The sequence below is a fragment of the Anaeromyxobacter sp. Red801 genome, from assembly GCF_049201065.2.
GTDB lineage: Bacteria > Myxococcota > Myxococcia > Myxococcales > Anaeromyxobacteraceae > Anaeromyxobacter.
On sequence record NZ_CM181236.1, the window covers coordinates 4936163 to 4991974 of the forward strand.

Below are 55812 nucleotides of genomic sequence, written 5' to 3' on the forward strand. Positions count from 1 at the left end.
CCTGCATCATGTTGGAGAAGTTGGCCAGGTTCGTCTTGAGCCAGTCCTGCGCGGTGTTCTTGTCGGTGGTGTCGCGCAGCGCCTCGATCATCTGGTTGATGTTGTCCTTCAGCGCGGCCACCTCGCCCTGCGCCTGCACCGCCACCTTGCGGGTGAGGTCGCCCTTGGTCACCGCGGTGGACACCTCGGCGATGGCGCGCACCTGCGCGGACAGCGAGCCGGCCAGCTGGTTCACGTTGTCGGTGAGGTTCTTCCAGATGCCGGAGACGCCCGGCACCTTGGCCTGCCCGCCCAGCTTGCCCTCGATGCCCACCTCGCGGGCCACGCTCGACACCTCGTCGGCGAAGATGCCGAGCGTGCCGGTGAGGCCGTTGATGGTCTCGGCCAGCGCCGCCACCTCGCCCTTCGCCTCCAGGATGAACTTCTGGGAGAGGTCGCCGTTGGCGATGGCGGTCACGACCTTCACGATGCCGCGCACCTGCTTGGTCAGGTTCGCGGCCATGAAGTTCACGTTGTCGGTGAGGTCCTTCCAGATGCCCGACGCGCCCGGCACGTGCGCCTGCGCGCCCAGCTTGCCCTCGATGCCCACCTCGCGCGCCACGCTCGACACCTGGTCGCCGAAGGTGCGCAGCGTGTCGGTCATGCCGTTGATGGTCTCGGCCAGCGCGGCCACCTCGCCCTTGGCCTCGAGCACGAACTTCTGCGAGAGGTCGCCGTTCGCGATGGCGGTCACCACCCGGATGATGCCGCGCACCTGCGTGGTCAGGTTGGTCGCCATCAGGTTCACGCTGTCGGTGAGGTCCTTCCACACGCCCGACACGCCGCGCACGTCGGCCTGCCCGCCCAGCTTGCCGTCGGTGCCGACCTCCTTCGCGACGCGGGTCACCTCGGCCGCGAAGGAGTTCAGCTGATCGACCATCACGTTGATGGTGTCCTTCAGCTCGAGGATCTCGCCCTTGGCGTCCACCGTGATCTTCTGGGAGAGGTCGCCGTTCGCGACCGCGGTGGTGACGAGCGCGATGTTGCGCACCTGGTTGGTCAGGTTCGCGGCGAGCGCGTTCACGTTGTCGGTGAGGTCCTTCCAGGTGCCCGAGACGCCCTTCACCTCGGCCTGCCCGCCCAGCTTGCCGTCGGTGCCGACCTCCTTCGCGACGCGGGTCACCTCGGCCGCGAAGGAGTTCAGCTGATCGACCATCACGTTGATGGTGTTCTTCAGCTCGAGGATCTCGCCGCGGGCCTCGACGGTGATCTTCTGCGTCAGGTCGCCGTGCGCCACCGCGGTGGTGACCTTGGCGATGTTGCGCACCTGGTTGGTGAGGTTGGCCGCGAGGCCGTTCACGTTCTCGGTGAGGTCCTTCCAGGTGCCGGAGACGCCCTTCACGTAGGCCTGGCCGCCCAGCTTGCCCTCGGTGCCGACCTCCTTCGCGACGCGGGTCACCTCGGCGGCGAAGGAGCGGAGCTGGTCCACCATCACGTTGATGGTGTTCTTCAGCTCGTAGATCTCGCCGCGCGCCTCGACGGTGATCTTCTGGGAGAGGTCGCCGTTCGCGACCGCGGTGGTGACGAGCGCGATGTTGCGCACCTGGTTGGTCAGGTTCGCGGCGAGGCCGTTCACGTTCTCGGTGAGATCCTTCCAGGTGCCGGAGACGCCCTTCACGTAGGCCTGGCCGCCCAGCTTGCCCTCGGTGCCGACCTCCTTCGCGACGCGGGTCACCTCGGCGGCGAAGGAGCGGAGCTGGTCCACCATCACGTTGATGGTGTTCTTCAGCTCGTAGATCTCGCCGCGCGCCTCGACGGTGATCTTCTGCGAGAGGTCGCCGTTCGCGACCGCGGTGGTGACGAGCGCGATGTTGCGCACCTGGTTGGTGAGGTTGGCCGCGAGGCCGTTCACGTTGTCGGTGAGGTCCTTCCACGTCCCCGACACGCCGCGGACGTTGGCCTGCCCGCCCAGCTTGCCCTCGGTGCCCACCTCGCGCGCGACGCGCGTCACCTCGGCCGCGAAGGAGTTGAGCTGGTCCACCATCTTGTTGGTGGCGTCCTTGATCTGGGCGATCTCGCCCTTCACGTCCACGGTGATCTTCTGCGTCAGGTCGCCGTTCGCGATGGCGGTCGAGACCTTCGACACGTCGCGCAGCTGCACCGTCAGGTTGGAGGCCATGGCGTTGACGTTGTCGGTGAGGTCTTCCAGGTCCCCGACACGCCGCGCACGTTGGCCTGGCCGCCCAGCTTGCCCTCCGTGCCGACCTCCTTCGCGACGCGGGTCACCTCGGCCGCGAAGGAGTTGAGCTGGTCCACCATCCGGTTGATGACGTCCTTGATCTGGAGGATCTCCCCGCGGACGTCGACGGTGATCTTCTGCGTCAGGTCGCCGTGCGCGATGGCGGTCGCGACCTTCGACACGTCGCGGAGCTGCACCGTCAGGTTCGCGGCGAGCCCGTTCACGTTGTCGGTGAGGTCCTTCCACGTGCCGGCCACGCCCTTCACGTCGGCCTGGCCGCCCAGCTTGCCCTCCGTGCCGACCTCCTTCGCGACGCGGGTCACCTCGGCCGCGAACGACCGGAGCGTGTCCACCATCGTGTTGATGGTGTTCTTCAGCTCGTTGATCTCGCCCTTCGCGTCCACCGTGATCTTCTGCGACAGGTCGCCGTTCGCGACGGCGGTCGTGACCTTGGCGATGTTGCGGACCTGCGCGGTGAGGTTCGCGGCGAGCCCGTTCACGTTGTCGGTGAGGTCCTTCCACGTGCCGGACACGCCGCGCACGTCGGCCTGGCCGCCCAGCTTGCCCTCGTTGCCGACCTCCTTCGCGACGCGGGTCACCTCGGCCGCGAACGAGGAGAGCTGGTCCACCATGGTGTTGATGGTGTCGCGCAGCTCGAGGATCTCGCCGCGCGCGTCCACGGTGATCTTCTGCGACAGGTCGCCCTTCGCGACGGCGGTCGTGACCTTGGCGATGTTGCGGAGCTGCGCGGTGAGGTTGGCCGAGAGGCCGTTCACGTCGTCGGTGAGGTCCTTCCACGTGCCGGTGAGCCCCTTCAGCGAGGCCTGGCCGCCCAGCTTGCCCTCGCTGCCGACCTCGCGCACGACGCGCCGGACCTCGGCGGACACCGCGCTCAGCTGGTCCACGAGCGCGTTCACGCTGGTCGCGATCCGCAGGAACTCGCCGCGCACCGGCCGGCCGCCCAGGTCGAGCGCGACCTTCTGCGACAGGTCGCCGGTCGCCACCGCGGTGAGCACGCGGGCCACCTCGTTCGTCGGCGCGACCAGGTCGGAGATGAGCTGGTTCACCGCGCCGACGCTCGCCGCCCAGGCGCCGCGCGCCGGGCCCACCGAGGCGCGCTCGGTCGAGCGCCCCTCCTCCCCGACCACGCGGCCCACGCGCACCAGCTCGTCGGCGGCGTGCTCGTTCAGCGCGATCAGATCGTTCAGCAGCTCGCCGGCCTGGCTCAGCAGGCCGTCGCGGCGGTAGGGCAGCCGGACCGAGAAGTCGCCGGCCTTGGCCGCCTTCAGCACCTCGACCAGCTGGGCGAGCTCCTCGCGGTCCTCGGGGCCGAGGGCCTGCAAGCGCGCGTGCGAGCCCGGCGGAGGTGTCGAGGTGCGCTCCGCGACCACCTCGGCCCCGTTGCCGCGCCTCGGCCCACCGGGCGAGCGGCCGGCGCCGGCGCGGGCGGTACGAGCTGGGGGCGCGGGCGGGGGAGGGGGAGCACCGACGTGGGGCTTCGCGCGGGTGCGGCTCGTCATGGGCGTTCCTCGGGGAGAAGGACGGGAAGAGGGGTACGATTTCTCCATCTGGAGCGCTTTCCTCCACTCCCCTCGCGGGGAGGTCGTTGACGGACAGTGCGAGTGAACCCTGGCGGGAAGGGGCCGCACCGGGGGCGTTACGCATGCGGGGGGTCGAACGGATCATGGACGCATTTCGGCGGTACCCCCGGAGCGTCCATGGACGGTGTCGAAGCCGCGAAGATCCTGCTCGTCGACGACCGGCCGGCGAACCTGCTGGCGCTCGAGTCGGCGCTGGCCGGGTTGGGGTACGAGCTGGTGAAGGCCGGATCCGGCGCGGAGGCGCTCCGGTTCCTCCTGCGCGACGAGTGCGCGCTCATCCTGCTCGACGTCAACATGCCGGAGATGGACGGGTACGAGACCGCGCGGCTGGTGCGGCAGAACCCGCGCACGCGGAACATCCCCATCGTCTTCATCACCGCGTACGGCGCCGACGAGCGCCGCGTGCTGAGCGGCTACGAGGCGGGCGCGGTCGACTACCTGTTCAAGCCGGTGACCCCGGAGCTGCTGCGCTCCAAGGTGGCGGCGTTCGTGGCGCTGCACCGGGCGCAGCGGCAGATCCTGGCGCAGGCGGAGCAGCTCCGCGCGCACGAGCGGCGCGAGCACGCGCTGGCGCTGGCGCAGTTCGAGCTGCAGAGCCTGCGCCGGCAGGAGGCGGCGCAGAAGCGCTACCGCACGCTGGTCGAGGGGATCACCCACGCGCTGGTCTGGGTGATCGACCCCGACACGCTGGTGTGCCGCTTCGTGAGCCCGAGCGCCGAGGCGATCCTGGGCCACCCGATGGAGCGGTGGACCGCGGACGCGGGCATGTTCCCGGCGGCGCTGCACCCGGCCGACCGCGACCGCGTGCTGGCGTCGCTCCGCGCCATCACCGCCGGCGGCCCCGGCGCCACGCTGCAGCACCGCTTCGTGCGCGCCGACGGCACCGAGGCGTGGTTCGAGACCGCGGCGCGGCTCCTGCCGGGCGAGGACGGCGGCGGCCTCGAGCTGCGCGGCTTCTCGGTCGAGGTGACGGAGGTGGTGGAGGGGCGGGCCGCGCTGGAGCTCCTGTCGCGGGCGACCGCCGAGCTGTCCACCTCGCTCGACTGCCAGGACACGGTGGCGCGCGCCGCGGCGGTGGCGGTGCCCGCGCTCGGCGAGGGCTGCGCGGTGGAGGTGGTGGTCGACCCGCGCGGCCCGCCGGTGCGCGCGGTCGCCCACGTGCGACCGGAGGCGCGCGAGGCGCTGGAGCGCGTGGCCCGCCACCCGGCGCTCGGCCGCGGGCCGGAGCGCGGCACCGAGGTGATCCAGGATCCGTCCGGCCTCCTCGAGTCGGACGGCGAGGAGCTGGCGCGCGATCTCGACGCGCTGGAGGCGGCGGAGATCGTGCAGGTGGCGCTCACCGCCCACGACCAGCGGCTCGGCACGATGCGCCTGTTCACCGCGCGCCCGGCGCGCGCCCGGGACCTCGAGCTCGTCGCCGAGCTGGGCCGGCGCGTCGCGCAGGCGGTGGAGAACGCGCTGCTCTACCGGCGCGCGCAGGACGCGGTGGAGCTGCGCGAGCGGTTCCTCTCCATCGCCTCGCACGAGCTGCGCACCCCGCTCGCCGCGCTGCTGCTGCAGGCGCGCGTGCTGAACCAGCTGCTCGACACCGGGCGCATCCCGGTGCCGCCCGGCTCGCGCGAGGAGCTGCAGCGCCGCGTGCGCGGCGCGGTGAAGCAGGTGGAGCGGCTCGGCGGCCTGGTGAACAGCCTGTTCGACCTCGCCCGGATCCGGAGCGGGCGCCTGGCGCTGGAGCGCGCCCCCTGCGACCTCGTCGAGATCGCGCGCGACGTGGCCGGGCGCTTCGAGGACGTGCTCGCGCTGCAGGGGCGCGCGTTCACGGTGGAGGCGCCGGAGTCGCTGCACGGCGTGTGGGACCGCGGGCGCGTGGACCAGGTCATCACCAACCTGCTCTCGAACGCGGTGAAGCACGGCGCGTCCGGGCCGGTGGCGCTGCGGGTCTCCCGGCGCGGCGGCTCGGTCGAGGTGGCGGTGGCGGACGCCGGGCGCGGCATCTCGGAGGCGGACCGCGCGCGCATCTTCGAGCTGTTCGAGCAGGGCGAGCGGAGCGCGGGGACCGGGGGCCTCGGCCTCGGGCTCTACATCACCCGCAGCATCGCCGAGGCGCACGGCGGCCGCGTGTCGGTGGAGGCGCCGGCGGGCGGCGGCGCGGTGTTCCGGCTGGAGCTGCCGGTCGGCGCGGAGGGGGGCGAGCGCGACGCGTCGCCGCCGGAGCCGCGGCACGACGAGGGGCGCGCCCTCGCCGGGGGGTAGTGTCGGGGCTCAGCGACCGCGGACGCAGCGCGCCAGCGTCTCGGCGCGCTCGCGCAGGTCGGACGACCAGGCCAGCGGGCGGAACGGGTCGGTCGCGAGCGCGAACCAGTAGTAGCCGGTGGCGGGGCCGGCCTCGCCCGCCTCCAGCCCGGCCAGCAGGGCGTCGGGGTCCTTCACGTCGATGCCCGAGGTCTTCCACAGCTCGCGCAGGTAGGCGGCGCGCTCGGCGCGGCACGGCGCCGCAGCGCGCGCGCCGGCGGGGAGCACGGCGGGCGCGGGCGGCGCCGAGCCGGGCGCGGCGTCGGAGGCCGTGCCTCGCCCGGCGCCCTCGTCCGCGGCCATCGCCAGCGTCGCGACCGGCTGGAACGACTCCGCCGGGACCACGCTGAACGAGCCCACCCGCCCGTCCTCGGTGCCCTGCTCCTCCACGATCAGGTAGCCCTCGGGGAGCTCGATGCGCTCGCCGACCCGGACCGGCCGGCCGAGGATCTCGACCTGCGCGGCGCCGGCGTCGAGCCGTCCCTCCACCGGCGGCGCGGGGTCTTCGGCGCGGGCCGGCAGCGCGAGGGCGGCCGCGAGCGGGATCGCGAGGGCGTGGCGGAGCATCCGTGGAACCTCCGCACCGGAAGCTTGGCGGCACGGGCGGCGGGGGCAAGCCTCGCCGGCCGCATCCGGTGGGGCGGCGCCGCGGGGGGCCACCGCGGCTCGCCGGGAGGCCTCGACGACGCTCCACCGGCGCCCGGCGCAGGTGAGGATCGCAGCACCTGTGGAGGAACTCGACGCGGGAACGAAGCGCAGTGATCGCGGCCGGTTCGCGCGTGCCGCACCCAGCGTGTGGTGAGCTTCTCGACGCGGCAGCCGGCCGCGGGGAATCGCAGGGGCGCGAAACCGCTGGGGTCCCGAGCTGGCCTGCCCCTTGCGATGAGTCCTCTCGGCGGAGCGGCTCCGCAGGCTCGGGGGGACCCTCCCGCCGGAAAGGCGGCAGCGGAGATGACGACCTTGATGGAGATCCTGGAAGCCGCCGGCTCGCTCCTGGTCGGCATGGGTGGACGCCTCGCGCTCAGCATCGCGGGCGGGCTCGCGCTCGCGATCCCCGCGGTGCTCCTCGGCGTCGCGATCCACACGGTGCGGCAGCGGCGCGCACGCGCGGTGCCCATGGCGGACGGGCTCGCCTGGCGGCCCGGGGCCTACTTCGCGCCCAACCACACCTGGCTCGCGCCGGGGCGCCGCACCGGCGAGTTCACGGTCGGTGTCGATGACCTCGCGCGGCACATCCTGCCGTCGGTGACCTCGGTCGAGCTGCCGCGGCCCGGCATGGACGTCCACCGCGGCGACCCCATCGTCGTGCTCCGCGCCGGCGGCCGGACCGTGCGCATGGGCGCGCCGGTGGACGGCAAGGTCATGCGCGTGAACCCGGCCGTGCGCCGCGACCCGGGCCTGGTGCACCGCGAGCCGTACGGCGGCGGCTGGCTGTTCACGGTCGCGCCCGCGGACGCCGCCTACATGCGCCTGCCGCAGGACCGCGAGGCCGGCGGCTGGCTCGCGGCCGAGCGCACCCGCCTCTCGCGCTTCGTCGAGTCCGAGCTGGGCCTCGCCGCGGCCGACGGCGGCGCGCTCGTCGAGCCGCTCCCCGCCGCGCTCGGCGAGGAGGGCTGGCGCAAGGTCGTGTTCGCCTTCCTGCACGCGGCGTAGGCCGCCGCACCCGCGGGGCTCCTCGACCGCGCGAACCAGGCCCGCGCGCTCCACCGTCCCCGGGGAGCGCGCGGGCGCTCCGCGCTCCGCGCTAGAGGTTGTCCCAGCCGTACCGGCCGGTCTCGAGCGCGTGCGCCGCGACCGCCTGCAGCGCGCCGTCCTCGTTCTGCTCGAGGCCGGCGAGCCCGGCCTCCACGCGCCGCCGCGCCTGGCGCGCGAACACCGTGAGGATGCGCCGCTCCTCGACGGTGGCCGCCTCGCCGTGGTCCTCGAGGCGCGTCGACACGCGCGCCAGCATGCAGGCGAGCGTGAACAGGTCGATCATCGCGTCGGCGAGCCGCTTGGTGAGGAGCTGCGCGCCCACGATCTTCTTGCCGTACCTGCGCAGCAGCTTGTCGGCGGCGATGGCGAGGTCGGTGGCCGCGCCCTCGAACACCGCCGCGTCCTCGGCCAGCGCGGGGTGGAGCATGGTCCACTTGCCCTTCTTGCGGCGCAGCCCGGTGGCGAGCGCGGCGCGGCGCTTCGCGTAGTCGGACATCACGCCGAAGCCCTTGATCGGATCGGCGAGCACGCCCTTCATCGACTCCGCCACGTCGGCCAGCTCCTGGCCCAGGTCGTTCACCGCGGTGAGCGCGATGAACAGCCGGAGGATCTCGTTGGTGCCCTCGAAGATGCGGTTGATGCGGGTGTCGCGGAGCGCCATCTCGTACGGCATCTCGCGCATGTACCCGGAGCCCGCCGCGATCTGCAGCGCCTCGTCGGCGGTGCGCCACACGCTCTCGCTGGCGAGCACCTTCGAGATGGCCGCCTCGACCTGCGTCTCCTCGAAGCCGCGGTCCACCAGCCCCGCCACCATGTTCACCACGCTCTCGGCCGCGTAGCAGTCGATCACCATCTGCCCGATCTTCTGCTGGACGAGCCCGAAGCTGGCGATGGGCTGGCCGAACTGCTTGCGCTCCTTCGCCTGCGCCACCGACAGCTCGATGAGCCGCTTCATCCCGCCCACCGAGCCGCCGCCCAGGCCGGTGCGGCCGGCGTTCAGGATCTTCATCGCGACCTTGAAGCCCTTGCCCTCCTCGCCGAGCACGTTCGCCGCGGGGACGCGCACGTCCTCGAGCACCACCGTGGTGGTGGACGAGGCGCGGATGCCCATCTTGTCCTCGTGCGGGCCGGTCGAGACGCCCTTCAGGTCGCGGGTGACGATGAACGCGGTGATGTGGCCGCGCCCCTCCAGCGAGGTCTTCGCGAAGACGGTGAAGAAGTCCGCGATGCCGCCGTTCGTGATCCAGAGCTTCTCGCCGTTCAGGACCCAGTCGTCGCCGTCGCGCACCGCGGTGGTCTTGATGCTGGCCGCGTCGGAGCCGGCGCCCGGCTCGGTGAGGCAGAAGGCGGCGATGAGCTCGCCGGTGGCGAGGCGCGGCAGGAAGCGCGCCTTCTGCTCCTCGGTGCCGAACAGGAGCAGGCCGCGCATGCCGATGGAGCTGTGCGCGCCGACCGTCACCGCGACCGACGCGTCGTAGCGCCCCAGCTCCTGGATGACGCGCGCGTACGCCGTGGCGCCGAGCCCCATGCCGCCGTGGTGCTCCGGGACCACCAGGCTGAACAGCCCGGCGTCCTTCAGCTCCTGCACGAACCCGGGCGGCATCTCGCCGGCCCGGTCCCAGGCGCGGAAGTCGGCGCCGCGCCCGCCCAGCATCGACTTGAGGGTCTGCTGGATGGCCTCCAGGGTCTCCTTCTCGGCGCGGCGCGGCTCGGGGTAGGGCAGGAGGATCTCCTCCTCGATGTCGCCCAGCGCGAGCGAGCGCATGAAGCTCGCGGTCTTCTTGTCCACCATGGCGGTCTCCGGGCCGGCGCGGGGGGGATGGCGCCGTCGCTGACTTTAGAATCATAACGCGTTGCAGCACGCCCGGAACGGTATCCCCCTGACGGGGACCGAACGGCCCTCGGCAAACGACTCTGGGTCAGGACGAAACGACTCCGGGTCGGGGGCGGCGGGGGCGGTGCGCGCCCCCGCCGGGAGGCCTCACCGCGCGGTGTACAGGTCGATGACGCGGCCGATCGACCGCTGGCAGACGGCGCAGAACGGCACGGGGTCCCGCGTGAACATCACGCAGTCCATCTGCGGCCGGAAGTAGCCGGTGGCCTCGTAGTTCGCGCCCTCGAACGCGCCGACCGCCTTCGAGAACCGGGCGTCGCCGAGCAGCGCGGTCTCCTCCTTCTGCTGCGCCAGGAACAGCGCGTCCATCTCGGCCTCGGGCCGGTTCTGCGCGCGGATGCGCTTGCGGCGGTCCTGGAACTCGTTCGCGCGCTTGGTGAACACGTCCTTCGGCCAGGGCGTGGGGAGCGGCGTGCCGGCGGCGACGAGGTCGCCCCACTTCGGGGCCTTGGGGTCCGCGGTCACGTTCGGCTCCCACGGCTCCGGCCGGCCCTCGGGCGAGAGGTAGGCGGTGTCCGAGGTGAAGTACTCGTCGGCGAGCGCGGCCAGGTGGTGCCCCAGCTCGTGCACGAAGATGTAGCCGGCCCAGCGGTTGTCGGCGGCGACCGTGGCGTAGAGGTTGAAGATGCCGCCGCCGCCGTAGGTCTCGCCGTTCGCGAGGATGGCGAGCGCGTCGTACGGCGCGAACGACGCCACGTCGCGCATGGAGCGGTTCTCGAACGTGAGCAGGTAGCGCTCCGAGCCGAACGCGTCGTAGGTCGAGCCCACGCGCGTGCGGCGGTGCACGCCGGTGAGCGGGCGGGAGACGCCCTTCTCCTCGGCGGGCGGGCAGATGCCCCACACGTTGAAGTCGGCCTTCCGCGAGCGGAACGGCTCGTGCGCGAACAGCTCCGCCACCAGCCGGCGCGCGTCCTTCTCGAACTTGCCGCGCTCCGCCTCGGTGTAGCCGTCGCCGAGCAGCAGCAGGTCGAGCTTGTGGGCGGGGTCGCCGCTCTTCAGGAGCTCGATCACCGGGCCGGGCGAGGGCGGCCGCGACGGATCCACGAAGCGGTCCTTCGGATCGACCACCGTGGACCAGACCTCCTGGAACGCGTTCCCCGCGCCGCGCTTCTTCACCACCACCTGCACCGGCGCGTCCGGCGCCGGGAAGCGGAGCGACTCGGAGAAGGTGCGGCTCACCTTGCGCGCGTCCTCGGTGGTCTCCCACTCGCCGTAGATGGAGGCGTAGCCGCGGGAGTAGACGACGCGGTTGGTGGCGAGGTCGCGGACCTCGAAGAAGTACTTGCCGAGGTTGGTGTCGTCCACCGGGCGCGCCGGGTTGCCCGGGAACGGCAACGGCTCGAGCACCACCCGGTCCACCGCGAAGCGCTCCTCGGTGGCGGTGCCGGTGTGGAAGAGGTCGAGGCGGAGGGTCCGGGGCTGGGAGGGGGCCGCCGACAGGGCGAGCGCGACGAGCAGGGGGATCATGGGCGGAACAGTGTAGCCGCCCGGCCGGAGGTGGCGGGCCGGAGGTTCCCCGCCCAACCGGGGGATCCCCTGAACGCCCGCTCGTCATCCCGAGCTAGGGGTTGCATCTCGCGAGAATCGCGGTCTACTTACGGGGCATGATGTGGCCGTGGGAAGACGAGAGCCGGGGGCGCCGTCCCGTGCAGCCCCGGGATCTGCTCGAGTTCCGGCCGTGGATGCTCGCCCTGGCCGTGTTCCTGGCCTGCGCGATCGGCATCGCCATCATGGAGCAGGCCCGCACGCCGCGCTCCATGTGGGCGCAGGCCGACGCCTCCGCCGACGTCTCGCAGCACCACGGCCGCTGAGCGCACGCGCGTGGTGACCGGGGTGTCGCTCACCGAGAGGCGTTCTCTGATGGGGCGGTCTCGACAGGCGTCAACTGCCGGGCTGGCCCGTGTCAGGGTGGGCCCTTAGCCTTGGCGCGAGGTCCAACCATGGCGCCCATCCGGATCCTGGTGGTGGACGACAACCACCTCATCCGCAAGCTGATCGGCCTCATCCTCGAGGGGGCGGGCTACACGCCCATCGACGCCGACTCGGGCGAGGCGGCGCTGGCGCTCGCGCTCGCGGATCCGCCCGAGCTCGTGATCGTGGACGAGGTCATGCCGGGCATGCTCGGCTCCGAGCTGGTGCGGCTGCTGCGCCGCTCGCGCGAGCGCCGCCTGCGCAACCTGGCGGTGGTGGGGATCTCCGGGCACGACGGCGCGGCCCGCGCGCTCCTGCAGGCCGGCGCCGACGCGTTCGTCGCGAAGCCGGTCGAGGAGCACCCGCTGCTCGACGCGGTGGCGCGGGCCCTGGGCCGCCCGCTCCGGCCCGACGACCCGCCCGCCCTGCCGGCCGCCTGAGGGAGCGGGCGGCGCCGGTCGTCACGAGAACGACACGATCCCGGCACCGTGGCGCCATGCCGCGGGCGCTACCTTTCGCCGCGGCGCCACCGGGCCGTCACCGGACCGCGCGCCCTCCGAACCGAGGACCGCCATGAACGCCCACCGGGAGTCGTTCTACCGCTGCACCATCGCGTCGCCCGAGGGCCGGCGCGTGGCGCACGTCCGCGCCTGGGACGCGCGCGAGGCGGAGGAGCTGTTCCGCGCCGAGCTGCGGGCCGAGGGCCTCGAGGCCGCGGGCCCGATCGAGGTCGCGGCGCTGGGCGACGCGCCAGGCCCGCTCGCGCTCGCGAGCTGACCCCGGCGATCAGTCGATCGGCCGGGAGGGATCGTCGCGCAGCGCGCAGGCGCGCTCGACGCCCTGCTCGCAGGCGCCGGCGAACAGCGCCCCGGCGCGCGCCTCGTCGCGCGGGACGCCGGCGCCGAACCGGTAGAGCACGCCCAGGTCGGAGCAGGCGCTCGCGCGGCCCGCCTCGCAGGCGCGCCGGTACAGCTCGGCGGCGCGCGGGCCGTCGGCCGGCACCCGCCGGCCCTCCTGCACCATCCGCCCCAGCCACGCGCAGGCGTCCGGGACCTTCCGCCGGCAGGCGAGGTCGAGCAGCGCCGGATCCGAGCCCTCGTCGATGACCGCCTGCGGGCCCTTCAGCCAGGCCTCGGCGGAGTCCAGGCACTCCTCCGCGCCGAGCGCCGGGCAGCCCTCGACCAGCAGCCGCGCGCCGCGCGCCGCCTCGCCGCGCCGCCCCTCCGCGAGCAGCACCAGCCCGAGCCGCGCGCACGCCTCCGCGCCGCCCAGCTCGCAGCCGCGCTCGAGGCGCAGCCGCGCCGCGACCGGATCCTCGCGCCCCGCGTCGCCGCGCGCGAGCCCCGCGCCGGCGGCCGCGCAGCCGTCGGCCGAGCCCAGCCAGCAGGCGCGATCCCGCAGCGCCTGCGCGCGGGCGGGCGGCGCGCCGGCCACGATCGCGAGGCAGCCGTCCGCCTCGCCGAGATCGCAGGCGCGCTCGCGGAGCCGCGCCCCGCGCGCCGGGTCCCGCTCCGCCGCCGCGCGCTCCAGGCAGGCCACCCCCGAGCCGAGCGCGCAGCCCTCCTCGAGCGCGTCCGTCACCGCGCGCGCCGGCTGCCCGGCCTCGCGGAGGTGGCGCGCCAGGCGGGCGCACGCGGCGCCCACGCCGGCGTCGCAGGCGCGGCGGTGCAGCGCGGCGGCGCCGGCCGGATCCGCCGGCCCGGCGGTGCCCGCCTCGAGCACGCGCCCCAGCTCGGCGCAGGCGAGCCGCCGCCCCGCGTCGCACGCCTCGCGCAGCGCCGCGGCGCAGCCGGGCTCCCCGCCCTGCGGGCGGGGCGCGTTCGGGAACAGGCTGGCGAGGCGCTCGCAGGCCATGGGCGGGCCGGAGGCGGTGGCGGCGGCGAGCAGGGCGGCGGCGAGCGCGAGCACGGCCGGACGATAGCAGGGGTCCGGCGCCGCGACGACGATCGCGCGGGGCGATCAGGGTCGGCGTGGCACCGCGCGCTCGCACGCCTGGACGGCCCGCGCGAGCGCGCGGCCCGGCTCGCGGGCGGCCTGCGCGCGGACGGCGGCGCAGCCCTGGGCCGGCGCCCGCGCGGCGAGCGCCTCGGCCGCCGCGCGGCGGAGGCGGGGGTCGCGGTCGGAGAGGAGCGGGACGAGCGCCTCGCCCAGGCCCGCGGGCGGCAGGAGCGCGCCGAGCCCGCGGACCGCGCCGGCGCGCACGATGCGCGGCGCGGCCGCGTCGGCGGCGAGCCGGCGGTGGAGCGCCTCGGCCCGCGCCCCGCCGCGCGCCGCCAGCCCCTCCAGCGCCCGGGCGCGGCGGCTCGGGAGCTCGCTGCCGCTCGTTGCCGCGGCCTCGAGCAGCGGCCCGGCCTCCGGGCCGAGCGCGCGCCACGCCTCCGCCGGGATGGTCCGGTCGATGGTGCCGAGCATCGCCCGCACCTCGTCGGCGGTGGAGGGCGCGGCGGCCCCGGGGGCGGCGGCGAGCGCCGAGAGGGCGAGGGCGGCGGCGAGGCCGGGCGCGAGCACGGGGACCTCCCTCAGCGAACCGCGGGGTTGAGCCGCACGACCTCGCCCTGCTGCGGGGTGAGCGTGCCGCGCGCGATCGACGGGTCGATCTGCCAGAACATGAGGTTGTCGCCGCCGCCGCAGCCCGAGGTGCCGGCGCACTGCGGGGCGGAGAGGAGCGCGCTGCCGCAGGGGATCGGCGAGGACGGCGAGCGGCAGGTGCCGCACGGGCAGCCGGGCGTGTCGGCGATCGGGTCGAGCGCGGTGCCGGTGGCCTCGGTCGTGTGGTAGAGGCCGAGCCAGTGGCCCGCCTCGTGGGCGGCGATGTACGAGACCACGTCGGTGCCGCAGGCGGCGACCGAGAACGGGCTCGCCGGCGAGCACGCGCCCGGCGCCGCCTCGGCGCCGAGGTCCGCGAGCACCACCGCGGCGCCGCTGTTCACGCCGCCGGGCACGCCGGAGGGGCCGGGGATCGAGCCGTCGAGCCCCACCACCGTGCCGCCGCCGCCGCTCGCGGAGGTGGTGAGCTCGTCCACCAGGAACAGGTGCACCGCGCTCCGCGGCTCCGCCAGCCGGAACAGGCGCGCGAGCTCGCTGCACGGGCCGGAGTCGTCGATGCTGGGCGTGTTCAGCTCGGTGCGCGCCCAGTCCGCCACGTCGTGGAAGGTGACGGTGCCGAGGCACACGCCGGCGCGGGCGAACAGCGACTGGAGCCCGTCCACGAAGCGGCGGAACTGCGCGGCGGTGGCGTTGTTGGACGGATCGGCGGCGGCGTTCGCGGCGGTGTACTCCGGGTGCGCGGGGTCGGAGGAGACGAGGTAGATCTCGAGGTCGAGCGTGCCGGTGGACACGAGCGGCCCGGCGCGGGTGACCACCTTCACGTCGTAGCGCCCCTCGGTGCTCCCGCCGGTGCAGCCGGTGGTGGTGGTGCAGGCGGCCGCGAGGTCGTTCAGCGTGAACCGCCACGCGCCCGGCGCGAGCTGGCCGTCGGAGCGGATGCGGTCGAGCGCGGTGGTGGTGTTCGGGACGGTGACCGCGCCGGCCGAGGGGATCACGCCGGCATAGAACAGGAGCCACTGGCTGTAGTCGCGCACCCCGTTCACGACGGGCGGGCTGGCGGCGTCGTCGTAGAAGCGCGCGCCGCCCCCGTCCACCACGACCTGCGGGAAGGGCGCGTTCGCGGCGGGCCCGGCGCCGGGCCAGTCCACCGCCTCCGGCGCCGTGCCGTCCACCTCCTGGAAGTAGAGCGTGAACCCGGTGGTGCCGGGCGGCACGTCGAACGAGACCTCGTCGCCGGGCGCGTGCGTGCCGCGCTCCTGCACCGGCCCGATCACCGCCGCGTTGACCGGCAGCGCGCAGGGCGGATCCGGGACGTCGGGCGGCCGCTCCGCCGGGCCGGCCACCGCGCCGAGCGCGATCACCGGCCGGCGACCGGAGGGGCTGCACGCGCCGGCCGGGATCGACGCGGCGCAGACGCGCGAGAGGCACAGGCCGGAGCGGCAGTCGGAGGCCCGCGTGCACGCCTCGCCCACGCCGCGCCCGCCCTGGTCGATGCGCCGATCGAAGGTCGGGTTGCCGCAGCCCCCGGCCGCGAGCCCCGCGGCGGCGAGCGCGACGAGCAGGGCGGCGGGCGTGCGGCTCACGCCGGGATGGTAAGCCCGCAAATCCCCGTGCGCGACACGCCCCCCCGACGCGGGCGTCCGGGGTCACCCCCGCCCGGCGAAGGCCCGATCGAGGAGATCCGCGAGGATCCGGGCGGTGAGGCCCCAGACCACCCGCGCCTCGTCCGCGTGGAACGACCACACCCGCCAGTGCCCCGTCCTCGGGTCCACGTCCTCGAACGGCACCGCCGCGCGGGCCACCACCGTCGCGAGCCGCTCCGGCAGGCGGGCGGGATCCCACAGGGAGGCGCGCCGCAGCGCCGGGTCGAGGAGCTGCGCCAGCGGCAGCTCGAAGTGCTCGTCCACCTCGTCGGCGGCGGCGGTGAACGCGGCGGGCGGCGCGCGCACCGAGGCGGCGACCGGCGTCACCACGTAGCCGGCCACGCTGGGCAGGTCGTCGAGCAGCCCGAGCACCTCCGACGCCGCCGGCGCCAGCCCCACCTCCTCGTGCGCCTCGCGGAGCGCGGCGGCCGGGGCGTCCTCGCCCGGCTCGAGCCGTCCGCCCGGGAAGGAGATCTCGCCGCGGTGGTGCTCGAGCGCCTGTGAACGGCGGGTGAACAGGACGGAGGGGCCGCCGGGCCGGTCGAGCAGCGCGACCAGCACCGCCGCCGGCCGGAACCCCGGGACCTCCAGCGTCCGGCGCGGCCGCGCGCCGAGCGCCCGCCGCACGCGCTCGGTCGCCTCGTCGAAGCCGGGGGCACGCATCGACCTCCATCTAACGCGGCGCGCCCCGGCGCGCCGGGCGGCGAGGGGGACGCACGCCCGCCCGCCGCGGCGCGCGCGCTCGGCCGATTGATTTCCACGCGCCTTTCCGCGAAAAAGGTGGGATGCGCAGCGACCGGATCAAGAAGGGCTTCGAGCGTGCGCCCCACCGCAGCCTCCTCCGCGCGACGGGCCTCAACGACGGCGACTTCGAGAAGCCGTTCATCGGCATCGCCAACAGCCACATCGACATCATCCCGGGCCACTACTACCTGCAGGAGTACGGCCGGATCGCGAAGGACGAGATCCGCAAGGCCGGCGGGGTGCCGTTCGAGTTCAACACCATCGGCGTGGACGACGGCATCGCCATGGGCCACGAGGGCATGCGCTACAGCCTGCCGTCGCGCGAGCTCATCGCCGACTCCATCGAGACGGTGATGAACGCGCACCAGCTCGACGCGCTCGTCTGCATCCCGAACTGCGACAAGATCGTGCCCGGCATGCTCATGGGCGCGCTGCGCGTGAACGTGCCCACCGTGTTCGTGTCCGGCGGGCCCATGAAGGCCGGCCACCTGCACGACGGGACGCCCATCGACCTCAACACCGCGTTCGAGGCGGTGGGCAAGCGCGCGCAGGGGCAGCTGACCGACGCCGAGCTGTACGAGATCGAGTGCCAGGCGTGCCCGTCCGGCGGGTCGTGCTCCGGCATGTTCACCGCGAACTCGATGAACGTGCTGTGCGAGGCCATGGGCGTGGCGCTGCCCGGCAACGGGACCGTGCTCGCGCTCACCCCCGAGCGCGAGGCGCTGGTGCGGCGCGCCGCGCGGCGGGCGGTGGAGATCGCCGCCGACGAGCGGTTCAAGCTGCGCAACCTGGTGAACCGCGACGCCATCCACAACGCCATGGTGGTGGACATGGCCATGGGCGGCTCGTCCAACACCGTGCTGCACATGCTCGCCATCTCGCGCGAGGCCGGCGCGCCGCTGTCGCTGCGCGACATCGAGGAGATCGCCGGCAAGGTCGCGCACATCGCGAAGATCGCCCCGTCGCTCGCGACCGTGCACATGGAGGACATCCACCGCGCCGGCGGCGTGCCCGCGGTGCTGCGCGAGGCCGCCCGCCGCGGCGGCATCGTCCGCGAGGACGCGCTCACCGTCACCGGCGAGACCGTCGGCGAGCGGATCCGCGACGCGCGGACCGCCGACCCGGAGCTCATCCGGCCGCTCGAGAACGCCTACTCGCCGGTGGGCGGCCTGGCGGTGCTGTTCGGGAACCTGGCCGCGGAGGGCGCGGTGGTGAAGACCGCCGGCATCCAGCCCTCGATGCGCAAGTTCACCGGCGACGCGATCTGCTTCGACTCGCAGGACGAGGCCATCGCCGGGATCATGGGCGGCAAGGTGAAGCCCGGGCACTTCGTGGTGATCCGCTACGAGGGGCCGAAGGGCGGGCCGGGCATGCAGGAGATGCTCTCCCCCACCTCGCTCATCATGGGCATGGGCCTGGGCGAGAGCGTGGCGCTCGTCACCGACGGCCGCTTCTCCGGCGCGACCCGCGGCGCCTGCGTCGGCCACGTCTCCCCGGAGGCGGCCGAGGGCGGCGTGATCGGGCTGGTGCAGGACGGCGACCGGATCACCATCGACGTGGCGGCGCGCGCGCTGACCGTGGACGTCTCGGACGCCGAGCTGGCGCGGCGCCGCGAGGGGTTCCGCCCGAAGCGCCGCGACCCCGGCTCGTCCTGGCTCCGCCGCTACGCGCACCTCGTCACGAACGCGTCCAGCGGCGCGGTGCTGCGGAGCACCAACCTGTAGGCGCGGTGTAGCGGTCCATCAGCGCGTCCCCGAAGACCTGCCGCGCCGCGAGGACGTTGTGCGGCCGGCAGACGAGCCGGACGTTGTCGATCGTCGACGCGCCGCCCAGCGCGAGGGGCCGGATGTGGTCGTACTCGAGCCGGCGCCGGCAGCCACAGCGCTCGCCGGACCCGAGCGTCCACTCGCAGCGGCCCCCCGCGCGCCGCCACACCTCCCGCTTCACCTCCGCCGGGATCGCATCGGGGCGGGCGGGACGGCCGCGGCTCCTGCGAGGTTTCTCGACCAGGCCGTGACGCCTCGCCCGCTGGGCGAGGACGAGGTCCAGCCCGCGCTCGAGGATCTCCGCCGCAGTCCCGCCCGGGCACGCGTGCCCGAGCGCGTCGGTGGCGGCCTCGAGCTTGTCGAGGAACGCCCGTGAGACGGTGAGGTGCAGGCGCGCGACCTCCGCGTCGAGCGGCTTCACGGTCTCGCGCGGTGGCGGTGGCGCCGCCGGCAGCGTGGACGACCCACCGGTGGTCACGAAGGAAGGCGGTTCACCCGGGTGAACCACGGGCCGCGGTGGTTCATCCGGATGAACCGAATCGCCGGGCGGCGCCGAGGCCGGCGGGGGTGGCGCGGCCAGGGTGAGCGGCCGCGGCGCGGACCCGGTTGCGCGGACGACGGTGACGACCTCGCGGTCCGGCACCACCGCCGCCGGCCGGAGCGCCGCCGCGACCGCCTCCGCCTCGCGGCGTGAGAGCCCGAAGAACCGCGGCAGCACCGCGGCGCGGTTCTCAGGGGTGAGCACCTTGGCCAGCTCGTTCACCGTGGACAGGCACAGCTCACCGGAGCGAAGGGCCGACTCGACCTCCGGGAACGCCTGGATGAGCTCGGCCGCCGTCTTCCGGTTCTGGGCGGCGCCCTTCGAGAGCTTGAGCTCGCGATGCAGGAAGTAGAACAGCGAGGTGTGGCCCAGCTCGCGCCGCTGGTTCTCGTCGAAGCGGGCGAGGGCGAGAAGGAAGTCGGCCAGGGCGCCGTGCTCGTGGCGGAGCAGGCGGGCGAGGTCGTCGGCGAGTTCGCGTGCGGTGTCCATGCCCGAAGCATCGCACGTGAAATTCGCCCATCGTGAAACGCGCCAGGACGGCCCAGGACGCACGATCGCCGCCGAGGGGTCGCGACCCCTCGCGACACGCGAACGCGGCGCCATGGCGCCGCGGCAGCGTGCGGAGCGCCCGTTCTCGCGCGCCCCAGAGCGCGAAACCGTCGCCGCGCCCCAGGTGCGTCAAATCTTCACGAAGAGAAAAACGGGTGCCGCCCGGGCGCATCCGCTCGGAGCGCGTCCCCAATCCCGCACGCGGCGCCGCGTCCACGGTCCCTCCACGCGCCTCTCGTGAGCCGATCTCGCCCCCGCGGTTCCGGTCACCCCGTGCCCACCCGGACCCCCGCTGCCCCCTTCTTGCCGGGCCGTGCCGACCGCGCTCGAGGTGCATGCACATGCAAGGACTTGACGGCGTCGCCGGTCCTAACTACATGCATGCGCAAGCAACAAACTAGGCGCGCCGCCCGGCGGCGCTTCCTGAACGAACCGACCCAGGGGAACACGACATGAGCTGGCTCCATCTCGGCGTCGCCGTGATCTTCGAGATCGCGGTGGCCATCTCCGCAGGCAATGCACGAGGGTTCACCCGGCCCGGGTGGACGGCCGCCACCCTCGTCAGCGGGGCCATCGGCACCTTCTTCCTCAGCCTCGCGCTGCTGACGTTCGACGTCGGGGTGGGCTACGCGATCTGGACGTCGGTGGCGGGCGTCGGGGTCGTGATCCTGGGCGCCCTGTTCTTCGGGCAGCGCCTCGGCTGGCAGAAGCTCCTCGGCATCGCGCTCGTCATCGGCGGCGTCGTGGGCCTGCGGCTCAGCGGCGCCGCCTGAGCGGCGAGCGCGGCCTCCCTCCATCACGCAGCGGGTACTCCACGAGGAACGGACATGACGACGAACATCGAGACGAACAGGAACACGGGCAACGGGCGCGCCTGGATCATGCTGCTGCTCGCGGGCGCCTTCGAGATCGGCTACGCGCTCAGCGTCGCCGGCAGCAAGGCCTTCACGGTGCCCGGCTGGTCCATCTCCGCCGGGCTGTTCTTCCTGCTCACGCTGTACGCGCTGAGCGTCGCCCTGCGCACCATCGACGTGGGGATCGGGTACGCGGTGTGGGCCGGCATCGGCTCGGTGGGCGCGGCCGTCCTCGGCAGCGTCCTGCTCCACCAGGCGCTGACGCCGGTCCAGGCCGCCTGGCTGGCGGTCATCATCGCCGGCGTCGTCTGGCTGAAGCTGGCCGACCGCGCCGGGGCCCGGACGGACGGGCGCCGGCTGCCGGGCTGATCCCGGCGTCCTCCCGCGCCCCGCGTTGCTTGCATGGACATGCACGTGAGAAGCTGCGCCGCATGTCGCTCGAGAGGAGGGCGCGCCGGTGACGTCGAGGCGAGGCGATGCGTGGCTCGACCTGATCCAGGTCGTCGCCCGGGTCGAGGCCGAGCTGGGCAAGGTGCTCCAGGCGCGGCATGGGCTCGGGCTGACGGAGTTCCGGGCGCTGGAGATGCTGGCGCGATCCCCGGACTCCGAGCTGCGCATGCAGGAGCTGGCCGCGCAGCTGAGCCTGAACCAGAGCTCGGTCTCGCGGATGGTCGAGCGCATGGAGCGCGCCGGCCTCACCGTCCGCGACCTGTGCCCGGACGACAAGCGCGGGGTGTACACCGTGCTGACGGACCGGGGGCGTGCACGCCTGGAGGACGCGCGGCCCGACTACGCACGGGCGCTGGACGCGGCGCTCCAGGCGCACGGCGGCGCGAAGCTGCTGTCCGCGCGAGCGGTGAAGGCCAGGTAGGGCGCGCTCGGGCCGCCGGCGCGCCCTCTCCTACCCCCGCCGCACCCACGCCGCCGCGAAGAACGCGTCCGTCCCGTGCCGGTGCGGCCAGGTCCGCAGGAAGCCGTCCGGGGTGAGGGCGCTCGCCGGCGCCTCCGGCGCGATCCGCTCGAACTCCGGGTGCACCCGCTCGAACGCCCCGGCCACCTCCTCGTCCTCCGCCCGGCGGAACGTGCAGGTCGCGTAGACGAGCCGCCCGCCCGTTCGCACGTGCGCCGCGGCGCGCTCCAGGATCCGCGCCTGCAGCGCGGGCAGCGCCTCGAACGCGGCCGGATCGATGCGCCAGCGCAGGTCCGGCCCGCGGCGGAGCGCGCCCAGCTCGGAGCACGGCGCGTCCACGAGGACGCGGTCCACCCGGAGGTCCGCCGGCGCGGCGGCGCCGTGCACGGCCACGATGCCCGCCGCGCCCGCGGCGAGCGCGCGCGTCCGGAGGCGCACCAGCCGCCCGGCGTCGGGATCGGCGGCGTGCACGCGCCCCGCCGGTCCCACCGCCGACGCGAGCAGGAGCGTCTTCCCGCCCGCGCCGGCGCAGGCGTCGAGCACCGCCTCGCCGGCGCGCGCGCCCACCGCCTCGCCGAGGAGCTGGCTCCCCTCGTCCTGCACCTCGAGCAGCCCATCCTGCCAGGCGCGCAGCCCGTACACGTTCGGCCGCGGGCCCTCCACCACGAGGCACGCGGGCGCGAGCGCGCCGGGCCGGGTGCGCACGCCCTCGGCCCCGAGCCGCGCCGCGAGCGCCTCCGGCGAGGTGCGGAGCCGGTTCGCCCGGAGCGCCACCGGGCCGGGCAGGCACAGCGCCGCGGCGAGCGCGTCCGCCTCCGGGCCGGCCGCCGCGTCGAGCTCGGCGTCGAGCCACCCGGGCAGCGAGAAGCGGTCGGCGCGCGCGGCCGGCGGCGGGCGCGGCGGCGGGAGCGCGCCCGGGGGCAGGCCGGCGAGCGCCTCGGCGCGGCCCGCCTCGCGGCCGCCCAGGTCGCGCACCAGCGCGGCGAGCAGCAGCGCCGGCGGCGCGAGCGGATCGCCGAGCTGCGCGCGCAGCCGGCGCCGCCAGAGCCCCACGCCGAAGATCGCCTCGGCCACCGCGGCGCGCCCGGCGGCGTCGAGCGCCGGCCGGGCCCGCAGCGCGCGCGTCACGGCCCGCTCCGCCGCGCCGCCGGCGAGCACCTCCGCGAGCTCCGGCCCGAGCCCGGGGCCCGTGCCCGCGAGCGCCTCCCACGCGACGCCCGCCACGCGCCGCTCCGCCTCGGTGCCGGCGGGTGATGGGTGGGCGTCGCGAGCGGTCATGGGGTCACGGACGGCAGAACGATACCCCGCCGGGGCCCGATGGAGGGGGCCCGGGGTTCACGGGGGAATGCGTGACGCCGCGGGTTACACGTGACGCGTGCGGCGGCGCCGGCCCCTCGTAAACCGAGGAAATACCGCCTGATCAGGCTGCGGTCCCGGCCTCCGCCGGGTGGCACGGGCGCTGCTTAGGGAGCTCCCCCGTATGAGACGACTCCGTCCCGCCGCGATCCTGCTCCTCGCCGCCGCCGCGCCGGCCCTCGCCGCCGCGGAGGCGCGCGTGCCGCTCGCCGACGACCCGGCGCTCGCGCGGCTCCTCTCCGAGACGCTGGAGGCGCGCCCCGAGCTCCGCTCCGCGCACGCCATGGTCCGCGCCGAGCACGAGCGCGTCCCGCAGGCCGGCGCGCTGCCGGACCCGGTGCTGTCGCTCGGCCTGCAGAACGACGGCTTCGGCGCGATCCAGGTCGGCAAGATGGAGACGAGCTACTACTCGATCGGCCTCTCGCAGACCTTCCCGTTCCCCGGCAAGCGCGCGCTGCGGGCCGAGGCGGCGGCGGCCGGCGCGAACGCCGCGGTGGCGTCGCTCGACCGGGCCCGGCTCGGCGCCGAGGCGGACATGCGCCGCGCCTACGTGGACCTGGTGCTGGTGCGCGACCGCATGGCGCTGCTGCGCCGCCTCGAGGCGCTCTGGGCGCGCTCGGAGGGCACCGCCCGCGCCCGCTACGAGTCCGGCGGCGGCGCGCAGACCGACCTGCTCCGCGCCCAGCTCGAGCGGACGCGCCTGCGCCAGCGGCGGGTGTCGCTCGAGGCCGAGGAGCGCGCGCGCGTGGCGGTGGTGAACCGCCTGCGCGGCCGCCCCGCCGCGGAGCCGGTCGAGACCATCGCCGGCCTGGAGGCGCTCGCGGATCCGGCGCTGCCGGACCGCGACGCGGCGCTCGCCGACGCGGAGGCGCGCAGCCCTGAGCTGGCCTCGGCGCGGGCCGGGGCGCAGCAGGCGGATCGCGAGGCGGCGCTGGCCCGGCGCGAGCGGTTCCCGGACGTCACCGTGAGTGCGGGGGTGATGCCGCGCGGCGCGCTCGAGCCGATGTGGCAGGTGGGCGTCTCGGTCCCGCTGCCGGTCTTCTCGGGGCGCAAGCAGTCGCGCGCGGCGGCCATGAGCGCGGCCCGGGCCGAGAACGGCGCCGCCGCGGCGGACGCGTTCGCGCAGGTGGTGCGGCTCCGCGCGCTGGAGCGCCAGGAGGCGCTCGCGGCGGCGCTCGACACGCTGGCGCTCTACCGCGGCGGGCTGCTGGTGCAGTCGCGCGCCACCGCGGAGAGCGCGCTCGCGCAGTACGTCACCGGCCAGGTGCCGTTCGCGTCGGTGCTCGACGCGCTGGCCGGGACGGTCGCCGACGAGGAGGGGTTCCTCGGCACGGCGGCCGAGGCGCAGCGCCTGTGGATCGCGGAGCGCGAGGTCAGCCTCGACGAGGCGCTCCCCGGCGGCGCCGCGGGCGGCGGCGGGGGCATGCCCGGCGCGGGCGGCGCGGCCTCGGCCGCCGCCCCGGCCCGCGCGGCGGGCGGCGGGGCGCAGGCGGCCGCCTCCGGTGGTTCCTCCTCTTCCTCTTCCTCGATGGGTGGCATGTGAGCGACGCGACGATCCCGACGAACCCGAACGTTCCCCCTCCGCCGCGGCGCGCGCGCGGGGCGCTGATCCTGCTCGCGGCGCTGCTCGCCGGCGCGGCCCTGGGCGGCGGCGCGGTGCTCCTCGCCGGCCGGCTGCGCGGCGGCGAGGCCGCCGGCGGCGACGGCCACGACCACGCGGCGCACGCCGAGAAGCAGCAGCTCTACACCTGCCCGATGCACCCGACCATCGTGCAGGACCACCCCGGCGAGTGCCCGATCTGCGGCATGAAGCTCGTGCCCATGGACCCGCCGCAGGGCGGCGCCGCGGCCCCCGCCGCCGGGGCGCCCGCGGGCGGCGCGGCGAAGCCGGCCGCGGACCAGAAGCCGCAGTGGCAGTGCCCGATGCACCCGACCATCGTGCAGGACCACCCCGGCGACTGCCCGATCTGCGGCATGAAGCTGGTGAAGATGGAGGGCGGCGCCGCGGGCGGCGCGCAGGCGGAAGGCCCGGCGCCGGAGGGGCTCGCCAGCGTGACCATCGAGCCCTCCCGCCAGCAGCTCATCGGGCTGCGCACCGCGCCCGTGATCCGGGGCGAGGTCGGCGGCGCCTGGCGCACCGCCGGCCGCGTCGCCATCGAGACCCGCGTGCACCACCTCAACGTGAAGGTCGGCGGCTTCGTCGAGCACGACCACTCCACGTTCATCGGCAAGACCGTTCGCCGGGGCGAGCCGCTCTTCGCGATGTACAGCCCCGAGCTCCTGGCCGCGCAGGAGGAGTACCTGCTCGCGCTCCGCACCAGCCGCTCGCTCGCGCAGGGCGGCGCGGAGGGCGCCGGGGCCGCGCTGGTGCAGGCGGCCCGGCGCAAGCTGGAGCTGTGGGACGTGCCGGCGTCGGAGATCGCCCGGCTGGAGAAGACCGGCGAGGCCCGCAAGGACCTCACCTTCCACGCGCCGGCGAGCGGCGTCATCACCAAGCGCGACATCGTCCCCGGCATGCGCATCGAGGCCGGCTCGATGCCGTTCGAGATCGTGGACCTCTCCCGCGTGTGGGTGCTGGCGGACGTGTACGAGAGCGAGCTGAGGCACGTGAAGGTGGGCCTGCCCGCCACGCTCTCGCTGAAGGCGTACCCGAACCGCCCGTTCAAGGGGAAGGTCGTGTTCATCGACCCGCTGCTCGATCCCAAGACGCGCACCGCCAAGGTGCGCATCGAGTTCGCGAACCCGGGCGGCGAGCTGAAGCCGGAGATGTTCGGCGAGGTGCTGCTGCACGGCGCGCGGACCGAGGGCCTGGTGATCCCGGCCGACGCGGTCATCGACTCCGGCACGCAGAAGGTGGTGTTCGTGGCCGCAGGCGAGGGCCGGTTCCAGCCGCGCGAGGTGCGGCTCGGCGACGGCGACGGCCGCCACGTCGAGGTGGTGGAGGGCCTGCACGAGGGCGAGCAGGTGGTGACCGGCGCGAACTTCCTGGTGGACTCCGAGTCCCGGCTGCGCGCGTCGCTCGCGGCCATGGCCTCGGGCGCGAAGCCCGCGCCGGCCGGCGCGGCCGGTGCGCCCCCCGCCGCCGCGCCCGCGGCCGGCGCCGGCGACCACGCGCAGCACGGGGGCCACTAGGCCATGATCAAGCGCATCATCAGCTTCTCGGCGCACAACCCGTTCATCGTCCTCGGCGCCACGATCGTCACGCTGGTCGGCGCGTGGTGGACGATGAAGAACATCCCGCTCGACGCGCTGCCGGACATGTCCGACACGCAGGTCATCGTCTACTCGAAGTGGGATCGCAGCCCGGACATCATCGAGGACCAGGTGACCTACCCCATCACCTCGGCGCTGCTGGGCGCGCCGCGGGTGAAGGCGGTCCGCGGCTTCTCGGACTTCGGGTTCAGCTACGTCTACGTGATCTTCGAGGACGGGACCGACATGTACTGGGCGCGCACCCGCGTCCTCGAGTACCTGTCCAAGATCACCCCGCAGCTGCCGCAGGGGGTGACCACCGAGCTCGGACCCGACGCCACCAGCGTGGGCTGGGTGTTCCAGTACGCGCTGGTGGATCGCACCGGGAAGCACACCTCCGACGAGCTGCGCTCCACGCAGGACTGGTTCCTGCGCTACGCGGTCCAGAGCGTGCCGGGCGTGTCGGAGGTCGCGACCGTCGGCGGCCAGGTGCGCCAGTACCAGATCACCGTCAACCCGAACGCGCTCGCGTCCTACGGGCTGCCCATCGACGCGGTGGTGCAGGCCGTCCGCAGCGGCAACAACGACGTGGGCGGCCGCCTGGTGGAGCTGTCCGGGCGCGAGTACATGGTCCGCGGCCGCGGCTACGTGAAGTCGATCCAGGACCTCGAGAACCTGGTGCTGCGCGCGGAGGGCGGCACGCCGGTGCTGGTGAAGGACGTGGCCACCGTGGCGCTCGGCCCGGAGATGCGCCGCGGCATCGCCGACCTCGACGGCGAGGGGGACGTGGTCGGCGGCATCGTGGTGATGCGCGCCGGCGAGAACGCGCTCAACGTCATCGACCGGGTGAAGGCGAAGCTCGAGGAGGTGAAGCCGTCGCTGCCGAAGGGCGTGGAGGTGGTGACCACCTACGACCGCTCCGAGCTCATCGGCAAGGCCATCGAGAACGTGAAGGGGAAGCTCTCGAGGAGATCCTCATCGTCTCGCTGGTGATCCTGGTCTTCCTCTGGCACGTGCCGTCCGCCATCGTGCCCATCGTCACCATCCCGGTGTCGGTCGCGCTCGCCTTCATCCCCATGTACTTCATGGGCCTGAACGCGAACCTCATGTCGCTCGCGGGCATCGCCATCTCCATCGGCGTGCTGGTGGACGGCGCCATCGTCGAGGTGGAGAACGCGTACAACAAGATCCACCACTGGATCGCCGACGGGAAGCAGGGCGACTTCCACAAGGTCCGCCTGGAGGCGCTGCTGGAGGTGGGCCCGGGCGTCTTCTTCTCGCTGCTGGTGGTGGCGGTCGCGTTCATGCCGGTGTTCACGCTGGTGGACCAGGAGGGCCGGCTCTTCCGCCCGCTCGCCTACTCCAAGAACCTGGCCATGGCGATCGCGGCGCTGCTCGCCATCACGCTCGACCCGGCCATGCGCATGCTGTTCGCCCGCGTCGAGCCGTTCCGCTTCCGCCCGCGCCCGGTGGCCTGGGTCGCGAACCAGGTGCTGGTGGGCAAGTACTACTCGGAGGAGCGGCACCCCATCAGCCGCTTCCTGCACCGGATCTACGAGCCGCCCTGCCGGTTCGTGGTGAAGCACGCGAAGACCACGCTGGTCGTGGCGGCGCTGCTCGTCGCCACCTCGATCCCCGCGTACCTCGCGCTCGGCCACGAGTTCATGCCGCCGCTGCGCGAGGGGACCATCCTCTACATGCCGTCGGCGGTGGAGCCGGGCATGTCGGTCGCCGAGGCGCAGCGCGCGCTGCAGGTGCAGGACAAGATCCTGAAGACCTTCCCCGAGGTCGAGCGCGTGTTCGGCAAGGCCGGCCGCGCCAACACCTCCACCGACCCGGCCCCGTTCACCATGATGGAGACCACCATCGTGCTGAAGCCGGAGGCGCAGTGGCGCGAGCAGCCGCGCTGGTACTCCTCGTGGGCGCCGGAGTGGCTGAAGGGCGTGCTGCGCACGGTCTGGCGCGACCGGATCACCGAGGACCACCTCATCTCCGAGATGGACGAGGCGCTCCGGCTCCCCGGCATCTCCAACGCCTGGACCATGCCGATCAAGGGGCGCCTCGACATGCTCTCCACCGGCATCCGCACGCCGGTGGGCATCAAGGTGGCCGGCGCGGACCTCGCCACGGTGGAGAAGGTGGCGAAGGACATCGAGTCGGCGGTGCAGCACGTGCCCGGGACGCGCAGCGTCTACGCGGAGCGCGTGGCCGGCGGCTACTTCCTCGACTTCGTGCTGAAGCGCGAGCAGCTCGCCCGCTACGGCCTGTCGGTGGACGCGGCCAACATGCTGGTGATGACCGCGGTGGGCGGGGACAATCAGACCACCACGGTGATGGGGCGCGAGCGCTACGGCGTGAACGTCCGGTACGCGCGCGACTACCGCGAGGACCTGGACGCGCTGAAGCGGGTGCTCCTGCCGCTGCCGAACGGGCAGGGGCAGATCCCCATGGAGGAGATCGCCGACGTGGTGCTGGCGCAGGGCCCGTCGATGATCCGCGACGAGAACGGGCTGCTGGCCGGCTACGTGTACGTGGACTTCGACACGTCCAAGGTGGACGTGGGCCGGTACGTGGACCAGGCGAAGGCGAAGGTGGCCGAGCTGGTGAGGCCGCCGCCGGGCTACGCCATCTCCTGGAGCGGCCAGTACGAGAACATGATCCGGGTGAAGGAGCGGCTGAAGCTCATCATCCCGGTCACGCTCGTGCTCATCTTCGCGCTGCTCTACATGAACACGAAGAGCGCGTTCAAGGCGTCGCTGGTGATGCTGGCGGTGCCGTTCTCGGCCATCGGCGCGGTGTGGCTGCTGTGGCTGCTCGACTACAACGTCTCCATCGCGGTCTGGGTGGGCCTCATCGCGCTCATGGGCCTCGACGCCGAGACCGGCGTGTTCATGCTGCTCTTCCTCGACCTCTCCTACGACGAGTACCGGAAGAAGGGGCTGGTGAAGGACGAGGACGGGCTGGTCGAGGCCATCATCCACGGCGCGGTGAAGCGCGTCCGCCCGAAGGCCATGACGGTGTTCGCCGCGATGATGGGCCTCCTGCCCATCATGTGGTCCACCGGCACCGGCGCCGACCTCATGAAGCGCATCGCCGCGCCCATGGTCGGCGGCCTGGTGACCTCGTTCCTGCTCGAGCTGCTCGTCTACCCGGCGGTCTACTTCCTGTGGAAGAAGCGCGAGCTCGGCAAGCCGCTGCCGGAGGAGGCGGAGGTCGCGGCGGCGTAGGGGCGGGGCGAGGCGAAGCGGGGTCCCGCCCACTGCGGAACCCCGCTTCCGGTCACAGCTGCGACAGCCCGCCGTCCACCGGGAGCTCCGCCCCGGTGGTGAACGTCGCCTCGAACGCGAGGAACAGCGCCGCGCGCGCCACCTCGCCCGGCGACCCGATCCGCCCCATGGGCGTGAGCTCGTTCCCCTCCTTCTCGAACGCCGCGACCTCCTCCTTCGACGCACCGGTCACGCCCAGCGTCGGGGTCGCGGTGAAGCCCGGGCTCACCGCGTTCACGCGGATCCCGCGCGGCAGCAGCTCCGTGGCGAACGTCCGCACGAACGACCGGACCGCCGCCTTCGCCCCCGAGTAGGCGCTCAGGCTGGGTACGCCGAGCTCGTCGGCGACGGAGGTCGTGAAGACGAACGCGCCGCCGTCGTGCACGAGCGGCGCGAGCCGCTGCGCGGTGAAGTAGGCGCCCTTCGTGTTGACGGCGAAGGTGCGGTCGTACTCCTCCTCGGTGACGCGGTCGAACGGGGTCAGCTTCGAGAACCCGGCGTTGACGAAGGCGGCGTGGATGCCGCCGAGCTCCCGCTCGACGAGCGCGCCGAGCGCGGCGACGTCGGCGAGCTTCGAGGTGTCGGAGCGCACGACCCGCGCGCGCGGTCCGAGCTCGCGCCGCGCGGCCTCCAGGCCCTGCTCGGTGCTTCCGGTGACCAGCACCTCGGCGCCGCCCTCGAGCAGCGCCCTGGCGATCGCCAGCCCGATGCCTGCCGTGCCGCCGGTGACGACGGCCTTCTTTCCAGTGAACCTCTCCATGAGGACGCTCCTGTTCGTGAATGGAGGGCTCGTCTACCGGGCGCTGCGCGGCTGCGCGCCCACGGTCGGATGAATCGAGAGCACGGACGGATTAGGACCACCTGCATGAGCGGACCATCCGAGGCGCCCGGAGCGGCGATCCGCGCCGCGGGCCACCGCGGCGTCGTCGGCGTCGAGCTGCGCGTCACGCCCGCGGGCGACCTCGTGCACCCCCCTGTCGCGGACCATCACGTCAGCGTGCACGTCGGGCCGCCGGTGCGCGTCTCGTGCCCCGCCAGCGGCGCGCCGTCCACCCGGACCCGCGGCGAGGTGAACGTCTTCCCCGCGGGCGTCTCGGACGCCTGGACCGAGGACGACGAGAGCCGGACGGTGCACCTTCGCCTGCCCGACTCGCTCGTGCGGCGGGTCGCGGAGGAGATGGGCCTCGATCCCGGACGGGCGAGCATCGCCCCGCGGTATCACCTCCGCGACCTCCGGATCGAGCACATCGCCTGGGCGCTCGATGCGGAGCGGCGCGCAGGCTTCCCGAGCGGGCTGCTCTTCCGCGAGAGCCTGGGCCTGGCGCTCTCGGCACATTTGCTCTCCGCGCACGCCGCGCCGGCCGTTCCGCGCAGCGGCCTCTCGAAGGACCAGCTTCGTCGGGTGGTCGACTGCGTCGAGGCGCACCTCGACGCGGACCTCTCGATCGCGCGGCTCGCGCGCGAGGCGGGCGTGAGCGCGCCGCACTTCAAGGTGCTGTTCAGGCGCGCCCTGGGAGTGCCGGTGCACGCGTACGTCGTGCAGCGCCGGGTGGAGCGGGCGAAGACGCTGCTGCTGCGGGGCGGCCTGACGTCCGGAGAGGTCGCGCTGCAGGCCGGCTTCGCGCACCAGAGCCACATGGCGAGGTGCATGCGGCGCGTCCTGGGGGTGACCCCAGGGGCCATCGCGCGCGCTCGGGCATGACGCGGGCGCCCCGCCCGTCGTGTCCCGGCGCCGGGCCCGCTAGGGCGCGTCCGCAGCCGCCGCCAGCAGCGCGTCGTTCTCGGCGCGCGTACCGATGGTGATCCGGATGCAGCCCTCCAGCCCGGCGTAGTGGTCCTGGCGGCGGACCAGGATGCCGCGCGAGAGCAGGTGATCCCAGGCGGCCTTCGCGTCCGGCGTGCGGACGAGCAGGTAGTTCGCGGCGCTCGGGTAGGGCCGCCAGGTCCGGTGCGCGGAGAGGGCCTCGAGCACGCGGGCGCGCTCGGCCTGGATCCGCGTCACCAGCTCGCCGACGTAGCCGGGCGACTCGAGCACCGTCTGCAGGATGGCGCCGGTGTGGACCGGGATGCAGAACGGCGGCAGGCAGGCGCGGACCACCGCCGCCACCTTCGGCGACGCGAGCAGGTAGCCGGCGCGGACGCCGCCCAGGCACCAGGACTTCGAGAACGTCCGCAGCACCGCCACGTGGGCGTTGGCGCGCGCCAGCGGGCGGGCGTCGCTCCCCGCGAACGCGTGGTACGCCTCGTCCACCACCAGCACCCAGCCCTGCTGGCGGGCGCGCTCGGCGAGCCGCTCCACGTCGCCGGTCGCGAAGAGCTGGCCGGTGGGCGCGTGCGGGTTGGGGAGGAACAGGACGCCGCCGGCGCCGTCCATGGCGGCGAGCAGCGCGTCCATGGGGATGGTGAACCCCGGCGCGAGCGGGATGCCGCGCCACGGCGTGCCGGTCGCGATGCTGCCGCCCTTGTAGTAGGGGAACGCCGGCACCGTGTCGACGACGGTGCGCGCGGCCTGCGTGAGCGCCAGCACGAGCAGGTTCGAGCCCGGCGCGAGCACCACGCCCTGCGGGTCCCAGCCCTCGTGCCGCGCCACGGCGTCCCGCACGTCCTCGGCGTGCAGCTCCGGGTAGCGGTTCCAGGCGGCGCGGGCGATGCGCTCCAGCGCGCGGGCCTTCAGCTCGGGGGGGAGGTCGTCGGGGCTCTCGTTCTGGTCGAGCTTCAGGCGCGCGTCGACCTTCGCGTACGGGTAGTCGGCGACCGAGGCGAGGTGGGGCTTGAACGCGTTCACGCGCGAGAACCTACCACACGGACGCGCAGACCTCCCCCAGTCGGGACGGTCGGAGGCCGGGTCGGGAACTCCCGACACGTCGGCGCGCAACCCCGCGAGATCCGGGGCGGGGCGGGCTGGCAGGGGCCGTGCACAACGAGGGGGCGGATGGCCGGACGGACGGCCCCAGCGAAAAAGGAGAAGGTCATGGCGAACAAGAACAAGGTCCCCGCTCTCGTCGGCGCCGGCATCGGTCTCGCGGTCTTCCTCGCGGTCGCGCTCCTCCCCGCGCTCCTCTACGGCGGCTACGCGGGCGTGCTGCTCGCCGGCGGCATCTTCGGCACCCCGGTCACCGCCTCGATCGGCGTGAAGGCGCTCATCGTCTTCGGCATGGTCCTCGGCGTCACCGCGGTCGCCTCGCTCTTCGCGGTGGCCGGCGCGGCCGCCGGCGCGGCGGTGGGCGCGCTCCTCGGCGCCACCACCCCGGCCGCGAAGAAGGCCGACGAGAAGGCCTAGCGGCCCGAGCTCCGAGGCAACGTCCGGCATCCGCAGGAGGGCCCCGGCACCGCGAGGCGCCGGGGCCTTGCCGTCCCTGGGGCCCCCGCGGCGCTCACCGGGTCCGGCCGAGCGCCGCGTCGATGGTCTCGGCGAGGTAGCCCGCCGCGAGCCCGACCGTGCGCGGCCCCGCGCCCTCGCCGCCCACGATCCCCGGCGCGACCTCCATGACGTCGCCGCCCGCGAGCCCCACCTCGCTCCCCAGCCGGCGGACGAGCGACGAGACGAACGCCGGCGTGAGGCCGCCCGGCTCCGGCGTGCCGGTGGCGTCGGCCCACTCCTGGTCGGTCCCGTCGATGTCGTTCGAGAAGTAGACCGAGGAGACGCCGGTCGCCTTCACGTGCGCCAGGATCTGGTCCAGCGCGGCGCGCGGGTCGGCGAGCACGTCGGCGGCCCAGAACTGCCGCACGCCGAGCGTGGACTCCCAGTGCGCGCGGTCGCGCCCGGAGGCGCGCGTGCCCACCTGCACGAGCCGCCCGCCGCGGCCCACCAGCTCGTTCGCGTGGTACGACCAGGTGCCGAAGCAGTAGCGGATCCCGAGCCGGTCCTCGAGCAGGTCGGTGTGCGCGTCGATCTGCACGATGCCCATGCCGGGCCAGCGCGGCGCGAGCGCCTTCACCACCGGCCACGCGGTGGAGTGATCGCCGCCCACCGCGAACACGCGGGCGCGCGGGTTCGCCTCGAGCACGAGCGCGAGCGCCCGCTCCGCGATGGAGAGCGGCGACACCGGCAGAAGCGCCGCCTCCTCCGCCGGCAGGTCCGGGTAGAGCGCGCGCCGGCTGGCGGCGAGCTGCGCCTCGCCCAGCATGTCGTCGTGGAGGAGCTGCGGGACCACGAACACGTCGCCGAGGTCCACCACGCCGTCGGCGCGGTCGCGCGCGCTTCGCGACGGATCGTCCTCGAGCAGCCGCTCGCGGATGGCGGCCGGCCCCAGGTTCGCGCCGCGGCGGAAGCCCGCCCCCACGTCGGAGGGGATCCCGAGCACCACCGCGCGGGCGGTGGCGGCGCGCTCCAGGTCCTCGCGCCAGCGCGCGCGGATCTCGGCCTCGTCGTCGGCGCCGTAGAGCCGGCGCTGGAGCGCGAGCTGCTCGGACTTGCCGCTGGAGACGAGGTGGATGCCGCCGCCGGCGGGGCGGAGGAGGAGCGCGAGCGTGTCGGTGAGGTTCACGCCCGGAGGTTAGCCCCGCGCGGGCGACGGCGCACCTCCGCGGCGGGGGCGCGGCGCGCCGGCGCGAACCTACTCGGACCGCGACAGGACGAACTTCGCGAACGCGACGTCGGTGCCGGTGACGTGGTCCTGGAGCCACCGCTCGACGAAGGTGGAGACGCGCGCCGCCTGCAGCCCGGGCCCGCCGCGCTTCTCGTGCTCGTCGGAGAGCGCGATCAGGCTCGCGACGAAGCCGTCGTGCTCCGCCTTGTGCTGCGCGTAGCCCGGGTACTCCACCTGCCGCATCCAGGACTCCTCGGCCCCGAAGTGCGTCACGCAATAGAGGCGCAGGTACGAGAGCAGGATGCCGACCTCCTGCCGCGAGGTCTGGCCCAGGCTGGACACGAAGCGCTCGGCGCGGCGGAACAGCTCCTGGTGCTGCGCGTCGATCTCCTCGATCCCGACCGCCAGGGCCGGCGTCCACGCGATCATGGCTCTCCTCGCTCGCTCATCGGGGCGCGCAGCGCCCGCCCGGTGAACGCCGAGAGTACCGCAGGGGCCGGCCTCCGGCCCACCCCACCCGCGCGCGATCGGCGCGGGGGAGCGCCGCGGCTTGCGCTGGATCAGGAGCGGCGCCGCGCCACGGCCCCGAGCGCCCGGGTGCAGCCGTCCACCAGGCGTTCGGCCTCCTCCGGCCCGCCCCAGCCCAGCAGCGCCGGGTTCTTCGGCTCGAAGAAGATGGCCGACAGGAAGAACTGCGCGATCTCGTCGCGGACCCGCGCGGGAAGGTCGTCCGGCGAGCGCAGGTCGTCGCCTCGCGGGTGCTTCACCGGCACCGCCAGGATGCGGTCGTTGCGCACGCGGCCGTTCGATTTCGAGTCCTGCTCCAGGCGCACCACGCCCACCGGGCGGCACGGCACCACCACGCCGGGGAAGCTCACCGCGTCCCAGTAGACGAGCGCGTCCACCGGGTCGCCGTCCGGCGCGCGCGTCCCCGGGACGAACCCCCAGTCGTACGGGTAGGCGAGCCCGAGCGGCAGCGGGCGCGAGACCGTCACCACGCCCAGCTCCGCGTCGTACTTCAGCTTCAGGGTGGCGCCGCGCGGCGACTCCACCACCACGCGCAGCGCGCCGCGCTCGTCGCGCGGGGGGAGCCGGGCGAGGTCGGTCATCCTCTCCACATGCCGGGGCACGCCCCGCCGGGCAATTGCATGACCGGTGGGGACCCGACCGGTGTCCCCGCTCGGCGGGCGGCCGGCCGTGCGCCGCGGGGTCGGCCTGCGCGCGGGCCCCGGCGGCGGTATCCTCGGGGGCGAGGAGGCGCGCGATGCACGAGAACCAGGAGCTCGTCCCGGTGGCGTCGTTCGAGAGCCTCTCCGAGGCCGAGGTCGCGCTCGGCCTGCTCGAGGCCGAGGGCATCGAGGCGGTGGTGCAGGACCGGCCGCTCGCGTCGCTGCTCCCGCCGATCGCGCTCGCGAACGGCGGGCTGGTGCTGCTCGTCCTGCCGGACGAGCTGGAGAAGGCGCGCGAGGTGCTCGCGGCGCCGGACGCGGCCGGCACCGAGGACGCCCCGCTCCCGCCCGGCGGCGCGCCGGGCGAGCGCGAGTGAGGCCTCACCGGGCGTGAATGCGGCCGCTCACGCCTTCCAGGCGCGCACGAACTCGACCAGGGTCCGGACCGCGAAGCCGGTCCCGCCCTTCGCGACGTAGCCCTGCTCCTTGCCGGTGTGCGACGGCCCGGCGATGTCGAGGTGCGCCCAGGGCGCGTCCTTCGCGAACGCGTGGAGGAAGTGGGCAGCGGTGATGGCGCCGCCCCAGCGCTCGCCGGTGTTCTTGAGGTCGGCGCGGTCGCTCTTGAGCTGGTCCTTCAGCGCCTCGGTCATGGGCAGCCGCCACACGTCCTCGCCGGCCGCGCGCGCCGCCGCGAGCACGCCGTCCGCGACCGGGCCGTCCGGGCCGAACAGGCCGGCGGTGCCGTTGCCGAGCGCCACGATGCAGGCGCCGGTGAGCGTCGCCACGTCGATCATGGCCGCGGGCTTCAGGGTGTCCGCCGCCCAGGACAGGACGTCCCCGAGCACGAGGCGCCCCTCCGCGTCGGTGTTGGTGATCTCGACGGTCTGGCCGTCGTGCGCCACCAGCACGTCGGACGGCTTGTAGGCGCGGCCGCCCGGCATGTTCTCGCAGGCGCCCAGCACCGCGTGCACCGGGAACGGGGGCTTCAGCGCGGCGACGACCTGCATGGCGCCGAGCACCGCGGCGCTGCCCGCCATGTCGGTGTTCATGGTGACCATGCTCTCGGTGGGCTTCAGCGAGAGGCCGCCCGAGTCGAAGGTGATGGCCTTGCCGACGAGCACCACCGGCGCCTTCCGCCCGGCGGCGCCGCGCGGCACCCAGCTCACCTTCACCAGCCGCGGCGGCTCCGCCGAGCCGCGCGTGACGCCCAGGAACATCCCCATCTTCAGGGCCTGGATCTCCTTCGGCCCGCGCACCTCCACGGCGAGGCCGGCACGCCGCGCCACCTCGGAGGCCGCGCGCGCGAGCAGCTCCGGCGTGCAGTCGGCCGGGCCCAGGTTCACGAGATCCCGCGCCCACGCCACCGCGCCCGCGAGCCGGCGGGCGAGCTCGAGCGCGTCCTTCACCGCGCGGGCCCTCTCCTGCGACGGCGGCACCAGCACCGACACCTCCGACACGCCGGGCGTCCGCGCCGGATCGTCCTTCTTGTAGCGGGAGAACCGGTAGGTGCCGAGGAGCGCGCCCTCGGCGAGCGCGCGGGCGGCGCCGGGGAGCGCGTCGCCGTCCAGCTCCGGCGCGGCGAGCGCGAGCGTGCGCGCGCCGGCCTTCCCCGCGCCGCGCGCCGCCCTGCCCGCGGCGGCCCGCAGCGCCTCGTACCCGTCGCGCGCCCAGGCCTCCAGCGCCTTCGCGCGCGCGCCCATCCCCATCAGCACCACGCGGCCGGCCCGGGCGCGCCCCAGCGTCGGCAGCGCGAGCTCCTGCCCGGCCTTCCCTGCGAACCGCTCGGCGCGGGCGGCCGCGAGCAGTGCGCCGTCCAGGAGGCGGTCGAGGTCCTTCACCGCGCCGGTCCCGCCGCCGCGGACCTCGTCCTCGAACACCGGCAGCGCCAGCGCGTCGGCCTCCGCCTCCGCCGGCGCCGCCCCTGCCGCCCTCACCGCGATCCGCTCGATGCCTCGGGACATGCGTGCTCCTCCACGGGTGTGTGGAGGCGTCGTTTAGCACGGGGAGGGCGACGGCGCCGCCTCGATGGCGTTCAGCGCCGCCGCGTCCTCCGCCGCCTCGCCCCGGCGCCGGCGCGCGGGCCGGTCGCGGGCGCGACGCCGTCGCGCAGCCACGCCGCCTCGCGCTCCAGCCAGGCGCCCAGCGCCTCTGCGACCGCGGCGACGCGCTGCGAGCGCCGCACGTCCGCGTGCATCACGAGCCACAGCGTGCGCGGCGGCGGCGCGCCGCCCACGTCGACCTGCACCAGCGCCGGGTCGGCGGCCCCGAGGAAGGCCGGCAAGGCCGCGACGCCTCCCCCGGCCGCCGCCGCGGCGTGGATCACCGCGAGGTCGTTGCTGCGCAGCGCGAACGGACGCGCCCCGGCGCGGCGCTCCAGCCACTGCTGCTGCGGCACCTCGCGCAGGCTGTCGTCGTAGCCGAGGAACCGCCAGCCGGAGGGCGCGTGCGCGGCGAGGTAGGCCGGGGTCGCGTAGGCGGCGTAGCGCAGCTCGGCGACGCGGCGCACCACCAGCCCGGGCGCCGACGGGCGCTGCAGGCGCAACGCCAGGTCGGCCTCGCGGCGGTCGAGGCTGGCGCTGCGCGTCTCGGCCACCAGCTCCACCACGATGCCGGCGTGCCCGCCGCGCAGCGCGTCCAGGTCGCGCGCCAGCAGCGCGGTGGCCAGGCTGGGCGGCACCGAGACCCGCACCGTGCCGGACAGGGGCGCGCTGCCCAGCGCCTGGCGCTCGAAGGCGAGCGCGTCGTCCTCGAGCCGCCGCGCCGGCTCCAGCAGCCGCTCGCCCTCGACGGTCGGGCGCCACCCGCGCGCCAGTCGGTCGAACAGGCGCACGCCGAGCGTCGCCTCCAGCGCGTCCACGCGCCGCGCCACGGTGGTGTGCTCGACGCGCAGCTCGCGCGCGGCGGCGGACAGGCTGCCCAGCCGCGCCACCGCCACGAAGTGCCTCAGGTCGTCCCAGTCCAGCATCGTCCGTGCATTTTCGCACACCGGATGGGCGATCTCCTGGAGGTTCCGTGTGCGGGCGCACGGCCTATCGTGCCGCCATCCACGACCCAGGGAGCCAACCCCCATGCACACCGAAGCCATCCACCTGCACCAGCCCGGTGGCGCCGCCGCGCTGCAGCCGGCCCGCATCCACCTCGCCGCGCCCGGTCCGGGCGAGGCGCTGCTGCGCCATGCCGCCATCGGCGTGAACTACGTGGACGTGTACCACCGCAGCGGCCGCCATCCGCTGCCGCCGGGCCCGGCGGTGCTCGGCGTCGAGGCCGCCGGCGTGGTCGAGGCCGCCGGCGTGGTCGAGGCGGTCGGCGCCGGCGTCGAGGGCGTCGCCGTCGGCGACCGCGTCGCCTGGGCCGGCGGCCCGCCGGGCGGCTACGTCGGCCACCGGCTGATCGCCGCGGATCGCCTGGTGCGCCTGCCGGCCACCCTCGGCGACGACGACGCCGCGGTGCTGCTGCTGCGCGGCACGACCGCGCACATGCTGCTCGCCCGCGGGGCGTCGCTGCGCGCCGGCGACGCGGTGCTGATCCACGCCGCCGCCGGCGGGCTCGGCCTGCTGCTCACGCGATGGGCGAAGCGGCTCGGCCTGCGCACGATCGGCACGGTCAGCAGCGCGGCCAGGGCCGAGGTCGCCCGCGCGAACGGGCTGGACCGCGCGGTGAACTATCGCGCCGAGGACTTCGTGCAGGCGGTGCGCGACTGGACGGGCGGCGAGGGCGTGGCGCTCGCGATCGACGGCGTCGGCGGCGACACGCTGCGCCGCTCGCTCGACGCCGTGCGCCCCTCCGGCACGCTGGCCAGCATCGGCCAGGTCGGCGGCGACGCGGCGCCGGCGGCGCTCGCCGAGCTCGCGAGGGCGCGCTCCGTCGCGCTGGCGCGGCCGAGCGTGCTCCGCTTCATGGAGGACGCGGCACGCTACCGCGAGGGCGCCGCGGCGGTGCTCGCCGCCTGGCGGGACGGCGTGCGCGTGCCGGTGGCGGCGCGCTACGCGCTGCGCGACGCGGCGGAGGCGCATCGCGCGCTCGAGGGCGGCCGCCACGACGGCGCGATCGTGCTGAAGCCGTCCCGCTGAGGGCGGGCGCCCCCCGGCGCGGCGCCGCTACTGCGCCGCCTCGATGCGGCGGACGGCCTCGGCCGCCTCGGGCGCGCCGCAGGCGGGGACGCGGGTGCTGGTGAGCCCGAACAGCCCGCGCTTCTCGGCGCGGGCGGCGGCCGCCTCGCGCAGCCGGGGCAGCGCGGCCGGATCGGCCAGCTCGCCCAGGCGCCGGGCGGCGGCGCGGCGCACGTCGCAGTCCGGGTCGGCGAGGAGCGCGCCGTACGCCGCCTGCCGCTCCACCTCCTCCTCGGCGCCGAGGTCCCGCAGCACCGCCAGCGCGCGCAGCCGCTGCACGCCGGTCCCGGCCGCCGCCGCGCCCGCGAGCACCGGGATGGCGCGCGCACCCTCGTCGCGGAGCAGGCGCGCGGCGCGATCGGCGAGGCTGCGCTCGCCGCCGAGGTCCCGCGCCAGGTCGGAGCGCGCCTCCGCGTCGAGCACGCCGGCCTCGCGCGCGGCCTGGTAGGCCTCCACGCCGTCCGCGGCCCGGCCCGGGATCCGGTGCAGGGCGCGGCCGTGCAGGAGGAGCAGCTCCGCGTCTTTCGGGCGGCTGCGGAGCGCGGCCTCGAGCGCGAGCCTCGCCTCGGCGGGCCGGCCCGCCGCGAGGTGCTCGCGCGCCTCGGCGGCCGGGCGCGCCCGCGCCCAGGCGATGCCGCCCGCGAGCGCGACCGCGAGCAGGCCCGCGCCTGCCACCGTGGCGGCGCGGCGGGGGTGGGCGCGCGCGCCGGCGGCGGCGCGGCGCCCGAGCGCCTCGAGCGCGGGGCGGGCGGCGGCCCGGGCGCGGGCCAGCGACGCGGCGGCGCGGGCGAGCGCACCGGCGCCGCGGGCGGCGAGCCGGCGGGCCGCGGCGCGGGGGCCGCGCACGGCGACGGCGGGCGCGCCCGGCAGCGTGAGCGTGCGGGGCGCCGCGACGGGCGGGGTCGGGAGCTCCGGGGCCACCAGCTCGAACTCGGCCGAGGCGAGCGGGGGCGGGGAGGGCGCGGGCGTCGCGCCGGGCGGCAGCGCGAACCCCGGGCCGAGCGCCGCGGCCAGCGCCTCGCCCAGCTCGGCCGCGCTGGCGGGCCGCGCGGCGGGCTCCTTCTCGCAGGCGCGGGCCACCACGGCCACGAGCTCCGGCCAGGCGGCGAGCTCCGGGCGCGCCTCGGCGAGCGGCGGCACCGGCGCGGTGGCCTGCTTCATGAGCAGCCCGCGCGCGTCGGGCGCGGTGAACGGGTGGTGCCCGGCCAGCATCCGCCAGGCGATGAGCCCGACCGCGTAGAGGTCCGCGCGCGCGTCCACCGCGCCGCCGGTGGCCTGCTCCGGCGCGAGGTACTCGGGCGTGCCCACCACCATGCCCGCCTGCGTGGCGCAGCCGGAGCTCGGGTCGGTCATCTTGGCGATGCCGAAGTCGAGGATCTTCGCCACCTCGCGGCCGCTGCCGGTCCGCGCCAGGAACACGTTCTCCGGCTTCAGGTCGCGGTGCACGACGCCCATGGCGTGGGCGGCGCCGAGGCCGGCGCAGATCTGCCAGAGCACCGGCACGGCCGCGGCGGGCGCGAGCGCGCCCTCGCGCCGGAGCCGGTCGAACAGGCTCTCGCCGGTGAGCAGCTCCATGGCGAGGAACAGCCAGCCCTCCTCGGTGCGGCCGAAGTCCGTGACGTGGACGATGTGATCGTGCTGGAGCGCGCTCGCGATCTCCGCCTCGCGGCGGAACCGCTCCACCAGGTCCGGCGAGGCCGACAGCTCCGGCCGGAGCACCTTCACCGCCAGGTCCTTGCGCAGGTGGACGTGCCGGGCCTGGAACACCGCGCCCATGCCGCCCGTGGCCAGGTGGCCGGTCAGCTCGTACCGACCGTCGAGGCAGGTGCCGACGAGCGACGCCGGCTCGAAGGTGGCGGGGGCGGACATTCCGGATCCGGACAAGCGGACGGGATTGTAACCGCGTTCGCGCGGCTGCCCAGGTTGCGCGCCGCGGCGTCCCCCGCGCCCATGCGCGTACCGTGTACCACCCCACGCCCGGGCGGCCCCGGCCGGACGCTCAGTTCAGGGTGAGAACCGTCTCACGCGGCGCGGGCGGCACCGTGCGCACCGTGGGTACGGGCCGCGCCCGGCGGGGCGCGCGCGGCCCGGGCGCGTCGCCGCCCACCGCGCGCTGCAGCGCGCGCTCCAGCCGCGCCGCGACGCGGGCCCAGGTGAACCGCGCCGCCACCCGCGAACGCCCGCGGGCGCCCATGGCCCGCGCGCCCTGCGGGTCGTCGAGGAGCCGCTCCAGCGCCCCGGCGAGCGCGACCGCGTCGCCGGGCGGCACGAGCACCCCGGTCTCCCCCTCGACGACGATCTCCGGCACCGCCTCGATGCGCGTGCCGACGCAGGGCACGCCGCACGCCATGGCGTCGAGGAACGCGATCCCGAACGGCTCGCGCAGCGTGGGCAGCACCAGCGCCGTGGCCTGGGCGAGCAGGGCGGGCAGCTCCTCGGTGGCGACCGGCCCGAGGTGGAAGGCGCCCTCGGGCAGCGGCGGCACCTCCCGCGGCCCCGCCACCAGCAGCCGGGCGCGCGGGCGGCGGCGGCGCAGGCGGGCGAACGCGTCGAGCAGGATGGGGCCGCCCTTGCGCCGGAAGTCCTTGCCCACGAACAGGAGCGTGCGGCCGTCGTCGCGCCGGGGCGCCTCGTCCGGGAACACGTTCGCGCCGGCGCCCACCACCGCGATGCGGGCGCGGTCCACGCCGTAGTCGCGCACCAGCGAGCGGGCCACGTTGGCCGAGAACGTCGCGATCACGCGCGCGCCGCCGTACACCGCCGCCTCGCGCGCCCGCCAGCCGGGGCCGTAGTCCACCGGCGCGGCCAGGCCGGCCGCCGGCCAGGGCGGGCTCGCCTGCGCCAGCGCGCGGGTGTGGTCGAGCAGGAGCGCGTAGGGCAGGGGCGGCGGGAGGCCCGGCGCGAACAGCGCCCCGTTCTGGAGCACCAGGTCCGGCGCCGGCGCGAGCGCGCGCAGGCGCTCGCCGGCGCGGGACGCGTGGCGATCCCAGGCGTAGGTCGTGTTCCACCGGTGCCGGAGCGCGAGCCGCCCGTAGCGCGCCGCGGCCAGGGCCAGGTGCGCGACGACCGGGGGCGCGGGGCGCAGCCGCCGCGTGGCGGGGTCGCGCGGCTCGAGGTCGCCGGTGGCCGCGACCAGCCGGAGCTCGTGCCCCCGCTCGCCGAGCGCCGCGGCGATCGCCGCCGTGACCCCGCTCTGGGACCCGTAATGGACGTACGCGATCGAGAGCCGCCCTCTCCGCATCCTCCCTCCCCTCCCCGGACCTCAAGGTGCAGTGCGGGGGGGTGAAGGGGAAGCCTGACAGGGGCGCGCGCACGCCCGCCCGGGCGCCGGGCGGCGCGGGGATCGTGCCGCGGCGGGGCCGACCGCGCTCAGACGCCGGCGGGCTTCTCGCCGTGGCGCGCGGTCACGACCGTGTGGATGCCGCCGCGGACGGCGAAGTCGCCCACGACCTCGATCCAGCGCGGCGCGAGCGCGGCCACGAGGTCGTCGCAGATGCGGTTCGTGACCGCCTCGTGGAACGTGCCCTCGTCCCGGAAGCTCCACAGGTAGAGCTTCAGGCTCTTCAGCTCCACGCAGCGCTCGGCCGGCACGTAGCGGAGGCGGATGGTGGCGAAGTCCGGCTGCCCGGTCATCGGGCACACGCAGGTGAACTCCGGGCACTCCATCGCGATCTCGAACGGGCGTCCGGGCTTCGGGTTCGGGAAGGTCTGGAGGTCGCGGGAGGGCTGGGTCGGCATGAGGCGTCCTTCGGGCTTGGTGCGAACCGGTGGAAAACCGACAGCACGCTGTCGGGATTTCGCGGGCCGGGCTGAAATCCTTACCGGTCGGGGTGGGGTCTCCGGCGGCAAGCCCCTGTAACCTCGTCGCTCGGGCCAAGGCAAGCGGATTGCTATCGGTAGGAACCGCACGCTCGAGACACGGAGGGATCCATGAACCGCAAGGCCCGCCGCCGCATGAAGCACCTCGCGCCCCGCCGCATGGTCACGACGCTCGGAGACCTCATCTCCGCCGCGTACGAGGCGGTCCCGGGCATCGGCGACAAGAAGCTCGAACGGGCGCTCCGCCTGCTCACCGAGTCGCCGCTGGCTCGCCAGATGAGCCCGCACGTCGAGTTCGTGCCGTAGTCCCCCGCGTCGCGGGGCTCAGTCGAAGCGGGCCCCGCAGCGCGCGCAGTGTTGCTCCCGCACCGGATCGGCCGGTCCCGGACGTCCCCCCGGGGCCGGCCGGTCGCTTTCCCTGCGGAGCGGCGCCCCGCACGAGGGGCAGCGCGCGACGGACGCCGCCGCGGCGAACGCCGCGAAGAGCAGCCCCACCCCCGCGACCGCCACGCCGCCGCGCCAGCCGGCGCCGGCCGTGCCCACCAGCAGCCCGGCCGCGATCGCGCTCGCGACCGCCCAGGGGAGGAGCCGCCGCGCGCCGCGGGCGCGCGAGCGCTCGCGCTCGAGGTCGGCGAGCCGCATCCGCTTCGTCACGCCCGCCTCCTACAGCGCCATGAGCGCCAGCACCAGCAGCACCAGCGCCTCGCCGGTGATGAAGCCGGAGGCGAGCGGGGTGTTGTAGATCTCCTCGGTCCGCGGCGAGAGCCGCTTCCAGAGGTCCTGGATCAGGCCGCCCACCACCATCGGGAAGATGGCGAAGCCGGGGATGAGCATGCCCAGGCCGACGGCGGTGGGGGAGGGCACGAAGCGGCCGATGCGCGGGTGCGACTCGAGCACGGTGAGCACCACGCCCACGACGAGCGCGATCCCGAGCGCCACGACCGCGCTCGGCGCGAGCGCGCCGAAGCCCTGCGAGAGGAGCTCGGCGAAGCCTGCCCACTTCACGCTGATCGGCGAGGTGAGGCCGCCCTCGCCGCCGATGCCGTACTTGGCCCGCACGGCCGGGTAGGCGATCGCGACCGCCAGCGCGCCCACCGGCACGCCGACGAGCTGCAGGATGGTGAGGTTCCGGTTGGTGGAGCCGACGATCTTGCCGGCCTTGTAGTCCTGCATCAGGTGCTCGCCGTTCGCGGCCACCGAGCCGCTCATGCCCGAGCCCACCATGTTGATGGGCACGTGCCCCGGGGCGAGCACCGCGAACACCGCCTGCATCACGTTCGCCATGGCGCTGATGGGCGCCCAGTTCGTCTCGCCCAGCACGCGGATGCCGACCAGCATCAGGATGAGCGAGAGCCCCACCGACACGAGCGACAGCCAGATGGGGAAGCCGAGCGAGATCTTCTGCACCGCCACCAGCGCCACCGTGCAGCCGATCGCGCCCCACGCCACCCAGCGCATGGGAAAGTCGCCGCCGTCGGTGGCGCCCTTCGCCGACATCCCGCGGAAGGTCTTCGCGATCACCTTCCACTTGAGCACCAGCGCGGCGAGGCCGCCCGCGACCATGAGCCCGGTGGCCGGCCACATGATCCAGCGCTGCAGCACCGAGTTGAAGGTCAGCTCCGGCACCAGCCCGGCCCGGAACAGCGGCTCGGGCGCGACCAGCCACGCGAGCACCAGCCCGAGGCCCATGGAGAGGGTGACCCGCAGGCCGATGAGGAGCCCGGCCCCGAGCGAGAGCACGCCCAGCTCCGAGCCGACGCGGAGCGCCTCGGCGTGCGGGGTGAGGAAGCGGAAGGAGATCGTCTCCGGGATCCACCCCAGGCCCTGCCGCAGCGCCACGAAGCCGGCCGAGATGGCGCCGCCCAGCCCGAGCGCCGCCACGCGCGGCCCGGCCTCCCTCGGCCCCTGGTCGAGCACGAGCAGCGTCTCGCCGGCGGCGGTGCCGTCGGCGAAGGTGAGGTTCTCCTGGTCGATGTAGTGCTTGCGCAGCGGCACCGCGAGGAGCACGCCGAGCAGGCCGGAGGGCGCGAGCCACGCGAAGATCTGGAGCGGGCTGAGGTGCAGGTTCAGCAGCCCGCGCTGGTTCAGCATGTCGATGGCCGCGAGCACCACCGACATGAAGCCCACGCCCGAGCCGGCGGCGGTGCCGGCCGTCTGCACCAGGTTCGTCTCCCAGCGCGTGGCGCGCACGCGCGTGGCGAGGCCGAGGAGCGAGAGCGCGATGAAGCCGAGGAACGCGCTCACGACGGAGATGTTCGGCCCGTAGCCGATGCGCAGCACCACCGTCGGCTCGGCCGCGCCCATGATGGCGGCCACCACGATGGCGACGCCCACGGCGCGGACGGTCAGCTCGCGGTGCGGCGCGCCCGCCGCGCCGGGCGCCGGGGTGGAGGATTCCTGAGCGATCTTGCGCATGGGCCGGAGACTCTAGCGCGAGCCCGCCGACCGGCCAATCGACCCGGAGGCGACGGGTCCCGTGCGCACGGGACGCCTCGCCGCCGTCACAACGCCGGCCCGCGCGCCTCGCCGCCGCGCGGCGGCGGGCCCGGGCGGCGCGCGGCGCGCCGCGCCGTTCCCTCGGCGGGCGGCGCCGCGGCGGGCGCGCGGGCGTCGGCCGGCACGGCCGGCAGCGCGGAGGATGCGGCCGGCGCGGGCACGGGGCCTGCGAGCACCACGCGATCCTCGCCGCCGGGAGCGCGCGGCGGGGCGGGCGCGATCGGCTGGTAGACGTGGTACCGGCCGATCCAGAGCGCGCGGCGGTACGCGCCGCGGATCTCCGTCACCGGCGCGGCGCCCAGGTTGCCGTTGCCGTACCAGGCGTCCGCCTCCGGGCCGGCGAGGTCCTGGAACAGCACCACCGCCGGCACCGCGCCGGCGCGGAGCGCCTCGAGCAGCGGGCGCGCCAGCGCGGGGTCGTGCGCCGAGGACAGCCGCAGCATCCACGCGTCGAGCAGCAGCGGGCGCTCGCCCGCGAGGAGCGGGAGGAGCGGGTCCTCGGAGAGGACGGGGCCGGGCGGCAGGGCGGAGATGACCGCGCGCAGCTCGCCGAGCCGGGAGCTGGACGTGTCCACGCGCCACGTGACGCCGGCGAGCAACGCGCCCGCCAGCGCCGCCGCCGGGGCGCCGAGCGCGGGCCAGGGCGACGACGACCGCGCCCGGGCACGGGATGCCGCCGCGGCGGCGAGCGCCGACGCGCCCGCCGCCTCCAGCTCGACCAGGTGGTTCACGCCGGTGCCGGGGGAGGCGAGCACCGCGAGCACGCCGAGCGCGGCGGCCGCCACCCAGAGCGCGGCCAGCAGGAGCCCGCCCGCGGCGGGCGCGCGCCAGCCGGCCCAGGTGCGGGGTGCGGCGGCGCGGAGCGCGGCGGCGGCCGCGACGATGAGCACCAGCCCGGCGCGGTCCTCCACCGCCAGCAGGCGCACCAGCCGGAGCGGCGCGCGCAGGAGGTCGCCCGCCCCGGCGCCGCCGGCGGCGCAGGCGGCCAGGATCGACAGGAACCGGCCGTGCGAGAGCAGGTCGGTGGCGAGCGTCACCGCGGCGGCGCCGGCCGCGGTGGCGGCGGCGAGCCAGAGCGCAGCCCGGGGCGCGCGCCGCAGCGCGAGCCACGCGATCGCGGCGGCGGGGGCGGTGAGCGCGGTGGGCTTGGCCGCGAACGCGAGCACGAAGCAGAGCGCCGCGAGCGCGAGCCGGCCGCGGCGCGGGCGCGGCGGCGCGTCCGCGTCGGGATCCGAGGCGAGCGTGGCGGCGAGGCCGAGCGCCTGCAGCGCGACCGCGAGGAGGTCGCCGCGCACCGCCGACAGCGCGTGCTGCCCGGCGAAGCCCGCCAGCGCGAGCGCCGCGAACGCCGCCGCGGGCGCGCGCGCCAGCCCCATGCGCCGCGCCAGGAGGAAGCCGCCCAGCACGAGCAGCGCGCCGGCGGCGAGCGAGAGCGCGTAGCCGGAGGCGAGCAGCGGCGCGCCGAGGCGCAGCAGCCCCGCGTGCAGCGCGAACGCGAGCGGGAAGAAGCGGGTGCCGCCGTAGCCCAGCTCGGCCGAGGCGAGCGGGCGGTAGAACGTGCCGTGCGCGAGGTCGTCGGCGAGCGTCATCCAGGCGCCGGACACGTGGTTGAGCGCGTTCCCGCTCTCCCAGGCGGCGGGCAGGCGTGCGACCGTCAGCGCGGCGAGCAGGAGGGCGGGCAGGACGACGGCGAGGGCGCGAGGCCGCATGCGAGGGGACCTGGGCAGCGCCGGCTGCCGGGGCGACCCCGGGGTCGGGTCCAGACCCGGTCGTCGCCCGGCGGTCATGCGCTCTCCGGGGGCGCGGCCGGGGCCCGGACGCCCCGGCGCGACCGGAACAGGCCCACCCAGCCGGCGGGCAGCCAGCCGAACGCCCACGAGACGCCCAGGTAGGCTGCGGCGAAGGCGAGGCCGCAGGCGGCCAGCCGGAAGAACGGCGGCGCGGCGAGCGCGTTCAGGGCCACCCAGGCGGCGGGCGCGGCGACCGCGGTCGCGCCCACCTGGCGGGCGAGGGCCCGGACCGGCAGCGCCTGGCGGAGCGGTGCCTCGAACAGCGTCGCGGTGCGCGCGAGCATGGCGGCGCGCGCCGCCGCCTCGGCCACGATCCAGCCGCCGAGCGCGCCGATGGGGCCGAGCAGCGCGAGCCCGCCCGCGACCAGCGCCGCGGTGCCGCCGAGCTTCGCGGCGGAGAGCGCGAGCATGAACCGGTTCTGCGCCCGGGCGCGCATCACGCCGTCGAGCGGCAGCGCCGCGAGCAGCACCGAGCCGGTGGCCAGCCGGAAGATGGGCACGGCCGCGGCGTAGCGGGGCGAGAACAGGAACGGCACCAGCACCGGCGCCGCCACCGCGAGCAGGCCGGCCAGCGGCACGAACGCGAAGGAGAGCTGCAGCACCGCCTCGTGGAACAGCGCCAGCCCGGCCCGCGGCGGCCGGCCCGCGCCCTCGTGCTCGGCGAGCCCGATCTGCAGCAGCTCCGACACCGGCGTGTACAGCACGTCCACCACCGGGAGCTGGAACGTCCCCACGCTGTACACCGCGAACGCGGCCGCGCTCACCGCGGCGGCGACGGCGTACTGGTGCCACTGCTGCTGCGGCACGATGAGCACGAACGCGAGCCCGAACGGCAGCGCGTACGCCACCTGCCGCCGGAGCAGCGCGAGGTCGCCGCGCACCCCGTGGCGGCGGGCGAGGAGCCACAGCGAGAGCGCGGCGCGCGTCGCGGTGGCGAGCGCGATGCCGGCGAACACGCCCTCCACCGAGCGCCACAGGAGCGCCCCCGCCACCATGGCGGCGCCGCGGCCGCCCTCGGTGGCGACGCGCACCAGCGCGGCCGCGCCGATGCGCCCGGTGGCGTTCCAGGCGACGTCGAGCGGCGCGCCCGCCACCGTGAACGCGGTGAAGGCGGCCACCCAGGGCAGGTTGCGGGTGAGCTCGGGGTTGTCGAAGTGCGCCGCCACCCAGGGCCGCGCCAGGAGCAGCAGCAGCGCGGACGCGGCGCCCACCGCGAGCAGCGCCCAGGCGGTCTGCGCCACGTAGCGGTCGCGGCGGGCGGGGTCGCGCGGGACGAAGTAGTAGAGGCTCTGGGTGAGCCCGAGCGGCAGCACCAGGGCGAGCGTCTGGGAGAGCAGCCAGGCCTGCTTGAAGGTCCCGTAGGAGGCGGGCACCAGGACGCGCGCGAGCACCAGCGGGACCGCGAAGGTGAGCGCGGCGCCGGCGAGGCGCGCAGCCATGAGCGGGCGCGCTCGGGCGATGATCGAGTCGGGCAAGCCGTTCCCTCCGCACCGAACGATGCGCCTCGCGCCACGCCGCGGCGCGTGCCGGCCCGGGCGGCACCGCCCGCCAGGGCACCTTCGACTCCGGCCGGGGAGGCGACGAGCTCGCGCGCCCTACAGCGACCCGGCGAGCGCCAGCCCGCCGCCGGACGGCAGCGCGAGCGGCACGAGCGCGAGGGCCGAGGGCCCGCGCGACGGCGGCGCGTCCGGGGAGGAGCGCCGGTGCAGCACCACCCAGCGCCCCACCGACCAGCCCAGCACCGAGCCGAGCAGCGAGTCGGAGAGGAAGTGCCGGTGGTCGATGACGTGGAACGCCACCAGCCCGCCCACCAGCGCGTGCAGCCCGAGCTGGGCCGCGAGCGGCGGCTCGAAGTACGCGGTGCCGGCGGAGAGCAGCGAGTAGAGCGTGGCGGCGTGGCCGGAGGGCGTGCCGGCGGGGTAGAGGCGAAGCGAGGCGCGCGGGCCGAGCACGCGCCCCTCGCCCTCGCCGTCGCGCGGCCCCTCGCGCCCGACGAGCAGCTTCACGGACACGTGGTACGCCTGCGCCACCGTGAGCGCCTCCGCCATGAGCGAGCAGCCCTGCGCCACGTACGCGTCGCCGCGTCGGGTGGCGAGCCACCAGGTCCCGAGGCCGCCCACCGCGATCCCGCCCCAGAGCGCCGGCTGCACCACGTCGTTCCAGACCACCGGGAGGTGCGGGTTCAGCTCGCGGGTGATCCAGCGGTCGAGGCGCACGTCCGGCGACGGCTCCGCGGGCCACATGAGCGCCAGCCCGGCGCCCAGCGTGAGCGCGAGCCCGGCGGCGTCCGGCGCGCTCCAGCGCGGCGCGTCGGCCGGGATCGCCACCAGGTCCAGCAGGACGCGCCGGACCACCGGGAGATCCGCGTAGCGGGTCCCCTCGCCCAGGAACGGCCCGGGCTCCGTCTCCTCCGAGGCCGCGGCGCTCCCCTGCGCGAGCGCGAGGGCGAGCGCGGCGGCGAGCGCGATCACGCGACCTCAGTTGCAGGTCGGCGTGCCATTGCAGATGGGCGGCTCCGGGGTGCACGCGTCGTAGGCGACGTCGCACCGGGTGGCCACGAACGGACCCGCCAGCTTCCCGCCGTCCTCGAAGGTGAGGTCGAGCGAGCCGCGGATCTCGTTCGCCGAGATGGCGCTGATCGTGGCGGTGCCGGTCGCGTCGATGGACGGCTTGTCCAGGCAGGCGTCGTCGGTCTCGTTGGCCGAGAAGATGCCCACCCGCACCGCGCCGGTCGTGTCGGGGGTGAGGCTGCCGGGGTCGGCGACCACCGGGTAGCTGGCCACGTCGAGCGGCGGCGCGGTCACCGCGGCGCCGGTGAGGCTGATGCGCGCGTGGACGAGCAGGCCGCCCACCAGGCCGAAGCTCTTCTTCATGGCGCACGGGGTGGTGAGCGTCTGGCACAGCCCCGGGCTCTTCGAGAAGCCGATCAGCACCGAGGAGGGCGCGTACGGGACCGGCGCCGGCACCCCCGGGATGTCGATGCTGCAGTCGTTCGAGGTCTCCGGCCCGGCGAACGCCGCCTCCACCACGGTGAAGGGCTGGCCGCGGACGGTGCCGGTGAGCTCGGTGGGCCCGCTGTCGTTGCTGCTGGAGCCGCAGCCGGCGGCGGCGAGCGCCGCGAGCAGGAGGGCGATTCGCGTGGAGCGCACGGTGGTTCCCCCTGTGAGATGGACGGAAGAAGCGCACCACCCGGGAGCGGCCCCGTCAACGCACCGCGCGTGGTCCGCCGTCCCGGGTTCGCCCCTCCGCCCGCGTCCGCGGCGCGCGCCCCGGACGGCGGAGCGCAGCAGGGCAGCGCCGGCCCCGCGCGGGCGGCGCTACGCTGGCCGTGGAGGTCGCGATGCGCACCGTCCGCCGGCTCGCGCTCGCCGCCGTCGTCGCGCTCGCCGGGTGCGGCCGCGGCTGCGGGAACACCGACACGCCCTTCGACCCGGCCGCCGGCTACGAGCCGCTCGAGGACTGCAAGGCGAGCTTCCCCGCGCCGGTCGAGGGGGATCCGCACCCCGAGGCGCTGGTCACCGTGGACGGCGACGGGCCGGAGTGGTCCTGGGCGCACGGCGCGGCGTACGTGCACGCGCCGCTCCTGGTGGTGTGGGAGGCGCTGCAGGATCCGGCCACCAGCCGCATCCACGGCGCGGACTGGCACGTCACCGGCACGGTCGAGCCGGAGTTCCCGCTCTCCTTCGAGATCCGCTACGAGGCCGGCCCGTCGGGCCTCCGCGTGCACTGGGTGATCGCGTACCGCGGCGGACCGCTGGTGGGCACCCTCGAGGCGCCGGAGGTGATCGGCTTCCGCTACCAGCGCATCCACGGCACGGTGAACGTGGAGGTGCAGGACGGGTCGCTCGTCGCGACCGACGCCGGGGACGGCGTGACCGCGCTCCAGCTCGTCTGCCACCTGAACGCGTACCACCAGGACCACGACAACGTGCGCGGCACGGTCCAGGACTGGTTCACCGACCTCGTCGCCAAGGTGCGGACGCTCCAGCCGCCACCCTGACGCTCACGCGCGCCGGCCCGTGGCCAGGGCCGGCGCGGGCCGGAGCACGTCCAGCATGCGCGCGGCGGCGCGCGTCCAGCCGAAGCGGGCCGCGGCGCGGGCGCGGCCGGCGGCGCCCATGGCGCGGGCGCGGGCCGGATCGGCGAGCAGCGCGCCCAGCGCGGCCGCGAGGGCGGCGGGATCGCGCGGAGGGACGAGCAGCCCGGTCTCGCCGTCGGCCACGATCTCCGGGATGGCCTCGATCCGGCTCGCCACCACCGGCAGCTCGAAGGCCATCGCCTCGAGGAAGGAGAGCCCGAACGCCTCGCGCAGCGTGGGGAGCGCGAACACCGCCGCCGTGGCGTACAGGCGGCCGAGCGCCTCCCTGCCGAGCAGGCCGTGGTCGGTGACGCCCTCGGGGAGCGCCGCCGGCGCGCGGCCCGTCACGAGCGCGAGGCGGGCGCGCGGGTGGGCGCGGCGCACCTCGCGGAACGCCTCGAGCAGCTCCGGCCCGCCCTTCGGCACGAAGTTGCGGCCCACGAACAGCACCAGCGGCTCGCGCGCCAGCCCCAGGTCGCGCGGCCCGGGCTCGACGTTCGGGCCGGCGCCCACCACGTGGACCCGGGACGGGCTCACGCCGTAGTCGGCGAGGAGCGAGGCGCGGACGGCCTCGCTCATGGTGAAGATGCCGGCGGCGCCCCGGTACACCGCCTCCTCGCGCGCGCGCCACTCCGGCGCGTACGGCACCGGCGGCGGCAGCCCGTCGAGCGGCGGGTAGCGCTCGGCGATGGCCCGGGTGTGGTCGAGGTACAGGTGGTAGGGGACCTCCGGGGCGAGCCCCGGCGAGAACAGCACGCCGGCCTGGACGACCGCGTCGGCCCCGCTGCGCCGGACGGCCTCGCCCGCCCGCGCCGAGAGGTGGTCGAACGCGAAGGTGGTGTGCAGGTAGTACGGCTTCCAGCTCCGGCCGTGCGTGCGCAGCGCCTCGGCGACCGCGCGCACCACCGCGGGCCGGACGTTCGGGATCCGGCAGCCGGGGCGGAGCTGGTACAGGAAGCCCTCGGCAGGGTTCGCCTCCACCACCTCGGCGCCGGCCTCCGCCAGGCTGCGGGTGATGGCGGCGGTGACGCCGGACTGCGGGCCGTAGTGCAGGTAGAGGACGCGCATCGGGCCGCAAGCTAGGTCCTCCGCCCGGCGGCGGCGCTTGCCGCCGCGGGGCCTGTTCACTGGAAGGCAAGTCACGGACGGTGAGCCGCCGCGGCCGGCCGGGCGGGCGCGCGCCGGCCCGCCCGGCGCCGGGCGCCTGCTCGCCCGTCTGTGGTGTCGGCCCCGGCCCTCATGGCAGATCAGCACCTGAACGAGACGCCGGGAGGCAGGCTGTACGCTGATCGGGGCGGCGTCCCTACATGGAGAGCCTCCTTTGACGCTCCGACCGCTCGCGGACCTCCCCGCGTCCGCCGCCGTCCTCGCCTTGCTCCTCGCAGCGCTCCCCGCCCAGGCCGCCTCGGTCTGGACCGCCACCTCCACCGAGAAGATCCGCCCCGCCGCCGCTGCGCGCGCGCAGGGCAGCGCCGCGCTGACGGCCGCCCGCAACGAGTTCGAGGCGTTCCAAGTGGTGGTCACCGGCGCCGCCGCCGGCGTCCGGGCCACCACCGCCGGGCTGACCGGCCCGGCCTCCCTCTCCCTCCGGCTCTACCGGGAGGCGATCATCAACCTCGCCAACCCCTCGGCGCTCGACGGGGGGACCGGCCCCTGGCCCGACGCGCTGGTGCCGGACGTGGACGAGCTGGCGGGCGAGCGGCGCAACGCCTTCCCGTTCGACGTGCCGGCGGGCGAGAGCCGGGCCATCTGGGTGGAGGTGCACGTGCCGCCCGACGCGCCGGCGGGCGACTACACCGGCTCGGTGCGGGTGACCTGGAGCGGGGGCGAGGCCACCGTGCCGGTGACGCTCACCGTGTGGCCGTTCACGCTGCCGTCCACCGCCTCGCTGAAGAGCGCGTTCGGCCTGTCCTGGGGCACGCTCAACACGGCGCACGGCGTCTCGGGCGACGCGCTCTCGGCGCTGCGCGCCCGCTACGGCCAGCTCGCGCTCGACCACCGCGTCACGCTCTCGCGCATCGACGACGGCAACCGCGACCTCACCCACTTCTCCAGCTTCTTCGGCCCGCTGTTCGACGGCACCTCCGCGGCGGCGCTGCCCGGGGCGGAGGCGACCTCGGTCGAGTACCTGGGCGGCAGCTCCAGCTACGCCTCGTGGGCGAGCTTCTTCCAGGCGCGCGGCTGGGACGACCGGCTGTTCCAGTACACCTGCGACGAGCCCCCGCTGCAGTGCGCCTGGAGCGACATCCCGGCGCGCGCCGCCGCGGCGCGCGCGGTGACCCCGGCGCTGCGCACGCTCGTCACCACCACCATCCAGCAGGCGGACGCGGCCGGCGTGACCTCGGCCATCGACGTGCTGGTGCCGGTGGTGAACTTCCTCGACGACCGCGCCGGCGAGAAGTTCGCCGGGCCGCAGCGCGCGAGGTACGACGCGTTCCTGGCCGGCTCGCCGCGCCGCGAGCTGTGGACGTACCAGAGCTGCATGAGCCACGGCTGCGGGGGCACCGTGGACATGGGCTCGCCCAGCGACTCCGACCGCTACTTCACCGGCTGGCCGAGCTACATGATCGACGCGTCCGCGGTGCGGAACCGCGCCATGGAGTGGGTCTCGTTCAACCACGACGTGACCGGCGAGCTCTACTACGAGACCACCATGGCGTACTCGCACGACCCCTGGGCCAACCAGTGGGACTTCTCGGGCAACGGCGACGGGACGCTGTTCTACCCGGGCACGCCGGCCAAGGTCGGCGGCACCACGCAGATCCCGGTCGCGTCCATCCGCCTGAAGATGATCCGCGAGGGCATGGAGGACTACGAGTACCTGAAGATCCTCACCGACCTCGGCGGCGGCGCGCTCGCGCACGAGATCTCCGGGGCGCTGTTCCCGCACCCCTACGACGCCGAGGTGAGCCCGGCCGACCTGCTCGCCGCGCGCGAGCGGATCGCGCGACGCATCGTCGAGCTGGGGGGCGGCGCGCCCGGCGCCCCGGGCAGCGGGACGGGGAGTGGCACCGGCGGCGGCTCGGGCGGCGGGGTGCAGGCCGGCGTGATCGCGCCGAGCGGCTGCCGCAGCGGCGCGGGCGGGCTGCTCGCGCTGCTCGGGCTGGCGGGCGCGGTGCGGCGCCGCCGGCGGTAGCGCGGGTGACGCGGACCACGGCCCGGCCTAGCGCCCGGCCGTGGTCCAGGCGGGATCGTCCTCGACCATCCGGCGCAGCCACTCGAGCAGCGGCACGCCACCCGACGTGAACGTCCCGGGCGCGCCGAGCAGGGTGTGGCCCTCGCCCGGCACCAGGAACGCGCGGGCCTGCGCGAGCGGCGCCACCCGCTCGTCCACCAGGCGCAGCAGCGCCGCCTCGAACCCGGCCGGCCCGAGCCCGACGTAGCCGCGGATGACCTGGTCCTGGCGCGAGGAGAGCAGCGCGAGCCGCGCGCCGGGGTGGGCGCGCGCCAGCACCGGCAGGAGCGCCGAGAGATCGAGCGCGCAGTCGGGGCAGATCGGGAGCAGGGTGCGGTCGAGCCGCCACGCGGCGAACCAGGCGGCGCGCAGCACCGGCGAGAAGTCGTCGCCGACGAGCGGCGGCCCCGAGTCGTCCACCAGGTAGGCGCGCGCCGCCGGCCAGCGCCCCGCGGCGCGGTCGAACGCGAGCAGCGCGCCGAAGCCGCCGGCGCTGGCGCCGGAGACCACCACCTGGCCCGGCGCGGGCAGGTTCGCCGCGAGCCAGTCGAGCGCCGCCTCCACGTTGGCGCGCCCGTGATGGCGCCAGCTCCGCGGCGCGCCCGGGTAGTCCTGGACCGCGTCGCCGGCGTGCACGTCCCCGGTGCAGTACGGCACGAACACCAGGGTCGCGCCGGCCCACGGGTTGCCGGGCAGCGTGCGGTCCAGCGCCGAGCCGGGCAGCTCCGCGAGGCGGGCGGAGAGCTGCGCCGCGCCGAAGGGCCCGGGGGAGGCGGTCCGGAGCTGGAAGCAGGTCACCGCGTCCCAGCACGCGCCCCCGCCGTCGAGGAACAGCACCACGCGCGCGTCGTCGTCGCCGCGGCTGACCCCGATCCCGGTGGGCGAGCCGTCGGCGCACTCCGCCCCGGGCACGTCCACCCAGGCCCAGCTCCGCCGCGGGAGCCGGTCCTCGCCGCCGCCGCCGCAGGCGGCGAGCAGGACGGCGAGCGAGAGGACGCGGAGGCGATGGAGGAGGCGCATGCCGGCACACGGTGCGTGCGCCGGCCCCGCGCGGCAAGGCGCCCCCGGGCGGCTCAGAACGCCAGCACGAGCTTGCCGAAGCTCTCGTTCCGCTCCATCCGCTCGTGCGCCTCGCGCACCTGGGCGGCCGGGATCACCGCGTCCACCACCGGCTTCACCTTGCCGGCGGCGACGAGCGGCAGGACGTCCTTCGCGAACGCCTGGGTGGCCGCGATCTTCTCCTCGAGCGGCCGCGGGCGGAGCACGGTGCCCACGATGCTGCCCCGCGCGCGCATGAGCGCGCCGAGGTCCACGGTCGGCTTCGCGCCGCCCATGGTCCCGATCACCACGATCCGGCCGCCGGTGGCGAGCACGGCCAGGTTCTCGGCGGTGTACGGGCCGCCCACGAAGTCGAGCACCAGCGGGCACCGGCCGGCGACCTTCTTCACCTCGTCGGCGAAGCGCGGCTCGTCCTTGCCCACCAGGATGCCGTGGTCGAGGCCGAGCGCCCGGGCCCGCTCCAGCTTGTCGGCCGTGCGCGAGGTGCCGATCACCGTCGCGCCGGCCGCCTTCGCGATCTGCACCGCCGCGGTGGAGACGCCCGAACCGACGGCGTGGACGAGCACCGGCCACCCGGGCCGCAGGCCGCCGAGGGTGAACAGCGCGTCG

General features: G+C 75.5%; 46 protein-coding genes and 2 pseudogenes (2 of these 48 only partly in view). 19 read left to right on the forward strand and 29 right to left on the reverse strand.

Annotated elements, in window-relative coordinates; genetic code table 11:
- Positions 1 to 3738 (reverse strand): annotated as a pseudogene (locus ACOQFB_RS22740) (HAMP domain-containing protein) (it extends 1820 nt beyond the left edge of the window).
- 198 nt (positions 3739 to 3936) lie between these two features.
- Between ACOQFB_RS22740 and ACOQFB_RS22745 the strand changes: the two are divergent.
- Positions 3937 to 6072, forward strand: a complete 2136-nt coding sequence (locus tag ACOQFB_RS22745; RefSeq protein WP_059438879.1) for a hybrid sensor histidine kinase/response regulator — start codon at positions 3937 to 3939, stop codon at positions 6070 to 6072.
- 9 nt (positions 6073 to 6081) lie between these two features.
- On the opposite strand, the gene ACOQFB_RS22750 is transcribed toward ACOQFB_RS22745, so the two are convergent.
- Positions 6082 to 6678: a hypothetical protein gene (locus ACOQFB_RS22750; protein WP_059438878.1), complete on the reverse strand. Its 597-nt coding sequence runs from the start codon at positions 6676 to 6678 to the stop codon at positions 6082 to 6084.
- Positions 6679 to 7074: 396 nt separating this feature from the next.
- Here ACOQFB_RS22750 and ACOQFB_RS22755 point away from each other — a divergent pair, with 396 nt between their 5' ends.
- Complete coding sequence (locus ACOQFB_RS22755; protein ID WP_421610506.1) at positions 7075 to 7764, forward strand: glycine cleavage system protein H; 690 nt, start codon at positions 7075 to 7077, stop codon at positions 7762 to 7764.
- Between the two features lie 91 nt (positions 7765 to 7855).
- Here ACOQFB_RS22755 and ACOQFB_RS22760 read toward each other — a convergent pair whose 3' ends face one another.
- Positions 7856 to 9598, reverse strand: a complete 1743-nt coding sequence (locus ACOQFB_RS22760) for an acyl-CoA dehydrogenase family protein (RefSeq protein WP_059438876.1) — start codon at positions 9596 to 9598, stop codon at positions 7856 to 7858.
- Positions 9599 to 9787: 189 nt separating this feature from the next.
- Positions 9788 to 11167, reverse strand: a complete 1380-nt coding sequence (locus ACOQFB_RS22765) for an IgA Peptidase M64 (RefSeq protein WP_421610507.1) — start codon at positions 11165 to 11167, stop codon at positions 9788 to 9790.
- Positions 11168 to 11346: 179 nt separating this feature from the next.
- Here ACOQFB_RS22765 and ACOQFB_RS22770 point away from each other — a divergent pair, with 179 nt between their 5' ends.
- The 3 genes from ACOQFB_RS22770 to ACOQFB_RS22780 all read left to right on the forward strand — a co-directional run bounded on the left by ACOQFB_RS22770 (position 11347) and on the right by ACOQFB_RS22780 (position 12388).
- Positions 11347 to 11511, forward strand: a complete 165-nt coding sequence (locus tag ACOQFB_RS22770) for a hypothetical protein (protein WP_237758130.1) — start codon at positions 11347 to 11349, stop codon at positions 11509 to 11511.
- Between the two features lie 129 nt (positions 11512 to 11640).
- Positions 11641 to 12051: a response regulator gene (locus ACOQFB_RS22775; RefSeq protein WP_059438873.1), complete on the forward strand. Its 411-nt coding sequence runs from the start codon at positions 11641 to 11643 to the stop codon at positions 12049 to 12051.
- 133 nt (positions 12052 to 12184) lie between these two features.
- Positions 12185 to 12388 (forward strand): hypothetical protein, encoded by a 204-nt coding sequence (locus ACOQFB_RS22780; protein WP_059438872.1) that lies wholly within the window; start codon positions 12185 to 12187, stop codon positions 12386 to 12388.
- A 9-nt stretch (positions 12389 to 12397) separates the two neighbouring features.
- Here the strand turns inward: ACOQFB_RS22780 and ACOQFB_RS22785 are convergent, their stop codons facing one another.
- From ACOQFB_RS22785 to ACOQFB_RS22800, 4 genes are all read right to left on the reverse strand, one after another.
- Positions 12398 to 13519: a tetratricopeptide repeat protein gene (locus ACOQFB_RS22785; protein ID WP_421610508.1), complete on the reverse strand. Its 1122-nt coding sequence runs from the start codon at positions 13517 to 13519 to the stop codon at positions 12398 to 12400.
- Positions 13520 to 13570: 51 nt separating this feature from the next.
- The gene (locus ACOQFB_RS22790) at positions 13571 to 14119 is read right to left on the reverse strand and encodes a hypothetical protein (RefSeq protein WP_421610509.1); all 549 of its coding nucleotides are present in this window, start codon (positions 14117 to 14119) and stop codon (positions 13571 to 13573) included.
- A gap of 11 nt (positions 14120 to 14130) precedes the next feature.
- Complete coding sequence (locus ACOQFB_RS22795) at positions 14131 to 15741, reverse strand: zinc metalloprotease (protein WP_059439222.1); 1611 nt, start codon at positions 15739 to 15741, stop codon at positions 14131 to 14133.
- 63 nt (positions 15742 to 15804) lie between these two features.
- Complete coding sequence (locus ACOQFB_RS22800; protein WP_059439223.1) at positions 15805 to 16464, reverse strand: NUDIX hydrolase; 660 nt, start codon at positions 16462 to 16464, stop codon at positions 15805 to 15807.
- Between the two features lie 122 nt (positions 16465 to 16586).
- Between ACOQFB_RS22800 and ilvD the strand changes: the two genes are divergently transcribed.
- Positions 16587 to 18269, forward strand: coding sequence for a dihydroxy-acid dehydratase (ilvD, locus tag ACOQFB_RS22805; RefSeq protein ID WP_421610510.1), 1683 nt, complete (start codon positions 16587 to 16589; stop codon positions 18267 to 18269).
- Here the strand turns inward: ilvD and ACOQFB_RS22810 are convergent.
- Complete coding sequence (locus ACOQFB_RS22810) at positions 18223 to 19341, reverse strand: HNH endonuclease (protein ID WP_421610511.1); 1119 nt, start codon at positions 19339 to 19341, stop codon at positions 18223 to 18225. The two genes, ilvD and ACOQFB_RS22810, sit on opposite strands and share 47 nt — an antisense overlap.
- Positions 19342 to 19853: 512 nt before the next feature.
- Between ACOQFB_RS22810 and ACOQFB_RS22815 the strand changes: the two genes are divergently transcribed.
- From ACOQFB_RS22815 to ACOQFB_RS22825, 3 genes are all read left to right on the forward strand, one after another.
- Positions 19854 to 20174, forward strand: coding sequence for a DMT family transporter (locus ACOQFB_RS22815; RefSeq protein WP_059439226.1), 321 nt, complete (start codon positions 19854 to 19856; stop codon positions 20172 to 20174).
- Positions 20175 to 20228: 54 nt separating this feature from the next.
- Positions 20229 to 20624, forward strand: coding sequence for a DMT family transporter (locus ACOQFB_RS22820; RefSeq protein WP_059439227.1), 396 nt, complete (start codon positions 20229 to 20231; stop codon positions 20622 to 20624).
- An 88-nt stretch (positions 20625 to 20712) separates the two neighbouring features.
- Positions 20713 to 21126 (forward strand): MarR family winged helix-turn-helix transcriptional regulator, encoded by a 414-nt coding sequence (locus ACOQFB_RS22825; RefSeq protein ID WP_059439228.1) that lies wholly within the window; start codon positions 20713 to 20715, stop codon positions 21124 to 21126.
- A 30-nt stretch (positions 21127 to 21156) separates the two neighbouring features.
- On the opposite strand, the gene ACOQFB_RS22830 is transcribed toward ACOQFB_RS22825, so the two are convergent.
- Positions 21157 to 22443 (reverse strand): RsmB/NOP family class I SAM-dependent RNA methyltransferase, encoded by a 1287-nt coding sequence (locus tag ACOQFB_RS22830; RefSeq protein WP_421610512.1) that lies wholly within the window; start codon positions 22441 to 22443, stop codon positions 21157 to 21159.
- Positions 22444 to 22645: 202 nt separating this feature from the next.
- On the opposite strand from ACOQFB_RS22830, the gene ACOQFB_RS22835 reads away from it, so the two are divergent.
- From ACOQFB_RS22835 to ACOQFB_RS22845, 3 genes and pseudogenes are all read left to right on the forward strand, one after another.
- A complete protein-coding gene (locus ACOQFB_RS22835) occupies positions 22646 to 24064 on the forward strand; it encodes a TolC family protein (protein WP_421610513.1) in 1419 nt (472 codons plus the stop codon).
- Positions 24061 to 25653, forward strand: a complete 1593-nt coding sequence (locus ACOQFB_RS22840; RefSeq protein ID WP_494492382.1) for an efflux RND transporter periplasmic adaptor subunit — start codon at positions 24061 to 24063, stop codon at positions 25651 to 25653. Before ACOQFB_RS22835 ends, ACOQFB_RS22840 begins: the two co-directional genes overlap by 4 nt.
- 3 nt (positions 25654 to 25656) lie before the next feature.
- Positions 25657 to 28940, forward strand: a pseudogene (locus tag ACOQFB_RS22845) (efflux RND transporter permease subunit).
- Positions 28941 to 28992: 52 nt separating this feature from the next.
- Here ACOQFB_RS22845 and ACOQFB_RS22850 read toward each other — a convergent pair.
- Positions 28993 to 29739, reverse strand: a complete 747-nt coding sequence (locus ACOQFB_RS22850; RefSeq protein ID WP_421610516.1) for an SDR family oxidoreductase — start codon at positions 29737 to 29739, stop codon at positions 28993 to 28995.
- Positions 29740 to 29844: 105 nt separating this feature from the next.
- On the opposite strand from ACOQFB_RS22850, the gene ACOQFB_RS22855 reads away from it, so the two are divergent.
- A complete protein-coding gene (locus ACOQFB_RS22855) occupies positions 29845 to 30681 on the forward strand; it encodes a helix-turn-helix domain-containing protein (protein WP_421610517.1) in 837 nt (278 codons plus the stop codon).
- A gap of 39 nt (positions 30682 to 30720) precedes the next feature.
- On the opposite strand, the gene ACOQFB_RS22860 is transcribed toward ACOQFB_RS22855, so the two are convergent.
- Entirely contained in the window at positions 30721 to 31764 is a 1044-nt protein-coding gene (locus ACOQFB_RS22860) for a pyridoxal phosphate-dependent aminotransferase (protein WP_421610518.1), read from the reverse strand.
- Positions 31765 to 31950: 186 nt separating this feature from the next.
- Between ACOQFB_RS22860 and ACOQFB_RS22865 the strand changes: the two genes are divergently transcribed.
- Positions 31951 to 32259 (forward strand): hypothetical protein, encoded by a 309-nt coding sequence (locus ACOQFB_RS22865; protein WP_059438260.1) that lies wholly within the window; start codon positions 31951 to 31953, stop codon positions 32257 to 32259.
- Positions 32260 to 32353: 94 nt separating this feature from the next.
- Here the strand turns inward: ACOQFB_RS22865 and ACOQFB_RS22870 are convergent, their stop codons facing one another.
- From ACOQFB_RS22870 to ACOQFB_RS22880, 3 genes are all read right to left on the reverse strand, one after another.
- Positions 32354 to 33466, reverse strand: coding sequence for an arginase family protein (locus ACOQFB_RS22870; protein WP_059438259.1), 1113 nt, complete (start codon positions 33464 to 33466; stop codon positions 32354 to 32356).
- Positions 33467 to 33535: 69 nt separating this feature from the next.
- Positions 33536 to 33937: a bacteriohemerythrin gene (locus ACOQFB_RS22875; protein WP_059438258.1), complete on the reverse strand. Its 402-nt coding sequence runs from the start codon at positions 33935 to 33937 to the stop codon at positions 33536 to 33538.
- A 131-nt stretch (positions 33938 to 34068) separates the two neighbouring features.
- Positions 34069 to 34617: an inorganic diphosphatase gene (locus ACOQFB_RS22880; protein WP_059438257.1), complete on the reverse strand. Its 549-nt coding sequence runs from the start codon at positions 34615 to 34617 to the stop codon at positions 34069 to 34071.
- 155 nt (positions 34618 to 34772) lie between these two features.
- Between ACOQFB_RS22880 and ACOQFB_RS22885 the strand changes: the two genes are divergently transcribed.
- Positions 34773 to 35054, forward strand: coding sequence for a putative signal transducing protein (locus ACOQFB_RS22885; RefSeq protein ID WP_059438256.1), 282 nt, complete (start codon positions 34773 to 34775; stop codon positions 35052 to 35054).
- A gap of 27 nt (positions 35055 to 35081) precedes the next feature.
- On the opposite strand, the gene ACOQFB_RS22890 is transcribed toward ACOQFB_RS22885, so the two are convergent.
- Positions 35082 to 36638 carry a leucyl aminopeptidase gene (locus tag ACOQFB_RS22890; protein WP_059438255.1) on the reverse strand — a complete coding sequence of 519 codons (1557 nt, stop codon included), beginning with the start codon at positions 36636 to 36638 and terminating at the stop codon, positions 35082 to 35084.
- Positions 36639 to 36709: 71 nt separating this feature from the next.
- Positions 36710 to 37642, reverse strand: a complete 933-nt coding sequence (locus ACOQFB_RS22895; RefSeq protein ID WP_059438254.1) for a LysR family transcriptional regulator — start codon at positions 37640 to 37642, stop codon at positions 36710 to 36712.
- Between the two features lie 103 nt (positions 37643 to 37745).
- On the opposite strand from ACOQFB_RS22895, the gene ACOQFB_RS22900 reads away from it, so the two are divergent.
- Positions 37746 to 38747: a quinone oxidoreductase family protein gene (locus ACOQFB_RS22900; protein WP_421610519.1), complete on the forward strand. Its 1002-nt coding sequence runs from the start codon at positions 37746 to 37748 to the stop codon at positions 38745 to 38747.
- A 27-nt stretch (positions 38748 to 38774) separates the two neighbouring features.
- Here ACOQFB_RS22900 and ACOQFB_RS22905 read toward each other — a convergent pair whose 3' ends face one another.
- From ACOQFB_RS22905 to queF, 3 genes are all read right to left on the reverse strand, one after another.
- Positions 38775 to 40670 carry a protein kinase domain-containing protein gene (locus tag ACOQFB_RS22905; protein ID WP_494492383.1) on the reverse strand — a complete coding sequence of 632 codons (1896 nt, stop codon included), beginning with the start codon at positions 40668 to 40670 and terminating at the stop codon, positions 38775 to 38777.
- Positions 40671 to 40785: 115 nt separating this feature from the next.
- Positions 40786 to 42027: a glycosyltransferase family 4 protein gene (locus tag ACOQFB_RS22910; protein WP_059439402.1), complete on the reverse strand. Its 1242-nt coding sequence runs from the start codon at positions 42025 to 42027 to the stop codon at positions 40786 to 40788.
- A gap of 128 nt (positions 42028 to 42155) precedes the next feature.
- Positions 42156 to 42524, reverse strand: coding sequence for a preQ(1) synthase (queF, locus tag ACOQFB_RS22915; protein WP_059439401.1), 369 nt, complete (start codon positions 42522 to 42524; stop codon positions 42156 to 42158).
- 192 nt (positions 42525 to 42716) lie between these two features.
- Between queF and ACOQFB_RS22920 the strand changes: the two genes are divergently transcribed.
- Positions 42717 to 42911: a hypothetical protein gene (locus tag ACOQFB_RS22920; protein WP_041453749.1), complete on the forward strand. Its 195-nt coding sequence runs from the start codon at positions 42717 to 42719 to the stop codon at positions 42909 to 42911.
- An 18-nt stretch (positions 42912 to 42929) separates the two neighbouring features.
- Here ACOQFB_RS22920 and ACOQFB_RS22925 read toward each other — a convergent pair whose 3' ends face one another.
- From ACOQFB_RS22925 to ACOQFB_RS22950, 6 genes are all read right to left on the reverse strand, one after another.
- Complete coding sequence (locus tag ACOQFB_RS22925) at positions 42930 to 43259, reverse strand: hypothetical protein (RefSeq protein ID WP_237758189.1); 330 nt, start codon at positions 43257 to 43259, stop codon at positions 42930 to 42932.
- Positions 43260 to 43268: 9 nt separating this feature from the next.
- Positions 43269 to 45020, reverse strand: a complete 1752-nt coding sequence (locus ACOQFB_RS22930; RefSeq protein WP_059439400.1) for an OPT/YSL family transporter — start codon at positions 45018 to 45020, stop codon at positions 43269 to 43271.
- Between the two features lie 86 nt (positions 45021 to 45106).
- Positions 45107 to 46810: a hypothetical protein gene (locus ACOQFB_RS22935; protein ID WP_421610957.1), complete on the reverse strand. Its 1704-nt coding sequence runs from the start codon at positions 46808 to 46810 to the stop codon at positions 45107 to 45109.
- A gap of 74 nt (positions 46811 to 46884) precedes the next feature.
- Positions 46885 to 48366: a lipopolysaccharide biosynthesis protein gene (locus ACOQFB_RS22940; RefSeq protein ID WP_059438632.1), complete on the reverse strand. Its 1482-nt coding sequence runs from the start codon at positions 48364 to 48366 to the stop codon at positions 46885 to 46887.
- 120 nt (positions 48367 to 48486) lie between these two features.
- Entirely contained in the window at positions 48487 to 49362 is an 876-nt protein-coding gene (locus ACOQFB_RS22945) for a phosphatase PAP2 family protein (RefSeq protein ID WP_059438631.1), read from the reverse strand.
- Positions 49363 to 49368: 6 nt separating this feature from the next.
- Entirely contained in the window at positions 49369 to 50040 is a 672-nt protein-coding gene (locus ACOQFB_RS22950) for a hypothetical protein (RefSeq protein ID WP_059438630.1), read from the reverse strand.
- Positions 50041 to 50231: 191 nt separating this feature from the next.
- Between ACOQFB_RS22950 and ACOQFB_RS22955 the strand changes: the two genes are divergently transcribed.
- On the forward strand, positions 50232 to 50891 hold the full coding sequence (locus ACOQFB_RS22955) for a hypothetical protein (protein WP_059438633.1): 660 nt from the start codon (positions 50232 to 50234) through the stop codon (positions 50889 to 50891).
- Positions 50892 to 50894: 3 nt separating this feature from the next.
- On the opposite strand, the gene ACOQFB_RS22960 is transcribed toward ACOQFB_RS22955, so the two are convergent.
- Positions 50895 to 52037 (reverse strand): glycosyltransferase family 4 protein, encoded by a 1143-nt coding sequence (locus ACOQFB_RS22960; RefSeq protein WP_421610958.1) that lies wholly within the window; start codon positions 52035 to 52037, stop codon positions 50895 to 50897.
- 253 nt (positions 52038 to 52290) lie between these two features.
- On the opposite strand from ACOQFB_RS22960, the gene ACOQFB_RS22965 reads away from it, so the two are divergent.
- A complete protein-coding gene (locus ACOQFB_RS22965; protein ID WP_421610959.1) occupies positions 52291 to 54105 on the forward strand; it encodes a DUF4091 domain-containing protein in 1815 nt (604 codons plus the stop codon).
- Between the two features lie 27 nt (positions 54106 to 54132).
- On the opposite strand, the gene ACOQFB_RS22970 is transcribed toward ACOQFB_RS22965, so the two are convergent.
- Both ACOQFB_RS22970 and ACOQFB_RS22975 read right to left on the reverse strand, forming a co-directional pair.
- Positions 54133 to 55164, reverse strand: a complete 1032-nt coding sequence (locus ACOQFB_RS22970; RefSeq protein WP_421610960.1) for a pectin acetylesterase-family hydrolase — start codon at positions 55162 to 55164, stop codon at positions 54133 to 54135.
- Positions 55165 to 55217: 53 nt separating this feature from the next.
- Positions 55218 to 55812 carry the 3' portion of an NAD(P)H-quinone oxidoreductase gene (locus ACOQFB_RS22975; protein ID WP_059438627.1) on the reverse strand. It continues 386 nt past the right edge of the window, so the window shows 595 of its 981 coding nt (coding positions 387–981); its start codon lies beyond the right edge, outside the window — the gene reads right to left on this strand; it ends in the stop codon at positions 55218 to 55220.

What these genes read in the sequence shown, in the direction of transcription:
- ACOQFB_RS22745 (WP_059438879.1), top strand. Translation starts at nt 3,937, where the DNA reads ATGGACGGTGTCGAAGCCGCGAAGATCCTGCTCGTCGACGACCGGCCG.
- ACOQFB_RS22750 (WP_059438878.1), bottom strand. Translation starts at nt 6,678, where the DNA reads ATGCTCCGCCACGCCCTCGCGATCCCGCTCGCGGCCGCCCTCGCGCTG.
- ACOQFB_RS22755 (WP_421610506.1), top strand. Translation starts at nt 7,075, where the DNA reads ATGGAGATCCTGGAAGCCGCCGGCTCGCTCCTGGTCGGCATGGGTGGA.
- ACOQFB_RS22760 (WP_059438876.1), bottom strand. Translation starts at nt 9,598, where the DNA reads ATGGTGGACAAGAAGACCGCGAGCTTCATGCGCTCGCTCGCGCTGGGC.
- ACOQFB_RS22765 (WP_421610507.1), bottom strand. Translation starts at nt 11,167, where the DNA reads ATGATCCCCCTGCTCGTCGCGCTCGCCCTGTCGGCGGCCCCCTCCCAG.
- ACOQFB_RS22775 (WP_059438873.1), top strand. Translation starts at nt 11,641, where the DNA reads ATGGCGCCCATCCGGATCCTGGTGGTGGACGACAACCACCTCATCCGC.
- ACOQFB_RS22780 (WP_059438872.1), top strand. Translation starts at nt 12,185, where the DNA reads ATGAACGCCCACCGGGAGTCGTTCTACCGCTGCACCATCGCGTCGCCC.
- ACOQFB_RS22800 (WP_059439223.1), bottom strand. Translation starts at nt 16,464, where the DNA reads ATGCGTGCCCCCGGCTTCGACGAGGCGACCGAGCGCGTGCGGCGGGCG.
- ilvD (WP_421610510.1), top strand. Translation starts at nt 16,587, where the DNA reads ATGCGCAGCGACCGGATCAAGAAGGGCTTCGAGCGTGCGCCCCACCGC.
- ACOQFB_RS22810 (WP_421610511.1), bottom strand. Translation starts at nt 19,341, where the DNA reads ATGGACACCGCACGCGAACTCGCCGACGACCTCGCCCGCCTGCTCCGC.
- ACOQFB_RS22815 (WP_059439226.1), top strand. Translation starts at nt 19,854, where the DNA reads ATGAGCTGGCTCCATCTCGGCGTCGCCGTGATCTTCGAGATCGCGGTG.
- ACOQFB_RS22820 (WP_059439227.1), top strand. Translation starts at nt 20,229, where the DNA reads ATGACGACGAACATCGAGACGAACAGGAACACGGGCAACGGGCGCGCC.
- ACOQFB_RS22830 (WP_421610512.1), bottom strand. Translation starts at nt 22,443, where the DNA reads ATGACCGCTCGCGACGCCCACCCATCACCCGCCGGCACCGAGGCGGAG.
- ACOQFB_RS22835 (WP_421610513.1), top strand. Translation starts at nt 22,646, where the DNA reads ATGAGACGACTCCGTCCCGCCGCGATCCTGCTCCTCGCCGCCGCCGCG.
- ACOQFB_RS22850 (WP_421610516.1), bottom strand. Translation starts at nt 29,739, where the DNA reads ATGGAGAGGTTCACTGGAAAGAAGGCCGTCGTCACCGGCGGCACGGCA.
- ACOQFB_RS22855 (WP_421610517.1), top strand. Translation starts at nt 29,845, where the DNA reads ATGAGCGGACCATCCGAGGCGCCCGGAGCGGCGATCCGCGCCGCGGGC.
- ACOQFB_RS22865 (WP_059438260.1), top strand. Translation starts at nt 31,951, where the DNA reads ATGGCGAACAAGAACAAGGTCCCCGCTCTCGTCGGCGCCGGCATCGGT.
- ACOQFB_RS22875 (WP_059438258.1), bottom strand. Translation starts at nt 33,937, where the DNA reads ATGATCGCGTGGACGCCGGCCCTGGCGGTCGGGATCGAGGAGATCGAC.
- ACOQFB_RS22880 (WP_059438257.1), bottom strand. Translation starts at nt 34,617, where the DNA reads ATGACCGACCTCGCCCGGCTCCCCCCGCGCGACGAGCGCGGCGCGCTG.
- ACOQFB_RS22885 (WP_059438256.1), top strand. Translation starts at nt 34,773, where the DNA reads ATGCACGAGAACCAGGAGCTCGTCCCGGTGGCGTCGTTCGAGAGCCTC.
- ACOQFB_RS22890 (WP_059438255.1), bottom strand. Translation starts at nt 36,638, where the DNA reads ATGTCCCGAGGCATCGAGCGGATCGCGGTGAGGGCGGCAGGGGCGGCG.
- ACOQFB_RS22895 (WP_059438254.1), bottom strand. Translation starts at nt 37,642, where the DNA reads ATGCTGGACTGGGACGACCTGAGGCACTTCGTGGCGGTGGCGCGGCTG.
- ACOQFB_RS22900 (WP_421610519.1), top strand. Translation starts at nt 37,746, where the DNA reads ATGCACACCGAAGCCATCCACCTGCACCAGCCCGGTGGCGCCGCCGCG.
- ACOQFB_RS22910 (WP_059439402.1), bottom strand. Translation starts at nt 42,027, where the DNA reads ATGCGGAGAGGGCGGCTCTCGATCGCGTACGTCCATTACGGGTCCCAG.
- queF (WP_059439401.1), bottom strand. Translation starts at nt 42,524, where the DNA reads ATGCCGACCCAGCCCTCCCGCGACCTCCAGACCTTCCCGAACCCGAAG.
- ACOQFB_RS22920 (WP_041453749.1), top strand. Translation starts at nt 42,717, where the DNA reads ATGAACCGCAAGGCCCGCCGCCGCATGAAGCACCTCGCGCCCCGCCGC.
- ACOQFB_RS22930 (WP_059439400.1), bottom strand. Translation starts at nt 45,020, where the DNA reads ATGCGCAAGATCGCTCAGGAATCCTCCACCCCGGCGCCCGGCGCGGCG.
- ACOQFB_RS22935 (WP_421610957.1), bottom strand. Translation starts at nt 46,810, where the DNA reads ATGCGGCCTCGCGCCCTCGCCGTCGTCCTGCCCGCCCTCCTGCTCGCC.
- ACOQFB_RS22955 (WP_059438633.1), top strand. Translation starts at nt 50,232, where the DNA reads ATGCGCACCGTCCGCCGGCTCGCGCTCGCCGCCGTCGTCGCGCTCGCC.
- ACOQFB_RS22960 (WP_421610958.1), bottom strand. Translation starts at nt 52,037, where the DNA reads ATGCGCGTCCTCTACCTGCACTACGGCCCGCAGTCCGGCGTCACCGCC.
- ACOQFB_RS22970 (WP_421610960.1), bottom strand. Translation starts at nt 55,164, where the DNA reads ATGCGCCTCCTCCATCGCCTCCGCGTCCTCTCGCTCGCCGTCCTGCTC.